This window comes from Delftia deserti, assembly GCF_042653485.1.
Classification (GTDB): Bacteria; Pseudomonadota; Gammaproteobacteria; order Burkholderiales; family Burkholderiaceae_C; genus Comamonas; species Comamonas acidovorans.
In genome coordinates this window covers 5394403-5452073 of the sequence record NZ_JBHSIH010000001.1, presented here as the reverse complement: position 1 = coordinate 5452073, position 57671 = coordinate 5394403, and the positions used below count along the sequence as shown (strand labels likewise).

Genomic DNA, 57671 nt, shown 5'->3' with positions numbered 1-57671 from the left:
AGCCAGCGTCAGCCGGCGAAACGGGCCAGTTCTTCGGGAAGCTCGGCGCGCAGCTCCACCCGCTCGCCACTGGCCGGGTGGGTGAACTGTAGCCGCCATGCATGCAGGAACATGCGTTTGAGCCCCTGTTTCTGCAGGCGTCGGTTCAGGTCGAAGTCGCCATATTTGTCATCGCCCGCAATCGGGTGCCCCTGGCTGGACAGGTGCACGCGGATCTGGTGCGTGCGCCCGGTCTTGATGGTCACCTCCAGCAGGCTCATGGCCGGCAGTCCCAGCAGGGGCTGGGGCGCCAGCGTGCTGCGAACGCGCACCAGCGTGACGGAGCGCATGCCGTCAGGATCATCGGCCGTGGTCACCCGCACGCGGCGTTCGCCGTCGGCCTGCAGGTATTTGTGCAGCGGCAGGTCAATCACCTTGTGGTTGGCCGGCCAGGTGCCCTGGACCAGGGCCAGATAGGTCTTGCCGGTCTCGCGCTCGCGGAACTGGTCCTGCAGGTGCGTCAGCGCCGAGCGCTTCTTGGCCACCAGCAAGATGCCGGATGTCTCGCGGTCGAGCCGATGCACCAGCTCCAGAAAACGGCTTTGCGGCCGCGCCTGGCGAAGTTGCTCGATGACACCAAAACTCACACCCGAGCCGCCATGCACGGCCACACCGGCGGGCTTGTCGATGGCGATCAGGTGCTCGTCTTCCAGCAGGCTGGGGAAATCCCTGGCTGGCGCTGGCCGCTCGGCCTTTTCGGCGATTTTCTCGGAAACGCGCACGGGCGGTATGCGGACGATGTCGCCGGTCGAAACGCGGGTTTCCGCACTGACGCGCCCTTTGTTGATGCGCACTTCTCCACTGCGGATGATGCGATAGACATGGGTCTTGGGAACGCCCTTGAGATGGCGTATGAGAAAGTTGTCCAAGCGCTGTCCGGCCGAATCGTCATCGACTTCGATCAGCCGCACTGCGGCAGTGGCTGCGTTCAGGGAACGGTCGTCTGCCGGTTTGCCCTCTATAATGTGTTTCACCTGTGCCGAACTATTTATAAGTGGTTGATTCTCATGGAGTTTAGTCCAAACAACCATTTCCCCGCACAGGCAGGTCGATGCCATCCGGTGTCATGCACGCGAAACAGCAGGAAAAGATGGCCTGCGAAGTTCGTCGTTGCATCGGTTGTGGCTGACGAATTGAAACACTGATACGGAATCTCAAGCTGGCAGAAGGGGTCGGACCCGGCGTCCACCGCTGCCAGCGGATCAAAAGCGAGCATGTGGATCTTTTGGGCATGGATGGTCACGCTGTGGAGCAGGAAAACGCCTGCGCCCAGGATCATTGCCGCCCCCAAGCCTCCCGCCTGCCCCGCACGTGCAGCAGCTTCGCTTGAAGCTGGACGGCGTGCCTCTCTCATCGCTCTCGTCCCCCTGCCCTTGCCCCCATTGCTGACTTGAGCCAGGTCTCAAGCATCAAGGCATCCGGCGATTCCTTTCGTTTCGACGCGTCAGTCCGGCATCTCGGCTCCCTCGCGAGCCTGTCTTTGATTACAAGTCAAAGGCGTGACGGTCTGGCAGCAGAGGCTGCACTCCGGCGCGCCCCAGAGAAAACGAATAAAGGAAACGCATCATGAAACGGATGCTCATCAACGCCACGCAGTCGGAAGAACGTCGCCTTGCCATCGTCGATGGCCAGAAGCTGCTCGACTACGAAATCGAAATCGAAGGGCGCGAGCAGCGCAAGGGCAACATCTACAAGGCCGTGGTCACGCGCGTGGAGCCCAGCCTCGAGGCCTGCTTCGTCGATTACGGCGAGGACCGCCACGGCTTCCTGCCCTTCAAGGAAATCTCCAAGCAGTATTTCGCCGAAGGCGTCTCCCCCAGCCAGGCCCGCATCAACGAAGTCATCCGCGAAGGCCAGGAACTGATCGTCCAGGTCGAGAAGGAAGAGCGCGGCAACAAGGGCGCGGCCCTGACCACCTTCATCTCGCTGGCCGGCCGCTACGTGGTGCTGATGCCCAACAACCCGCGCGGCGGTGGCGTCTCGCGCCGCATCGAGGGCGAGGACCGCGCCGAACTCAAGGAGGCGATGGACCAGCTTGAGTACCCCAAGGGCATGTCCATCATTGCGCGCACCGCCGGCATCGGCCGCACCGCGCCCGAACTGCAGTGGGACCTGAACTACCTGCTCAAGCTGTGGAACGCCATCGACGGCGCCGCCAAGTCGGCCAAGGGCGCCTTCCTGATCTACCAGGAATCGAGCCTGGTGATCCGCGCCATCCGCGACTACTTCAACGGCGACATCGGCGACATCCTCATCGACACCGACGACATCTACGAGCAGGCGCAGCAGTTCATGCAGCACGTCATGCCCGAGCATGCCGCCCGCGTCAAACGCTACCGTGACGACGCCCCGCTGTTCAGCCGCTTCCAGATCGAGCACCAGATCGAATCGGCCTACGCGCGCACCGTGACCCTGCCCTCGGGCGGCGCCATCGTCATCGACCACACCGAAGCGCTGGTCTCCATCGACGTGAACTCGGCCCGCGCCATCAAGGGCGGCGATATCGAGGAAACCGCCACCCGCACCAACCTGGAAGCCGCCGACGAAGTCGCGCGCCAGATGCGCCTGCGTGACCTGGGCGGGCTGATCGTCATCGACTTCATCGACATGGAGGAGAGCAAGAACCGCCGCGAGGTCGAGAACCGCCTGCGCGACGCGCTGCGCCAGGACCGTGCCCGCGTGCAGTTCGGCACCATCAGCAAGTTCGGCCTCATGGAAATGAGCCGCCAGCGCCTCAAGCCCGCCCTGTCCGAAGGCGCGCACATCAACTGCCCGCGCTGCGGTGGCTCCGGCCACGTGCGTGACACGGAAAGCTCGGCGCTGCAGATCCTGCGCATCATCCAGGAAGAGTCCATGAAGGACAACACGGCCGCCGTGCACTGCCAGGTGCCCGTGGAAGTGGCCAGCTTCCTGCTCAACGAAAAGCGCGGCGAGATCACCAAGATCGAACTCAAGCAGCGCGTCAACGTGATCATGGTCCCCAACAAGTCCATGGACACGCCGCACTACAAGCTCGAGCGCCTCAAGCACGACGACGCGCGCCTGGAAAGCATGGAAGCCAGCTACAAGCTGGCCGAGGAGCTGGACGCGGAAACCACGGTGACGCGCCGCTCGCAGGAGCCCACCAACAAGCAGACGCCCATGATCAAGGGCGTGCTGCCCGACATGCCGGCCCCCATCGCCGAGCCCCGTCCCGAAGGCAGCCGCAACCGCCCGGCCAACGGCCAGCAGCGCGATGCCAAGCCTGCGGCAACCGCTGCAGCGCCCGCACCGGCCGTCGCCCCCGTCGTGGTCCGCGAGCAAGGCTTCTTTGCCTGGCTCAAGAGCCTGTTCGGCTTTGGCGCGGCACCTGCGCCGGTCGCAGCGCCCGCTCCGGCCGCCGAAGCCCCCGCTCGCGAAGCACGCCGTGATGGCCGCAACGACAACCGTGGCCGCCGCAACGAACGCAATGGCGAGCGTGGCGAGCGCGCGGAGCGCAATGGCGAGCGTGCTGGCGCCCCCAATGCCGAACGCCAGGCTGGCAACGGCGACCGCAACCGCCGCAATGCCGAGCGTGGTGAGCGCACTGAACGCGGTGAACGCCCGGAGCGTGGAGAGCGCCCGGATCGCGGCGAACGCGGTGAGCGCGCCGACCGCGGCGAACGCCGTGGCCGTGGCGAACGCAGCCGTGACGGTGAAAGCCGCCAGCCGCTGGAAGCCGTGAACGCCGTGGCCGCTGTCGCCGCCGATGGCAGCACCATCGAACAGCGTCCCGAGCGCGCCCCGCGTGGCGAGCGCCAGGAGCGCGGTGAAGGCCGCCGCGAGCGTGGTGAACGTGGTGAACGCGCCGAACGCAGCGAGCGCCAGCCCCGCCAGTTCGAAGTCGCTCCCGAGACCGAAGAGAACCTGGACAACCAGGCCCAGCAACAGGACCCGTCCCTGGACAACGCTGCCCCCGCCTCCGGCGAAGAGCAGCCGCGCCAGCGCCGTTCGCGCGACCGCTATGGCCGTGACCGCCGCGAGCGTGGCGATCGCGGTGACCGTGCAGAGCGCGCACCGCGCGAAGCGGAAGGCGAAGCCGTCCAGTCCTTTGAAGCCGCCGCTCCCGAGCAGGACCAGCCTGCCCGCCGCAGCTACTTCAACGCAGCCAGCCCTGCCGCCGAAGCCCAGGCTCCTGAAGCCATGGCCGAAGCGCAAGTGCCTGCGCAGCCCGCAGCAGCTGCAGCAGCCCAAGCGGTGCAGCAACCCGTCGCGGCCCCCGCACCCGAGCAGCAGATTGCCGCTCCCGTGGCTGCGGTGACCCCCGCGCCGGTCGCACCCGCCCCCGTGGTGGCACCCGTGGCAGCACCTGCACCCGTGGCCGCACCTGCCGCAGTGGCAGTCGAGCCCGCAGCAGCCAAGGCCGTTGAAGCAACCGCCGAACGCGGCCTGCCCAAGGTCCAGGCCTACCAGTTGCCCATGTCCGAGCTGCAGGCATTGGCCGCTGCTTCGGGTCTGCAATGGGTGGGCTCCGACGCCGACAAGGTGGCAGCAGCCCAGGCGGCCATCGCCGCCGAACCGCAGCCCGAGCGCGTCGTGCGCGAGCGTCCGCCCGTGGTCGTTCTGGATGACGGCCCGCTGATCCTCGTGGAAACACGCAAGGACCTCAGCGAGCTGCAGCTGCCGTTCGAGCAGCAGCCGCCGCAGACACAGGGCGCTGCCCACGTCTGATCGCAGACGGTGACAACACAGGGGCCCTCGCGGCCCCTGTTTGTTTCTGCGGTCGCCCTCACCTCACGTCTTTCGACCCTCTCTTTCCAGGAGCCTCCGTCCGCCATGCTGTTGCTGCTCTCCCCTGCCAAATCGCTGGACTACGACACGCCACTGCCCCCGAAACTGCCGCACACGCTGCCCGCCTTCTCCGAACAGCCGCTGGAGCTGATCGAAGTGCTGCGCCGCCAATCGCCCCAGCAACTGTCGGAACTCATGGGCATCAGCGACAAGCTGGCCGCACTCAACGTGGCGCGCTACGAGGCCTTCAGCCCGCGCTTCACGGCCACCAATGCCCGTCAGGCGCTGCTGGCATTCAACGGCGATGTCTACGAGGGCCTGCAGGCTCGCAGCCTGGATGCCGAGGACCTGGACTGGGCCCAGCAGCACCTGGCCATCCTCAGCGGCCTGTACGGCGTGCTGCGCCCGCTGGACCGCATGCAGCCCTACCGCCTGGAAATGGGCACGCGGCTGGAAACCGAGCACGGCAGCAATCTCTACCAGTTCTGGGGCAGTCGCATTGCCGAGCACCTGAACCAGCGCGCGGCCCGGCAGCCGGCTGGCGAACGCGTCATCGTCAACCTGGCTTCGCAGGAATACTTCAAATCGGTAGACTTGAAGCACCTCAAGCCCCCGGTGGTGGAATGCGCATTCGAGGATTACAAGAACGGCGCCTACAAGATCATCAGCTTCCATGCCAAACGTGCGCGTGGGCTGATGGCACGATTTGCCATACAACGACGCGCTCGCAGCGCGGCTGAACTCGAAGCCTTCGATCTGGAAGGCTACGCGTTGGCGCCAGCTTCCTCGACGCCAGCGCGCCTGGTGTTCCGTCGCAAGACCGCTGACTGAGCCTCGCCGGCCACCAGCCGGCCCCGGCCTCGATGCCTTTGGAGTCCATTCACTGCGGCAAGGGCCGCACTGCACGCCATGAGCCTCAAATCCTCACCAGATTCCCAGACCGCCGCGCAGGACCTGCCCGTGGGTCTCACACCTGAACTCATGCAATGGGTGCGCGACCAGCGCGCATCCGGCATAGGGCCTGCGGTCCTGCTGCGCTCCATGCGCGACGTGGGCTGGAGCGAAGAGCTGGCAAGGCGGGCGCTGGACCTGCCCGAACAGGGCGATGCGGCGCCACCGGCCCTCGTCGTCTCGGCCTCGAGCCTGCCCGAACCGGACCTTGCCCAGGACCCCAGCAGCATCGATGTCGGCGACCGCCAGGTCCAGGTGCTGGTCAGCATGCGCAACCCGCGCATCGTGGTCTTCGGCAACCTGCTCTCGCACGAGGAGTGCGATGCCATCATCGCTGCCGCGCGCCCGCGCATGGCGCGCTCGCTCACGGTGGCCACGCAAAGCGGCGGTGAAGAGATCAATGACGACCGAACCAGCAACGGCATGTTCTTCCAGCGCGGAGAAACCGGCATCGTCAGCCAGCTGGAAGAACGCATCGCCCGCCTGTTGCGCTGGCCGCTGGACCATGGCGAAGGCCTGCAGGTGCTGCACTACGGCCCTGGCGCCGAATACAAGCCCCACCACGACTACTTCGCGCCCGGCGAACCCGGCACGCCCACCATCCTCAAGCGAGGCGGCCAGCGCGTGGGCACCCTGGTCATCTACCTGAACGAGCCCGAGCGCGGCGGCGCAACCATCTTCCCCGAAGTGCCGCTGCAAGTCGTGCCGCGCCGGGGCAATGCCGTCTTCTTCAGCTATGAGCGCCCCGACCCCTCCACACGCACCCTGCACGGCGGCGCGCCCGTGCTGGCCGGCGAGAAATGGATCGCCACCAAATGGCTGCGCGAGCGCGAATTCCACTGAAGAGCCAGCGAACCCGGGTGCACCGACCCTTATTGACCTTATATGGCCACCCATGCCTGCGGGCATGGAAATTCAGTTAGCTTCAGGGCCTTGGTCCACGCGCCCCGCGCGGACCACCCAGGCCAGACCAGCGCCGGCACGGCCGGCCCCCTTCCATGAACACTCCCGAACAATCCCAGCTGGGCAAAAGCTCCGCCTACATCGACCAGTACGACTCCTCGCTGCTGTTTCCCCTGCCGCGTGCGCCCAAGCGCGAAGAACTCGGCCTGCAGGGCAGCCAGATGCCCTTCTTCGGCGCCGACCTGTGGACGGCCTTCGAGCTGTCCTGGCTCAACCTGCGCGGCAAGCCCCAGGTAGCGCTCGTGCATTTCACGATTCCCTGCGAGACCCCCAATCTCATCGAAAGCAAGTCGTTCAAGCTCTACCTCAACAGCTTCAACAACACCCGCCTGGCCGACGCTGCCGAGGTCCAGGCACGCCTGCGCACCGACCTGGCCGAAGCGCTGTGGCGCGGCAGCGAGCAAAAGGGAAGCATCGGCGTGAAGATCATCGGCCTGGACCGCTTCGACCAGGAAATGGTGCAGGAGCTCGACGGCCTGCTGCTGGACCGGCTGGACGTGGAATGCACACAGTACCAGCCCGCCCCCGAGCTGCTGCGCGCCAACCATGAAGAAGGCCCCGTCACCGAAACCCTGGTCAGCCATCTGCTCAAGAGCAACTGCCTGGTCACGGGCCAGCCCGACTGGGGCAGCGTGCAGATCCGCTACAGCGGCGCGCAGATCGACCAGGAAGGCCTGCTGCAGTACCTGGTGAGCTTTCGCAACCACAACGAATTCCATGAGCAATGCGTAGAGCGCATCTTCATGGACATCTGGACCCGCTGCCAGCCCATCAAGCTCTCGGTCTACGCACGCTACACGCGCCGTGGCGGCCTGGACATCAACCCGTTCCGCACCAGCCATCCTGGCGCCTTGCCGGCCAACGTGCGCTCGGCGCGGCAGTAAAAGAGGCGGCCGGCCATCCTCAGGCCGGCCGTCATTTCAAACTTTTCACCGGCATGCCGACGCCGCAGCGGCATGCCCGCACTCCTGCCCATCGAGCCCCGCGCCCAGGCTCCTGTCGGCGGCCCGCACCTGAATTCTGAAAAATAGGAATCGTCCTACATCGATTCAGATTGACTTTTCAGATCACCCTATTTGGGCCTATTTCGCCTCGATTTATCTGACACGGATGGATCGTCGAAAACACGGAATTCAATAAATAGCCTGCTATTGAAATGTCAGCAAACAATCTCCACCGATGCATTCAGAAACATCGTTAGGAGTTGTCTTATAGACATGCGAGAAAAAAATTCATAGGCTTGGCGACACAAGAAATGACTTTGGGGCGCAGTGAATCGCCACCTGAAAGTCAGGCATATGCAGCACCTTTTTACTGCCAATGCCCCACGCAGAACTGTCCTGGCGCACAGCGCCAAAGCGGCAGTCAACCGCCAACCTTGAGGGAGAGACCATCAATGCATCGATTTCATTCTGCGCCTTGACGCAGTGCGCTGATGCCAAGGCCCTGTGCCTGGGCCCAGCTTATTCCCTGCGCATGCGCAATTCGGAAGAACCGCCAGCTACCGCCCTGGTGCCCGCTTCCGCCTGAATTGCGTTTTCCCTTTTCCCCGTTTTCCGTGATGCACGGCTGCAGCCCTGCGTCTGTCTACTCACGTCCCTACAGATTTATTCCACCAGCCCAGGAGCTTTTGCATGACCACCTTCAATACCTCGCCGCAATCTCGCAGGCAACGCGGCCAAGGCATGACCGAATACATCATCATCGTGGCCCTGATTGGTGTCGCAGCAATCGCCGTATATCAATACTTCGGCGAAACCATCCGCGCCCAGACTTCCGGTATTGCCAATGAAGTGGCCGGCAAGTCAGCCAAGACGGCCATCCAGGCGGCAGGCGCTGCGGCCGGCAATGCCGATGGAGAGCGCAAGGAAAAGGGCCTCGACGCCTACGAGAACAAGTAAGCGGGCCTGCCCATGTGCACCATCACCACCCTGCGTGGCGGTCGAATACGGAGGCGGGGCGGGCAACGCGGGCAGGCATTGATCTACGGCATCTTTGTCCTGATCGGTGCACTGGCCTCGCTGTTCTTTCTGTTCAACACCGGCCAGCTCTCCCAGGAAAAAACCAAGCTCGTCAGCACGGCCGATGCCGTGGCCTACAGCGCCGGCGTGATGCACGCGCGGGCGATGAATTTCACGGCCTACGGCAATCGCGCCCTGATCGCCAACGAGGTGCTGGTGGCGCAGATGGTGAGCCTGTCCTCGTGGGCGCAATACGCACAGACCCACGCGGAGAACCTGCCCACGCAGTTTCCCGAATGTGCTGACTACACCGGTTGGGGCGCATTGATCGGTGCTGCATTCCACTACAACGAGATGTACGCGATCATGTGCTACGCCACCGTGCAGTACGCGGGCCAGTACATCCAGCAGATGGCCAAGATGGTGCCGTCGCTGGCATTCGATACGGTCACAGCCGTGGAGGCCAACAAACAGGCAATACAGAAGGCGCACAACCTGCTGCACGCCCGCTCCTACCTGCAGGACATACGCAGCAGTGTGATGAAGGACGTGGCCCAGGCCAACTACGCGGGCGATGGCAGCGTAAAGGTGGAGCCCATAGGCCCCGGTGCCGCCGTAGCGCTGACCGACGACCTTGGTGGCTTCACCCAAAGCTACAGCGGCAAGGACCGAGGCCGCATGGCCAAACTGGCTGTGTATGCGGCGCATAGCGACAGATTCACCAAGGAGCGTGTCTGGACGGCCGAGGCAGAAGTGCCTGGCCCAGACGAAATCTGCATCCTCATGTGGCGCAAAAGCGAGGTGCGTCGACGCGGCGGTACCGAACTTGTCAACTACGACGAGTGGATCGCCGAAGACACCGAGTCCTTCTGGCGCGCCCAGCGAAGGGGCGGGCTCATTCCACGCTGCCGGCTCAGGGAGGAGCCCATCGCCTGGGGCGAACAGCAGGCCCACCCCGACGACCTGGACCAGGATGACTCGTCCGCCTGGCTCGGAGGCTCCCGCAACAACAGAAGGGCCTCTGCCAGAGCATCCTCCGCGCACTGGACCCACTACACCGGCCTGCCCAGCTACTACGACCTGAGCCAGCTGCAACCGGACAAGGACGACCCCACGTTGCGGTTCAGTGTGCGCCTGTCGCGGGCGCGCAGCGAATTGCGCACCTCCCATGGCGCCAGCGAAATAAGCGGCACGCCGGACAGCCGCATCAACGCCTATCAGAGCCAGGTCGCCAAAGGCGAAATGGTGGCCGTTGCCACGTCCGAAGTGTTCTTCGAGCGTCCTCTGGCTCAGCGTCAGAACCGCTATGGCGCAAGCCAGGGTCTCCCCCTGGAGCTGCCCAGCCTGTTCAACCCGTATTGGCAGGTGCGCCTGATCCACTCCCAACCCGATGTACTTGGCCAGCAGATGCGCCAGGGAGGGCTGATCCCATGAACCTCCTGAACCGCGCCCGCTACCCAAGGCGGCAGGCAGGCCAGGCCCTGGTCGAATTCCTGGCCATGGCGGCGCCCCTGCTGGGCCTGTTCCTGCTGATGCCCATGATCGGCAAGTATCAGGACATTGCCCATGCCACCCAGATGGCCAGCCGCTATGCGGCCTTCGATGCAACGGTACACAACGAAGCGGCGGGCAGCTACAAGCTGCCTACACAACTGGCAGCCGAAGTGCGCAGGCGCTACTTCAGCCGACCCGACGCACCCATCAAGACGGACGACGCGGCAGGCGACTTCGACGCACACCGCAATCCGCTGTGGACGGACCCCGCAGGCAATCCGCTGATCCCGCGCTTTTCAGACATTTCGGTCAGCTTTGGAGAAAGCCAGTCCACAGCGCACAGAGATGCCTTCACGGCCAGCCCAGACGGCGTACCCTTCAGCATAGTGCCTCTGGCGAACCACGGACGCATCGGGTTGAACGCCCCAGGCATCTACCGCGCCAACATCTCCGTGCCACTGGCCAACCTGCCCGCAGGCATCCAAAGCTACACCCCCTTCGACCAACTGGACCTGCGCGTCACACGCCACACCAGCGTGCTCATCGAGCCTTGGGCCTCGCGCTCCGTGGAGCAGACCATGGACCGGTTCGGCCGGCTGGCGCCGCTCAACAGCCTGTTCTCCCCGGTGGAGACGCTGCTGGATGTGGCCATACCGGTCTTCGAGTTGATGGAGGTGCCGGTCCCAAAGTTCGGACGCCTGGACAAGTGGCAGGACATTGTTCCGGCAGACAGGCTCAGGGCCGAATGATGACAACGGCTCGCATGCTCCGTTCCATCTGCCTGGGCCTGCTGACGCCAGGGCTCACCCATGCCTTTGCGCAGGCCAACTGGCCCGAGATCCCGCTGCCCGAACATGCCAGGAGCTACCACATCGGCCAGCAGATGGACCTGGACGGCCTGCCCATGCGGCTGACCGGCTTCGCCATACGTAGCACACCCAGGCAGACCGGCGACTGGTTTGTGCGCACCCTGGGCCAGCCCCTGATGGACGACCAGCGCGATGGCCAGCGCATTCTGGGCCGCGCCCAGGGCGAGCACTACGTCACCATCCGACTGGAGCCCACCCCCGACGGCGGCGCGCGCGGCCTTGTCGCTGTCACCCACCTGCGCGCAGCCTTGAGCGGCAAGGCCCGCAGCCAGGAGGAAAGAGCCCGATGGCGGAGCCTGCTGCCAGCTGGAACCGAGATCGCCAGCCTGCTGAACACCCAGGACGGTGGCCAGCTGTCCACCCATCTCATTGCCACGAACAGGCACGGCGAGGCGCTCAATGCGCAACGCCTCACTGCGGCGCTGCAAGAGCAGGGCTATGCACTGGAACGCCGCTTCGACGCCGCCACAGACACCAAGGCCCACGCGTTCGGCTCTGAGAACGGCGCCATCACGGTGCTGATGCGCGGCCCGGGCAAAGAGGCGACGGCCGTCATTTCCCGCAATGCGCTGGGCCTCACCAGCATCGTTCTCGTCACCAGCGTGGCGGTGGAGACCACGCCATGAAGCTTGCCCATCGCCTGCGCGGCCAGTCCTCGGTGGAGTACGCCGTGGTCTGCGCGGCCCTGGCCTTCGCGCTGGGCGTCGGCATGGTGGACAGCAACAGCGTGCTGCACCAGTTGCTGCTCGCCCTGCAGGCTGCCTACCAGAAGTTCAGCTTCGCCCTCTCCCTGCCCATTTGACCCGTCAGCCATGAACTCCGCACTCGCCCGAATCACCGCCCTGCGTCCCAACAAAACCTGGATCGCCCTTGGCATGGCACTTGCGATCGGCCTGGGCGCCGCCGTGATCGCACGCGGCTACCTGAACAGCCAGATGCAAGCCATAGAAGCGCGCGGGAAAAGCAAAACCCGGCCGCTGATCGTGGCCAAACGCGATCTCAGGAAGGGCGATCCCATCTCCAAGGAGACCGTTGCCGTGCGCGACGTTCCCCACGACTACGCGCACTCGCTGGCCATCGGCCCCGAGGATTTTTCCCGCATTGCAGGCCGCGCGCTGGCGCATGGCATGCAGCACGGCGACATCCTGCTGTGGAACCTGCTCGAAGGCGACAAGGTGCCGACCTTCTCGGCCCGCATCGAAGTAGGGCGGCGCGCCATCACCGTGCACGTGGACGAGATCAACTCCATCTCCGGCCTGCTGGAGCCGGGGGATGCCATCGACCTGATGCTCACCCTGGATCAGAAAGGCCGCAAGACCACCTTTCCACTGCTGCAGAACGTCCAGGTCATGGCCACCGGCCAGCGGTCCGTGGATGACCCCAGAAGCGGTGAGCGGCGCCAGTACTCCACGGTCACGCTGGACACCTCCCAGGCGCAGGCCCGGAGCGTGATCATCGCGCGCGAGGCGGGAAAGATCACCGCCTTGCTGCGCAACCCCAAGGACTCGGAGGTTGTCGAAGAAGACAGCGCTGCCATGGCCGCCCTGCTGGGCCTGGCAGGCGATGTTCAGTCCCCGATTCAGACAGCGGGCGCAGCGCAATCGCCGGACCGAGCCGTTCCCGTGCTCTATGGCGGACGCCGCATGGACTTCAAGCCCGAAGACCTGCTGCTGCGCCAGGACAAGGCCCACGATGCCGGCGAAGGCCCGCCCGAGGCAGCCGCAGCCCCCACGCCTGTTCAACCGGCTCCGCAAGCCGCACTGCAACCAGGCCAAGCTCCTCTTTTCCCTGCGTCCTTCCCGATGCAGCCAGGCGCGTTGCCTCGCTGATGGCGCCTCACCTGCTCCTGCCTTTTTCATCGCTCCATGCGCCTGATCCCAATGTCCATCCGTTCAGCCCACCCTGCATCCCTGTCCGCCTGCTCCAGTCCAACGCCCTTTCTCCATGCCCTGCGTTGCGGCTTCGTCCTGGCCCTGGGATGGGGTCTAGCTGGCCCCGCAACAGCCCAGACTCCAGAGGATTCAGCAGGCTCTGAGCAGTCCCTCGGCATGCCGGGTGGATTCGCCCCCGTGCTGCAGGGCGTACCCAGCCGCGAGGCAGCGGCGGGCCAACCGTACCGCCCCATACAGAAACCGGACGACCAAGCTCAGGTGCCGGAAATCGAGATGTTTGTGGGCGAATCGCGCGTCTTCCCCAGCCCCGGCGTGGCGCGTATTGCCGTGGGCAATGGCCGGGTGCTGACGGCCGCCGCGCTTGACGAGCGCGAGGTCATCATCTTCGCCAACGAGGTCGGCACTTCCTCGCTGTTCGTGTGGAACGCCGACGGCCGCTACCAGCGCGTCAAGATCAACGTGGTTCGAGGCGACACCAGCCGCCATGCGCGCGAGATCGCCGCCTTCCTCAGCACCATCCCCAACGCGCGGGCCTCCATCATCGGCGACAAGGTCGTGGTCGAAGGGGACCATCTCAGCGATGTCGATCTCAAGAAGATCGAAGACCTCAGAAAGCACTACCCGCAGATCATCAACTTCACCAACCAGATCGGCTGGGAGCAGATGGTGCTCATGGACGTGAAGGTGGTCGAATTCCCGGTCAATGAGCTGCGCGAATTCGGCTTGCGCTGGACCTCCCAGGGCGGGGCCAGCATGGGAGGCATCTGGGCACCCGTGCGACACGGCAGTCAGCCCGGTCTGGTCATCGGCGTCCAGAACCCGCCGATTACCCCGGACAGCGGTGACACAGTCTCGCTGCCCCGGGGCCTGAACATCCTCACTGCCGTCAACATGGGCCTTACCGCAAGGCTGGACCTGCTGGCCCGCGACGGAAAGGCCAGCATTCTGGCCCAGCCCCAGCTGTCGGCGCGCAATGGCTCCAAGGCCGAATTCCTGGCCGGTGGCGAGTATCCGTACTCCGTGGCCACGATCTACGGCCCCATGGTCATGTTCAAGCCCTACGGCATCAAGCTGCGCATCACGCCGCGCGTGGACCGCAACGGCGTCATCAGGGCCGAGATCGACAGCGAGGTCAGCAACATCGACCCATCGTTCTCCACGCCCTCGGGGCCCGGGTTGAGCACTCGGCGCACCTTCACCGAATTCAACGTCCAGGACGGCGAGACCATGGTGCTGGCCGGCTTGCTGTCACGCAAGGGTGGCGACAACGTCGACAAGGTCCCCTTCCTGGGAGACCTGCCCGTGCTGGGTGCTCTGTTCCGGTCCCAGCGATTCCAGAACGAAGAGACCGAATTGGTGGTCTTCGTCACGCCCACGGTAATCAACAGCCGCTCGCCGGGCCTGCTGCAGCGCGTGGACGACGCCAGCGCACGCCTGAGCCAGCGCTACGGTCCCCAGCCCTACCTGACCGAACCCGGCCCTGCGCCCGAGCATCCTCCCCGGCTGGCGCCCTTGCCCGTGGCCAGCGCAAGCGCAAGCATCGCGGCGCCTGTGCAGGAACTCCCCGCGCCAGTGCGGCCCCTGCCTTCACCGGCCACCGCGACCCAGCCCGACCACTGGCCCGCCCTGCCGCACACCGGCAACCCGCTGGCCTCCGCGGCAGCAGCGGACAAGCCGCTGGTCAACCACTGGCGCGTGGTGCATGACGGGCTGGCCTTGCATGCCGAACCTAGGGCGCAAAGCGACACCCTGCTGCAACTGGGCCAAGGCAGTTTCGTGCGTGCCGCACCCGGTTCATCTGCCGACCACAACCCGTACTCCGGCTGGCGCGCGGTGGCGGTTGCAGCCCTGTCGGGCTGGGTACGCGATGAAAGCCTGCAGCCGGTCGCGCACGTTCCCGGCATGAAGCCCGCACCCGACGGACCCCATGCGCGCCAGGCGCGGCAAGGCCGGGCTCTCACGCCCCATGAATCCGGCGCCGCCACGGGCCACTCCGCACCAGGCATCTACCGCGTGGGCCTTGATGGGCTGGCCCTTCGCGTGTCCCCCGACATCAACGCCCCCGTCCTCCAGAACCTGCCCGTGGGCAGCCTTGTGCAAGTGCTACCCCAGGCCCCGCAGGCCCAGTTCTCGGCCGTGCGCATTGATGACCGGCTGGGCTGGGCCGAGACCCAGTGGCTTTCACCCCTGACCTCCGCAACCGGCAGCCCCCAATGATCGACCTTGAAATCATCCACCCCGACGGCCGGCGCCAGCCGTTGAGCGTGCCCGATATGTGCTCCATCGGCAAAGGCTCCCAGTGCGAAGTCCGCCTGGACAACTGGCGCCTTGCCAAGGAGCATGCACGCCTTTTCACCAGCCCCTCGGGCGTGCTGATCGACGACGCAGGCAGCTTCGTCGGCGTGCTGGTCAACGGTCAGCGCATCACCGCCCAATACGGCCCGCTGCAAAACGGCGACCTCATCGGCATTGGCCCGTTCCAGTTGCGCATCCTGAACAGCGGTGAAGAGCCGCAAGCCGCGCCTTTTCCTGTACCGGCCGCAGCGCATGCCGCCACCACAGCGCCCATGCAGAGCACACAGGACACGGCGCTGGCAGTGCCTGCCGACGAGCCCGAGCCTGCGGCAGCCGAGCCCGGGGACGCCCACTTGCAGGCGTTGGAGTTCGAATGGCGCAAGCGCCTGCACATCAAGCTCATCGACACCATGGACCTGCGCCGCCATGACGTCTCCAGCATGTCCGACGAACACCTGCGCGCCGAGGCGGACCGGCTCATCGCCAGAACGCTGCAGGACATGGACGACGAGATACCGGCCCAGCTGGACCGCAACGCGCTGCGCAGGCAGGTACTGGACGAGGCCGTGGGACTGGGCCCACTGGAGGAATTGCTGGCCGATGACTCTGTCAGCGAAATCATGGTCAACCGCTTCGACGAAATCTATGTCGAGCGCGCAGGCCGCCTGCAAAAACACGCCCTGACCTTCACCAGTGATCGCGCCGTCATGGGCGTGATCGAACGCATCGTGGCACCGCTGGGCCGGCGCATCGACGAGTCCTCGCCCATGGTCGATGCACGGCTCAAGGACGGCTCGCGCGTCAACGCCATCATCGCGCCGCTCGCGCTCAAGGGCTCCACACTGACCATCCGCAAGTTCGCCAGGCGCAAGCTCAACGCCGCCGACCTTGTGCAGTTCGGCGCGCTCAGCCCGGCCATGGCCGACTTTCTGCGCATCTGCGTGGAGGCCCGCAAGAACATCATCGTCTCGGGCGGCACGGGGTCTGGCAAGACCACGCTGCTCAACATCCTGTCCAACTTCATCCCGTCCGGCGAACGCGTGATCACCGTCGAGGATGCCGCCGAACTCAAGCTGGCCCACGAGCACCTGATCAGCCTGGAGTCGCGCCCCGCGAATGTCGAAGGCAAGGGCGGCGTGCCCATCCGCGAACTGGTGCGCAACACCCTGCGCATGCGCCCGGACCGCATCGTGGTCGGCGAATGCCGCGGCGCCGAGGCGCTGGACATGCTCCAGGCCATGAACACGGGCCATGAGGGATCTCTGACCACGCTGCACGCCAACACCCCGCGCGACGGGCTCGCCCGGCTGGAGACCATGGTGCTGATGGCCGGTATGGAACTGCCCTTGGCGGCCATACGCGAGCAGATCGCCAGCGCCGTGGACATCATCGTGCAGCAGACCCGCTTTGCCTGCGGCACACGCCTGGTCACCCACATCTGCGAAGTCAGCGGCATGGAAAGCGGAAAGATCCAGCTGCAGGAGCTGTTCCGCTTTGCCAACAAAGGCTATGGAGCGCAGGCCAACGGCCTGACCAAGGTGCAGGGCCTGTTCACCGGCTGCGACGTCGTTCCCCACTTCTACGACGAACTGCGCGCCAGCGGACATGCGCTGGACCTGGACATCTTCCGTCCGGGCTCCGAGAGCGCGGACCTGCACGCCGGAGAGCGGCCATGAGCGGGCTCTCGCCAGACACCGTCCTGGCCCTGATCACGGCCGTGGTTGCCCTCTCCGTCGGTCTGCTGACATGGCTGGCCTTGGACCTGGGTGGCTCCACGCTCAAGCGCTACCGGGCCGGCTTCACGGAGCGCGCCGGCTTTCAGGCCGCGGAATTCTTTCTCTTCATCGACCCGCGCAAACTCTTCCTGGCCAATCTGGCAGTCATGTCGCTGGGCGGCGTCCTGGTGTGGCTGGTCAGCGGCAGCCATCTGCTGGCTGTGCCTGCCTTCTTCGCGCTGGGGCTGCTGCCCCGGCTGCTGTACCGGCACATGCGCAAGCGCCGGCTGCGCAAGTTTGAAGAGCAGTTGCCCGATGCGCTGATGATGCTCAGCGGCGGCCTGCGCGCCGGCATTGGCCTGAGCAGCGCCATCGCCCAGCTTGTGGCCGAGTCCCGCCCGCCGCTGAGCCAGGAGTTCTCGCTGATGCTGCGCGAGCAGCGCCTGGGCGTATCCCTGGAACAGGCACTCAATCACCTGAGCCTGCGTGTGCCCACCCAGAGCACCGTGCTCATCACCTCGGCCATGCGCATCGCCAGCGAAACCGGAGGCGGCCTGGCCGAGACCATGGAACGCACGGCCTCCACCGTGCGCAGCCGGCTGCAAATGGAAGCCAAGATCGGCTCCCTCACCGCCCAGGGAAAACTGCAGGCCTGGGTCGTTGGCGCCCTGCCCCTCGTCCTCATGCTCATCCTCGACCGGATGGAGCCGCAAGCCATGTCCATGCTCTGGCACTCCCGCGTGGGCTGGGGGGCGCTGGCCGTGATCGCCTGCTTCGAGGCCATGGGCATCTATGTCATCCGAAAGATCGTCGCCATCGACGTCTGAAGGCCGCACCATGGACTCCAACACCGTGATACTCGCCCTGATCGCTGTGGCAGCCGGACTCAGTGCTGCCCTGGTGGCCTGGCTCCTGGGCCACTCGATGAGCAACGTTCCCGCCGAGGACCGCAGCTACAAGGATCCGCCACCACTGGCCCTGCGCATGGTCTGGTGGCCCATCCAGTGGATCAGCCACCACCTGTCGCCCCTGCTCGGAACGGGCAGGACCGCGCAATCCGTGCAACTGCGGTTGCGACAGGCGGGACTGGACTACGCGCTCAGTCCTGCGCAGTTCATTGCCAGCCGCATCGTCGGCGCCGGGGTGGCCGCGCTGGCGGCCTGGTGGCTCGTCTCCAGCTTCGACGGCCTGCCCCGGCGCGCCGATGGCGGCGCACGCCACATCGCCCTGTCCATCTATCTGCAGGCCATGGCCGCAGGTGCACTGCTGGGCTGGGCCTACCCCGCCATCTGGCTCAGGGATCGCATCGCCGTGCGCCGGCGCGAACTGCTGCGCATGCTGCCCTTCTTCCTGGACATCATCACGCTGTGCGTGGAAGCCGGCCTGAACATGCAGGGCGCCATGACCCAGGCCGTGGCCAAAGGCCCCCAGGGACTGGTGCGCGACGAATTCCAGCGCGTGCTGCGCGATATACGCGCCGGCAAGGCGCGTGCCGAAGCACTGCGCGGCATGGCCGAGCGCCTGAACGAACCGAGCGTCGCCAACTTCACCTCCGCCGTGATCCAGGCAGAGAGCATGGGCATGAACCTCGGCCCCGTGCTGCGGGCACAGGCTGATCAGCGCCGCTCCGAACGCTTCATGCGCGCGGAAAAACTCGCGATGGAAGCGCCCGTGAAGATGCTGTTTCCGCTGATCGCCTTCATCTTTCCCTGCACCTTCATCGTCTTGCTGTTCCCCATAGCGATGAAGCTGTTGAACTCGGGACTGTGATGCAGATGCCGCCCTCCCCCTTCCTGGTGCGCCAGGCCTGCGGCTTCTGGCAGCGCCTTGCCGGCCTCATGGGCCAGGCCCAACCCGCCGCCCGCTGCGCATTGCTCATCGCGCGCTGCACCAGCGTGCACACCTGCTTCATGCGGCAGGCCATCGACATCGTCTACCTCGACCGGCAGGGCCGCATCACCGGCCTGCGTCCAGGCGTTGCGCCCTGGCGCTTCAGCCGGGGCGGACGCGGCAGCAGGCACGTGCTGGAGATGTGCGCCGGAACCATCGCCCGCCAGGGGCTGGCACCGGGCATGCAACTGCGGCCCTGGCCCATAGAAGGCGCTCGCGCTGCATTGACCGTCTGCCTCTTCGGCCCAGGCGGACCCATGTCATAGCGCAACGACAAGGAGATACCCGGACAACGCAATTGCCAAGACGCCAACCGACGCGCAACACCCTCAGGCCCCATTCGACCTTCCTTCATGGCTTATTGAACCGCTCGACAGACATGCACCATTCATCCGCCCCCACTCCCTCAGACTGCAGCACCACGCATGCGCGCCTGGCCCATCCCCCCTCCTGGCTGCTGGCCTGTGCCATGGGCTTGGCCCTGACCGCCTGCGGCGGCGGCTCAGGCAGCGACGGGGGCGCGGGAGACCCAGGCCCCGGAGGCACCGCCAGTTCCGGCGTCTTCATCGCCCCCTCAGGCCCGCTGTGCACCAAACTCAGCAGCACGGGCAACTGTCTGCAACCCACCTCATCGGCCATTGAGGAGTCTGACCTGATCAAACTCATCACCGATCCCGATGCACAAACGTCGTTGATCGATTTCAGCGGCATGGGTGTGATCCACAACACCACACTCACCTATAGCCAACAGCCGGGCCAGGCCATCGAAAGCAGTTTCATCTACAGCTCCTACGGCATGGCAAGGCGCGACTTCCAGGTAGGGCGCAACACCTTCATCGTGCAGGGCAGGCAGTACCCGCAGGTCACGCACTACCCGGAGGAAGGCCAGAGCCACTACAAGAACATCAGCGACGATGCAGGCGTCATCTTCCTCGTAGGACCACCGGACCAGCACGAGGAAGGCATCTGGGGCACCACCTTCTCGGAAGGCCAGAACCTCAGCAAGGTCGGCCGCATGCCCAACATGCGCAGCGAAAACACCAACTGGATTTCCGCCATCAGACTGCTCACCGACCAGAGCCAGGCGCCGAGCGAGCCGACCGTGACCTATATCGGCAGTGTCAGCACGCTGGCCGGCACGGCACAACGGCTGGACCCGTACACCACCGACATACTGGACACCGGCGTCAACTACGAGGCGGAATTCAATACGGCCACGGGCAAGCTCACTGGCGTAAAGATCGACTACACAGACCCCAAAAGCCAGAGGCGCACAGTGATGGAAGTGCCAGAGCTGACGTTTGTGAACTCGCGGTTGATCCCTGACTCGCGCAGCCAACGCATCAACGTCGTGCTGGAAGGCCCTGCGAGCGACGTCCGCGCAGATGCTCCACGGCCCGACACACCCCTCACCCGGCAGGACTACACCCTCGATGGCCTCGAAGGCGAAATCACCGGCAAGCAGGCCGAGATCATCCACATCCTCGGCGCCGGCCCCCAGGGCACCATGCAATTGATGCTGATGCGCAAGGACAAGGCCGGACCGGACGTGCCCATCCACATCCCCCTGCCACACCCAAACAGGCCCTGAAGCATGGCCAGCGGGTGGATACAAGCCCGTCCGCCGGCCGCAAACCTGCAGGCATCCCATGCGCCAGAGCACCTCATACCGCAGGCCGCGCCAGCGCGGCAGCGCCATGGTCGAGTTCACCGTGGTCGGCCCCATCATCACCCTGCTGGGGCTGGCCCTGCTGCAGTACGGCCTGGTTTTCTTCAACAAGAACCAGATCAATCACGCCAGCTTCATGGCCGCCCGCGCGGGCACCATGGCCCATGCGCGCATGGACGATATCCGTGACGCCTATCTGCGCGCCATGGTTCCGCTGTATGGCGGTGGCAGCAACAGTGACGAACTGGCGGATGCCAAGACAAAGGCCAAGGCCGACCTTGAAGGCCACCTGCGCATAGACCTCATCAACCCCACGCGCGAGAGCTTCGACGACTGGAGCGCTCCCCACCTGAAGCAGAAATACGGCGTGCGAGCCATTCCAAACGCCGGCCTGGCGCACCGGGACAAAAAAGACATAGGCAGCAAGTCGGCCCAGAGCGTTCAGGACGCCAACCTGCTCAAGATCCGCGTCACCCACGGCTACGAACTCAAGATCCCGCTGGTGCGCGGCATCTACCAGCACTACCTGCGCTGGCTAGACGACGGCAGCGACCCCTTCCACACCGAACTCATACGGCACGGTCGGCTGCCCATCGTCGCGCAGGCCACCTTGCACATGCAAAGCGACGCCATGGAAAGCGATGCCACGGTATCCATTCCCGACACAGGCAACAAGGGCAATCCGCAGGACCCAGGCCAGCCCGATACATCGGAACCCGGTGAACCGCCCGATTGCGAAACCGTGGGCTGCACCACGGTCGGGTCACCGGGGCCGGGGGGTGAGGGCGATGAAGACGACGGCGGTGATGGTGGCGATGGAACCGGAGACGGAGGAGATGGAGGCAATGGAGATGGAAACGACAACGACTGTAAAGGGGCTGACTGCCCCAACTGCACGGGAGACGCATGATGTTGAATAGACCCCACCTCACCCCCCTGCTGCGCAGCGCCCTGCTATGCATTGCCGCATTGCTGGCCCACGCCACGCCGCCCCTGGCGACTGCCGCCCCCAACCTGGGCGGCGGCTCCGGCAAATGCGACCCCACCGTGCAAAGCTGCGCCCCCGGCACGGGCGGCGGCATCGACCTCGGCGGTGGCGGTGGCGGTGGCGGCTCGGGCGGCGGCACCTGCACCCCCACGCCCGGCGGCAGCCCCTGCGGCGGCGCCGGCCCCGCCACCCAGGGCAACTCCAGCAGCACCCACCAGGGCGCCGGCAACCCCATCCACCTCATCAACGGCAACAAATACCAGCGCGAAGTGGACATGCCCGCCTTGCCCGGCGTGCTCGGCCTGGAAGTCGTGCGCCACTACAACAGCAGCTACAGCCGGGCCTACGTGCCCCCGGGCCTGCTCGGCCGCGGCTGGCTGCTCAGCTACGAGGCCCGCCTGTACGACCACCCCACCAACCTGCAGATCGTGCAGGCCGACGGCACCCGCATCATCTTCAGCAAGCTGCGCGAGCACCCCAGCCTGTGCGCCAGCGAGCAGCCGGGCAACGGCATCGTGCGCATCGAAGGCCCGGATACAAAGGGCACCAAGGAAACCAAGCCCGGCCAGGAACGGCACTACACCTGGCAATGGATGGACGGGCGCGAGCTGCGCTTCAACCACCGGGGGCGCCTGACCCGCATCAGCCTGCCCTCGGGCGAGCAGGTCCGCCTGGACTACAACGCCAAGGGCAACCGCCTGCTCAAGGTCACCGACCCGCAGGGCCGCAGCCTGCGCCTGCACTACGCCCAATCTTCGGGCGAGGGCAGCTTCACCGGCGTGCAGGCCATCGACACTCCGCTGGGCCGCATCGACTACCGCCACGGCAGCGCGCCCTTGCCCGGCAGCACCCAGCCCCAGGCCAAGCTGAACGCCAGCCTCGTGCAGGTCATCCTCCCATCGGCCGATGGCCAAGCCCCGGTCCAGCGCCACTACCACTACGACGACCCGCAGCACCCCACCTTGCTCACGGGCATCAGCGTGCAGGGCCAGGGCAGCGACGGCAAGCCCATGGACGAGCGCATCGCCAGCTACGGCTACGGCGACAACGGCCGCGCCACCTTGAGCGTGCGCGGCCCGCCGGACAGCCAGCAGGAAAAAGTCACCCTGGACCTCAGCCAGCCCTGGAAGAACACCCTCACCAACAGCCTGGGCCAGCAAACCACCTACCACTACGACACCATCGGCGGGCAATGGCGATTGCTTGAAGTGCGCGGCCCGGGCTGCGCCAGCTGCGGCCCCGGCGACATGCGCTACCGGTACGACGCGCAAGGGCGCCTGACCGAAGCCACGCGGCTCGATCCCGCAGGCCACCCGCTGGAAGGCACGCGCACCGAGCTGGACCCCTTCGGCCGCCCGCTGGCCGTGTACCGCATCGCCTACACACAAGGCCAAGCCAGGGCCCCGCAGCTGCAGGTGCGCTACGGCTACGGCAAGGACCCCTGGAAGCAATACGCACCCGAACTCATCGCGCGGCCCAGCGTCGTGCCCGGGCGCGAGCACCAGATCCGCATCCGCTACAACAGCAGCCGCCAGCCGCTGCAGATCACCGAGACGGGCTTCAGCCCCCTGGACGCCCAGGGCCAGCCCGCAGGCAATGCGGACGGCGCCACGCCCATCGAACGCAGCACGCGCTACCGCTACACCGAGATCAACGGCCGCAGCGTGCTGGTGGACATCGACGGGCCGCTGCCCACCTCGCTGGCAGGCTATGACGACGGCAGCCCGGCGCAGAACGACCTCACGCGGCTGCGCTGGGACCGCAGCGGCAGCCACGTCACGCGCGTGCTGCAGCCCGATGGCACGACCGTGGCGCTGGAGCATGACCAGGCCGGGCGCATCACGACCCGCACCGAAGACGACGGCGTGCGGCGCCTTCAGCGCCAGATACGCTACAGCGCCTTGTCTGCCAACGCCCTGCAGGCAGAAGAAATCAGCACCAGCGGCTGGCTGCTCGATGCCGACGGCCAGCCCCGCGCCAGCAGCCGGCTGAGCCTGAATCCATACCGCATCCGCCACGACGCCCTGGGCCGCCCCAGCCATGCCATCGACACGGCAGGCCGCAGCACCACCTGGACCTACCAGGGCAGCACCCAGGCTCGGCTCGATGGCCTGGGCAACCGGGGCCAGATCGAGCGCGACAGCGAAGGCCGCATCAAGCGGCTGGGCCTGTACCGCGAAGGCCAGGACCTCCCCGAACGTGCGGCCTACTACGGCTGGAATGCGCAAGGGCGCCTGAGCCACCGCCTGCTGCCCGATGGGCGCCTGGACAGCTACACCTACGGCGACGCGGGCGAGTTGCTCCAGCACACCGATGGCGACGACATCCGCACGCGCTGGTTGAACAACGGCAGTCTCCATGCCAGCCTGTCGCAAGCGCCCGATGGCTGGATACGGCTGGCCCTGCAAGGCTCCTCCGATGTGCCGACAGCACCCCAGGACATCGGACACCAAACCACTGCTTCCCAGGGAACCCAACCCGCCGAACGCCGCCAGGCCCTGCACGACGACTTCGGCCGCACCGTATGGCTTCAGCTTGCCGATCATGGCCGCCAAAGCGCACGCTACAACGAAGCCGATCAATTGCGGGTGCACACCCGCGCCGATGGCAGCAGCACCCACTACCAGTACGCTCCCAGCGGGCGTCTGCTGGCCAAGACCTACGAGCCGGCGCCCGGTGCAGATCGTCGCTCTTCCTCGCAAACCCGGCTGCACTACCAGGGCCGCCTGCTGCAGACCATCGATAGCAACTGGCAGCGCGAGTCCATCGAATACGACGCCCTGGGCCGCCCCGTGGCACGCACCATTGCGCTGGCCACGCCCGACGGCAAGGCCGAACATACCTACCGCACCGCCACGCGCTATGGCCCGGACGGCTGGGTCCACAGCCGCACCCTGGCCGATGGCCGCGTGCTCGTCACCCGGCGCGGCCCCGCCAGCGAAGGCGCCAGCGTGCAAGGGCTGCAGCTGCAAAGCGCCTGGGTGGCCGGGCTGCTGCAGGCCAGCGACCACTGGCTGGGCACCGGCGCCACAGGCTTGCTCGAACGCCTGCTGCCCGCGCAGACGGTGGCTGGCGACATCGGCATCGACGCCTTCAACGGCCTGCAGCACTACACGGCAGGCAATGGCCTGGCCACCTCGCGCCAATACGACATTGCCGGGCGCCTCACGCAGCAGACCACCGGGCAAGGCACATCACAAGGCACATCGCAAGGCAGCGCACCCATCCTCAGCCAGCGCTACCGCTACGGCGTGGGCCCGCGCATCCGCGCCATCGAGCAGGACGGGCGACCCGCAGACGCAAACACAGAGGCCAACGCGCCAGCCGGCCTGCACAAGACCGACTACCGCTACCAGGGCTTCGGCAGGCTGGTGCAGGACAACGCACCGTCAGCACCAGCGCCCGTGCAGCTCGACAGCCAGGGCCGCACCGTCCAGGACGCGCTGCACCGCTACGCCTACACCGAGGCAGGACAGCTCCAGAGCATCAGCGACCACCTGGACCGGCCCATCGCCAGCTACCGCTACAACAGCCTGGGCCAGCGCGTGGGCAAGACCGTGCACCAGGGCGACGGGCAAACGCACAGCCACTACCTGTGGCAGGACAACCGGCTCGTCGCGGAAATGGATGGCGAAGGCCGCATCACCAGCCAGTACCTGTACCTGAGCGAGGGGACTCGCACCCTGCCCATCGCCAAGCTGGAATCCGAGCACAACCGGGACAACGCCAGCGGCAAGGCGCGCATGCTGCACATCCACAACGACCACCGGGGCAGTCCGCAGGCCATGACGGACGCAGGCCAGCGCGTGGTCTGGCGTGCCCGCCAGACGCCCTGGGGAGCACCGGCCATGCATCAGGCCGGCCACACAAGCCTGCCCCGGCAGCAGGCCGTGCTCAACCTGCGCCTGCCGGGCCAGTACTTCGACGAGGAAAGCGGACTGCACGACAACTGGCACCGCAGCTACGACCCGGCCAGCGGCCGCTACCTGCAGCCGGACCCGCTGGGCTACCCGGACGGGCCCGATGCCTACCTGTATGCCGGCGGCGACCCGCTCAACCGCATCGATCCCACCGGGCTGTACCAGGAGGACATGCACTACTACATGGTCTTCTTCCTGGCCCTGGCCGCCGGCCTGGACTACGAGCCGGCACGCATCACGGCGCTGGCTTCGCAGTACGTGGATGACAACCCTATCACCCGGCCGCTGGATGACGAAACCGTGCTCAAGACGATTGGCTCCATCTTCAAGAACAAAAGACAGCTACTGTGGTACCACTTCACGTTGTCGAACGAAAACGGCAGGACCCTCAAGCCTTATGACAACGACAACGTCAACAGCGTGGTCGGCAACCTGAGTCCCCAATTGAACAATCTGCTGGCGGCCAGTCGGCTGGGCAACCCAGAGCAGCCTTGTGCCGAGTTCCAGTTCCTTGGCGAATTCCTGCACGCCTATCTGGATACCTTCAGCCATCGTGGCAGGGACAACCGCCCCGTCGATGCGCTCACGCTGGGATTGGGCATAGGCCATGGGTTCTCAGGTTCCGAACCAGACTACACCTACAACGGCGATCCCGATTACACGGGAAATGACCCAACCGTCAATGCAAGGCATTGGAATGTGCGCGCGGATCGCACATTAGCGGGACAGAAGGCAGTTTATGAATTCCTGACTTCTTATGGAATCAAGCCTGCAATTGGTTTCGAGGAAATTGAGAGTATTCTAGTGGAGTTCAACAAGATCAGAGAAGATGGGAAAGATTTTTCAAAGAAAAATAAATTTCTGCAAGATGCCATCAATGATTTAATTAAAAATGAAAAACTAAATTTAACAAAATTTGGAAAAAATGGCAAAAGAACAAAAGTCAACAATATAAATATAGAGAAAGATGGCGAGGATGCATACAAAAAGGATGATGCCAAAGAGAATAGAGATAAATATCTTGACAGACTTTCTGGCCAGGAAGATAAATATCCAGGTGTTTGTTTGCCAAGGAGTCCAATATGCAAAGATGTGTAGTTTTTGGTTTTTACATATCAGCTTCTCTTATGATGATTGGCTGCCAAGTAGCTCCTCAAAAATCTCTTACAAAAGAAGAGTGGGCAGAGCGTCGTCACCCCCCCAGTGACAAAGGACCACTGCCTGAGGGGTGCAACGCAGTTAAATATAGCGGTGGATATTATCCAATAATGGCTTATCTCAAAGGACCTGGTTACTATTGCGTTGTCCATGATTTTATTCAGCGAAGAGCGCGCGATTGGATTGAAGGCGGAATAGAACGAGGAACTCCAGACGAGGCAGTTTTAAACTTCAGCCGGAATAACAACCTTGATCTAGATTTGCGCGGCCATCTTGTCACGGGGAAGCCGTTTGATAATATTACGGGTATCGGCATAACGTCAGGCAGGGATATTGCCACCAACCTAAGAATGCATAACGGGAAAATAGAAACCCCCGGATCATTAGGATTGGGGGTATGTATGACTCCATATGCTATTTCAAAGAATAGAACTCTGGAGATGAAAGAGGATCTTGCTATTACAAGAAAATCCGGGTGGAACATTGAGACCAAGAATTTCAACGAAATCCCCTGGGACTACACCCCACCCACCTTCTACACCGCAGAAAACCTCCAAATCAAATCCGGCGGCCGCGCCATCATCATGGCGGGCTCCGACAACGTGGTGCGCAACAACACCATCGAGGTCGATGGCCGCACCGCCGTCTACCTGTACGGCCCGCGCTCGCTGGTGGAGGGCAATACCTTCATCGTGCACATGGACCTACGCGACAAGGCGCCGCTGCCCGCCATCCTCAAGCTGCGCGATGCCGATGGCTCCATCATCCGCAACAACCGCTTCATCGTGAAGCGCAGCGGGCTGTTCAGGAAGAAGGAAGAGGAACCCCAGGCAGGCATCAATCTTCTGGAGTCCAAGGACGTGGTGATCGAAGGCAATGTGTTCGAGCAAGTTGCATTGCCAGTGCGCAAGGATACAGCAAGTACCACGACAGAGAGCGGGAATATTTCACAAGGAAGTCCCTGATCCAATGAACGCTATCATATTCATCAATCGTACAAGTCATCTTATCAAATGGTGCATCGCATCTAATCAAGCAAGCATCAAAAACAAACTCATCAGAAAACACCTCGCACTTATATATTCAAGAGATGAGGTGTGACTCAGAAAAGCCCACAAAGATAATCAATGCACCGCCCAGCCCCTATATTACCCCATCACTTTCACAGACCATCCAGCACCGCCCAATATTAATTCAAATTGGCGATGAAGGGAAATTAGGAATTTTGCAATTAAAGCAAAACCTTTCAATCATCTATCGCACCGAACCATTGAGTGAGATTGCATTAGCCCGTAGTATAGCCTCAAGCGCTAAAGGCTATTTTATAGGAGGACTCAAGGAAAAAGATATGCCATCCCTCCAGTATTTCAGCCATGATCTGAAGAAAAGCAAATCACTGGAAATCCAAGGCAACCGTCGAGGGGAAACCACTGCACTCTTCGAAAGTCAGGGGCGCGTGCTTGGCATCATCAACTATTACATAGATAAAACCTTTAAGCAATCTACCGGATCAGCACTGAGAGCCTATAGCGCCACAGGAAATCTATTGGTTGAAATTCCTTTGAACGGAATTGCAACCACAGGTATTGCACTCAAGGATGGGGGTTTGGCCATCAGCTACTGGTTGGGTGAGCAGTTCTATATGGAAAAACGTTCAGAAAATTTTGGATTTCTATGGAGAACCAAGCTCCATCAACGCCAGAACGTTGCTTCCATTTTTGGCCAATTGGTAGAGGTTGGCAAAGAAATAGCCTGGGTTGGCGTAAATGATAGGAAGCTCCTAGTGCACCGCATCAGTCAGCAAGACCAATCAGTCCATACAAGCATAGATACAGAATCAGGTGTAGTGGCATCCGGCAATGATTTCAACTACGTGCATGCTTATGGCAACGAGCTGCATATCGTCAGCGCGGACTCTCGCCTCAAGACCGACTCAGGCGCCAATCGCACCGAATTCTGTTTCATTGAAAGCCGGGATTTCTGAGCTGTCCCGGCATTTCAAGGCAGCCACAGCCCATGGCCTGACTGTGGCCTGCCCCAAGTCGGCCTCATCCTGCCGGCCTTTCCCCTCACCGCAACGTAAACACCTCCAGCGACCGCTCCAGCGATTGGGCGCTGGCGCGCAGCGAGCCCGCCGCGCCGGCCGATTGCTCGACCAGGGCGGCGTTTTGCTGGGTGACGGAGTCGAGCTGGGCCACGGCGTCGTTGACCTGGGCGATGCCTACGGATTGTTCGCGCGTGGCGATGCTGATCTGGTGGACCAGGTCGCTGACGCGGCCCACGGCGTCGACCATGCCGTCGATGGTGCGGCCTGCGGCGTCCATGCGGGCGTTGCCGTCGTTGATGCCGTCCACGGTGCGGTTGATGAGGCCGCTGATTTCCTTGGCGGCCGAGGCGCTGCGCTGGGCCAGGGCACGCACTTCGCCTGCCACTACGGCAAAGCCACGGCCCTGTTCTCCGGCGCGTGCCGCTTCGACGGCGGCATTCAGGGCCAGCAGGTTGGTCTGGAAGGCAATGCTTTCGATGACGCCGATGATCTCGCCCATGCGGCGCGAGGAGCCGCGGATGTGCTCCATGGCAGCGCCCACTTCCTGGATGGCTGCGCCGCTCTTGCCGGCAACCTGGCGGCTCTGGTCGCTTTCATGGGCCATGAGCTGGGCCGTATCGGCGGTCTGCGCCACGGTGCCTGATATCTCTTCCATCGAGGCGGCCGTCTGCTGCAGGCTGGTGGCCTGGGATTCTGTGCGCTGCGCGAGGTCGAAGCTGCCCTGGGCGATCTCGTGGGCGGTGGTGGCAAAGCCGCGCATTTCGGTGCGCACGTCGCCGACCACGGCCCGCAGGTTGATCTGGATCTGTTGCAGCCGCTGCATCAGGGCACCCATGGGGCCGCTGTAGTCGTGCTGCATGTCCGTGCCCAGCTGGCAGCTGGCAATGTCGGCGGCAAAGCCGCTGGCCTGCTCCAGGCCCGCCACGCAGCGCTGCTGGAAGCGCCACAGCACAAAGCTGCCACCCGCCAGCAAGGCGGCCAGGCGCGCACCCCAGCCGGCGGCACCCTGCCAGCCCAGCAGGTCGGGCAGCATGGCGGCCAGGCCCACGCCGCCCAGCATCAGCGCCATGCGGGCCGTCAGACCCAGGTCGCTGCGGCGGTCCCACAGGCCTGCCAGGCCCAGGCGGCGCAGTTCGCCGCCACGCAGGCGCAGGGTTTCCTGGCCGGCATCGGCCTCCGCGCGCATGCGTGCGTAAAGGGCTTCGGCGGCCTCAATCTCGGCCGCCTGGGGCTTGGTGCGCACCGACAGGTAGCCGCGCGGCCGGCCGCCTTCCATGATGGGCGTGACGTTGGCGCGCACCCAGTAGTGGTCGCCATTCTTGCGCCGGTTCTTGACCAGGGCGGTCCACGGGTAGCCATGGGCGATGGTGCGCCACATGTCCTTGAAGGCGGCGGCGGGCATGTCGGGATGGCGGATGAGGTTGTGCGGCTGGTCGATCAACTCCTCGTAGGTATAGCCGCTGACCCGCACGAAGGCCGGGTTGCAATGGGTGATCTCGCCCTTGGTGTTGGTGACGGATACCAGCAGCTCATCGCCCGGAAAGTCGTAGTTGAGCTGGCTGACGGGCAAATTCACGCGCATGGGTACCACTCCTTTGGGATGTCTCTTGTTCTTGTGAAATGGCATGGCAAAACGCTCTGAAGCCACCGGAATCCATCAAACGGAAACACAAATTCACATTTCCAAATCATCTCACAGCACGGCAACCGCAGTCTCATGCTCGGAACTGGTGCATGGTTTTACAGCGTGTGCGCCAGATTTGTGGTGATGATTCAGAACAGTTGAGGCGTAAAGGGGTCGCTGTCCGGCGCGGGCTGGGCCGGACCCCTGAGCAGTTGCTCTCGCGCCAGCGGGTCCTGGGCCGTGGCATCCCAGTCGGCCGTGCGCACCAGGTTGCCCACGCGCACGCCCAGCAGGCGCAGCCGCCTGGCCAGCGGCACGCGCTTGAGGCACTGGCCTGCGGCGTGGCGCAGGGTGCGGGCATCGGCCATGGGCAGCTCCAGCGTGTGGTCACGCGTGGCGGTCTTGAAGTCGTCATAGCGCAGCTTGATGCCGACGGTGCGGCCCATGTAGCCCTTGCGCTGCAGGTCCTGGGCCAGGCGTTCGCACAGGTCGGTGAAGATGGCACTCAGTTCTGCCCGGTCGCGCACGGCGTGCAGGTCGCGCTCGAAGGTGGTTTCGCGGCTCATGGAGACGGGCTCGCTGTGGGTGACCACGGGCCGCTCGTCGCGTCCCCAGGACACGCCATGCAGCCAGTTGCCGTAGGCGCGGCCAAACCACTGCACGAGCTGGGGCAGGCTTTGCGTGGCCAGCTCGCCAATGGTCTGTATGCCCAGCGATTGCAGCTTGGCATCGGCCTTCGGGCCTATGCCGTTGATCTTGCGGCAGGCCAGCGGCCAGATCACGGCCTGCAGGTCGTCGGGCTGGACGATGGAGATGCCGTTGGGCTTGTTGAATTCGCTGGCCATCTTGGCCAGCAGCTTGTTGGGCGCCACGCCGATGGAGCAGGTCAGGCCCGTGGCGTCGGTGATGGTTTTCTGGATCAGCCGCGCCAGCACGCGCCCGCCCTCGCGCTGGCCACCGGGCACGTCGGTGAAGTCGATGTAGACCTCGTCCACGCCGCGGTCCTCCATCAGCGGGGCGATGGAGACGATGATCTCCTTGAACATGCGCGAGAAACGCCGCACCTCGGCGAAGTCCACGGGCAGCAGGATGGCCTGGGGGCACAGTCGCGCGGCCTTCATCATGCCCATGGCCGAGCCCACGCCGAACTGGCGCGCCGGGTAGGTGGCCGTGGTGATCACGCCCCGGCCCACGTAGTCCTTGAGGCGCGAGAACTCGTCCACGGGAATCTCGTGCAACCGGCCGGCGTAGCGTGCGTCCAGCGCCTCGTCGTGCGCACGGCGTCCGCCGCCGATGACCACGGGCAGCCCCTTGAGCTGCGGATAGCGCAGCAGTTCCACCGAGGCATAGAAGGCGTCCATGTCCAGGTGGGCGATGCGGCGCGGGGGCGCAGCATCGGCAGGGCTGGTGGGTGTCGTGGGTGTCGTTTCAGGCACGCCGCCATTATTGCGGCAACTGTGCATTCATACAGCCCACAGGCCATTCATCCCTGGAGGCAGATCAGCACCAGGCCGAGCACCATGAGGCCCATGCCAATCATTTCCTGGCGGCTCAGGCTTTCGCTGAGCACGCGGCGCGAGACGATGTAGCTGAACACCACCTCGACCATGCCCAGCGTGCGCACGGGTGCCGCGCCCTGCATGGCGTAGGCGGTGAACCAGGCCAGCGAGGCGGCCGCGCCCATGCCACCGGCCAGCAGCGAGACGCGCCAGGCGCGGAAGATGGGGCGCAGGCCCTGCGCGTGGGTGCGCGCGATCCAGGCGCCCAGGCCCAGGGTCTGCATGAGCTGGGCGATCAGCACGCCCCAGGCGCCCGAGAGCCAGGGAGATATCTCGCCCAGGCGTGCCAGTTCCACGGCACCACCCCGGTAGCCCACGGTGGCGATGGCAAAGCAGGCACCGCAGGCCAGGCCGTAGAGCGCCGAGCGGCTGGCCCAGGCCGACAGCGACAGCATCTGCCCACGCGGCGGCAGCGACAGGATGAGCACGCCAAAGGTGGCCAGCGCCATGGCCGCCAGCGCCACGGCGGTGGGCAACTCGTGCAGGAAGATGCCGGCGAACAGGGCCACCTGCAGCACCTCGGTCTTGGACAGGGTGACGGCCACGGCGAAGTTGCGCTCCTTCATGGCCAGCAGCAGTGCCGCCGTGGCAGCAACCTGGAAGAAGGCCCCCAGCGCGATCCAGCCCAGGTAGGCCCATGAGAACCGGGGCAGCGTCCAGGCGCCATCGCCTCCCAGGTACAGCGCCAGCAAGTAGATGCCGGCAAACGGCAGGCCGTACAGGAAGCGCACCAGGGTGGCCGGCAGGGTGCCGAGCTCGGCGGTCAGCGAGCGCTGGGCCGTGTTGCGCACGGTCTGGGCGGCTGCGGCGAACAGCACCACGGGCACCCACAGCCAGGTCAGGTCTTGAAGAGAAAAAGGCATGTCAGCGAAGGGGAAGGGACCGCCAGCAAGGCGCGGGCAACCAGACGCTGGCCAGCATAGCCGCCGGCCGGGCGCCAGGCACACGCGCTTGGAGAGGGCTGCCCCGCCCGGCAGCGAAACAGCAGCCCGCCAGCCAGGTTGCACGCGCGCCCTGCCCTCGCGCGCCCCTCCAGGCTGCGCTGTGCAGCAGCACGGCCCTCGCCAAAGGCGAGCAGCCATGCCCTTGGCATGTGTCGCATGCGCCGCACGCGCTGCGTGCCTGGCGTTCCTCGCGCGCCTTGCCTGCTACAGGTCGCGCCGGATCAGTGCGCCCTTGAACAGCACCGGCCCCGTGGGCCCGGTCTGGCTGGGCACACCGCCCTTGGGTTCCAGGCTGATGGCCAGGGCAGGCACGCCCTGGACCTCGGCAGCCGCGGCGGTCAGCTTGACCAGCTTGTCGCGTCCCAGCACGCCCAGCGACTGCGGCCCGCCCTGGGGCGGCAGGGCCCAAAGCTGCAGCGATTTGTCCGCGGCTTCGTGGAAGTCGCCCACGCGCTGCAGCACCAGGGTGTTCTTGCCGGGGTCGAAGGTCACGAGCATGGAGGCATCGGCCTTGTCGTCGGCCAGCACGGCCACGTACTGGATCTGGGGCGCGGCCTGCAGCGCAGCCTGGGTGGCCTGCAGCTGGTTGTTCAGCACGGCCAGCTGGCGCTCGCCGCTTTGGCGCAGGTCCTGGTGCGACCACAGCCCCAGGGCCACGGCCGCCACGGTGGCGCAGGCGCCCAGCACGGCAGCGCCGCGCCACCAGGCCAGGGCGCGGCCCACGGCGGATTCCGTGCGCCGGGCCATGCCAGGCGCATCGTCGGCGCGCCGCCGGTGCGCCTGGGCGGCGCGGGCCTTTTCGGCCTGCAGCAGGTTGTCGATACGGACCCAGACCGCATCGTCGGGGCGTACGGGGGCCTGCATTTCGGACAGGGCCGACCAGCGGCCCTGCCACAGCAAGGCGGCGGCGCGCACCGGGGCCTGGTCACGGGCCAGTTGCTCGAAGCGGCGGCGTGCCGCGCCCCGCAGCGTGCCCAGGGCGTAAGCGGCGGCCAGCCGGTCCAGCAGTTCGGGGTGTCGGGAAATATTCATGGCAAGTCCTTTGGCCGCTCAGAGCATGTCAACTGCTTCACGCATGGCGTGACAGGCAGCGGCGCAGCTGCTCCAGGCCGCGCCGTATCCAGGTCTTGACCGTGCCCAGCGGCAGTTGCAGCTGGCCCGCCAGCTCGCCATGGCTGAGGTCGCGCAGATAGGCCAGGCTGACCACCTCGCGCTGGCGACCTTCCAGCCGCTCCAGGCACTGGTACAGCGCCACGGCCTGTTCGCTGGCCTCGGCCAGTTGCAGCGGGCCCTGGCTTTCATCGTCCCCGCCGCCATGGGCCGCCAGTTGCGCCTCGTCGAACTCTTCGTTCAGGTGCAGGCGTTCGGCGCGGCGCCGGCGCAGAAAGTCCAGGGCCCGGCTGCGCACCACCAGGCCCATCCAGGCCAGCGGCGGGCTCAGCGTGCCCCGGTAGCCCGAGGCGCTGCGCCAGATGTGCAGGTAGCTGTCCTGCAGCACGTCTTCGGCCCAGTCCTTGTGTCGAAGAATGCGCAACGCCAGCCCGTACAGCCGGGACGAGGTGGCCTCGTACAGGCTGCGGAGCGCGGGCTCGTCCTGCGCTGCGATGCGGTCCAGAAGGTCCATCAGCTCTTGGTCGGTTGGTGTGGTGCCCATGCACGCATTGTGGGCGAGCGGGCGGCCCCGTGGCCCGCACTGTTGCGTGGCCGCCCGGGGGGCTTGTTCTGTCTTTCGATCGGATTCAAGGGGCATATCGGTGCTCTGACGGTGCTCTGCCGGGGGTCTGCAGAAGGTCTGGCAGGCGTCTCCCTGCTTGCACCGGCCCTCCGTGAGCAATACGCAGCGCATTGCGAACCGGATGCGGATAAATTTTTTTCCATTCAGGTGAATCCAGCCGCTGCCTTGCTGCGTATTCCCTGTGTCGCGCCCCGGACAGCGGTTCAAGGCGACATCCCTCAACCCATCGACCTGGAGAACCTCATGAGCTACATCCTCCCCCTCGGCCTGGCCACCATGGCCGCACTGTCCCTTGGCGCCTGCTCCTCCATGGACATGGGCAAGAGCCATTCCCAGTCCGACCTGCCGGCCGCCGTGCAGGTGCCAGCAGGCCACAAGGTTGCCATGGAGACGGTGGGCATAGGCCAGATCACCTATGAATGCCGCGCCAAGAAGGACCAGGCGATGGAGCAGGAATGGGCCTTTGTAGGACCCGATGCGCGCCTGACGGACCGCCAGGGCCGCGTCATCGGCCGCTACTTCGGCCCGCCAGCCACCTGGGCGCACCAGGACGGCTCCAAGGTCACGGCCACCCAGGTCGCGGTGGCGCCGTCCGGCGCGGGCAACATCCCCCTGCAACTGGTCAAGGCCGAGCCCGCCACCGGCATGGGCGCCATGCAGGGCGTGACCTATATCCAGCGCGTGGCCACGCGCGGCGGCGTGGCCCCTGCCATGGCCTGCAACAGCTCCACGCTGGGCCAGAAGCAGGTCGTGCAGTACCAGGCCGACTACATCATCTGGAAGGCCGCCTGACGCGGCCCGGCCCCCTACGGCCTGTCGCCCCTGGCCCCGAAGGCCGAGGGTGGCATGCCGAACTGGCGCCTGAAGGCCAGCGAATAGGCGCTGTGGCTTTCATAGCCGGCCTCCAGCGCCACCTGCACGATGGGCCTTCCGGCCAGCAGCGCCTGCATGGAAGACAGCAGCCGTGCGCGCTGTCGCCAGCGGCCAAAACTCATTCCCGTGGCCTGCAGGAAGTGGCGGTGGAAGGTCTTCTCGCCCATGGCCAGCCGTGCGGCCCAATCACCGGCTGTGGCAGTTGCGGCGCCTGTCGCGGCTGTGGCGGCAAGGCCATCCGCCCCGTCTCCCTCGGCCAGCGCATGGCAGACAGCGGCCATGCGCGCATCCTGCGGCCAGGGCAGGTGAAACGGCACCACGGGCGGCTGGCGCAGCTCCTGCAGCAATAGCTCGACCACCATGGATTCGCGCCGCCCCGGCGGCGCCGATGCAGGCCAGCGCGCCACCTCGCTGATGAGCTCGCGCAGCAGGGGAGAGACCTCGATCACGCAGTCCGTACCCGGCAGGTCTGCAGCAGCCTGCGCATCGACGAACAGGCTGCGCACCTGTACCGCGCCGCGCATGCGCAGGCCGTGGGGCACGCCCGAGCGCAGCCAGACGCCGCGCGTGGGCGGCACCACCCAGCGCCCGCTGCCCGCGCGCACCTCCAGCACCCCCTGCACGGCGTAGAGCAGCTGACAGCATTCGTGGGAGTGTTCCTCCACCTCCAGCCCGGCCGGATAGTCGGCGGCCACGCCCGTGACCGGCAGCGGTGCGGCGGCCTGCAGCTCGGGCAGCCCGGCATGGCTGCAGGGAATGGCGGCTGCCGAAGCCGAGGCATGGGTCGTGCGCATTTTGTCCAGATCCATATAGAAAATGAGAAATTCTATAAAGACAGACAGGCACCCTGCCCGCAAACTGGCACCCGTTCCCTGTGATTCACCGCCATCGCACCATGCACTGCCTGCCCTCGCCTCCCCTGCTATCCCTGGCCCATGGCCGGGGTCCGGGCGCCTGCGCAGGCGCCGCATTTCGCACCGACTCTCCCTGATCCCGGCCTGGCGCAGCTTCCCCACACCGGGAAGCCAGGAGAGCGGGGCCGCCGGCCGATCCGGTGGCTGCAAACCCCAGCGTTTCCTGCGAGGCCCGCATGCTGAAGAATCCCGCGTCCAGATACCTTCCCTTCCCCGCCATCGACCTGCCCGAGCGCCAATGGCCCTCACGCCAGCTGAGCCAGGCGCCCGTGTGGCTGTCCACCGACCTGCGTGATGGCAACCAGGCCCTGTTCGAGCCCATGAACCGCGAGCGCAAGCTGCGCCTGTTCCACGAACTGGTGCGCATAGGCTTCAAGGAGATCGAGGTGGGCTTTCCCTCGGCCTCGCAGACCGACTACGGCATCGTGCGCCACCTGATCGACAACGGGCTGATCCCCGGCGACGTGACGCCCATGGTCATCACCCAGCTGCGCGAGGACCTGATCCGCGCCACGGTGGACAGCGTGGCCGGAGCGCGGCGCGCCATCGTGCACTTCTACAACGCCATTGCCCCGGCCTGGCGCGAGATCGTCTTCGGCATGGAGGTGGACGAGATCATCGCCATGGTGGAGCAGCACATCGCCCTGCTGCGCGAACTGACCGATGCCCACCCCGAGACCGAATGGGTGCTGCAGTACTCGCCCGAGACCTTCTGCATGGCCGAGCTCGACGTGTCGCTGGCCGTGTGCAACGCAGCCATCCGCGCCTGGGATGCAGGCCCCGCGCGGCCCATGATCATCAACCTGCCGACCACGGTGGAGGTGAGCACGGCCAATGTCTTCGCCGACCAGATCGAGTGGATGCACCGCCGCCTGGAACGGCGCGAGCACATCGTGCTGTCCGTGCACCCGCACAACGACCGGGGCACGGGCGTGGCCTGCGCCGAGCAGGCGCTGCTGGCCGGGGCCCAGCGCGTGGAAGGCTGCCTGTTCGGCAACGGCGAGCGCAGCGGCAACCTCGATGTGGTGACGCTGGCGCTGAACCTGTACACGCAGGGCATCGCGCCGGGACTGGACTTCTCGGACATCGCCGCCGTGGCGCGCATTGCGGAGGAATGCACGGCCCTGCCCATCCACCCGCGCCACCCCTATGTGGGCGACCTGGTGTTCACGGCGTTCTCGGGCTCGCACCAGGACGCCATCGCCAAGGGCTTTGCGGCGCAGCGGCCCGATGCGCCCTGGCGCGTTCCCTACCTGCCCATCGACCCGCAGGACCTGGGCCGCACCTATGACAGCATCGTTCGCGTCAACAGCCAGTCGGGCAAGGGCGGCATTGCCTTTTTGCTGCAGCGCGACCATGGCGTGACCATGCCGCGCCGCATGCAGGTGGAGTTCAGCGCCGTGGTGCAAAAACAGGCGGACGCCTGCGAGGCCGAGCTGGCCAGCGACGACCTGTGGAAGCTGTTCGAGGCGACCTACCTCGCACCCAGGCAGCTTCCCTGGCACTACCGCAGCCACCACCTGTTCGACAGCGCCCAGGGCCAGGGCATTGCGCTGGAAGTGGTCCGGCCAGACGGCCTTCGGCTGCAGCTGTATGGCGAAGGCAGCGGCCCCATCGATGCCGTGGCAGCCGCCATCGGCCAGCACCTGGGCGTGGCGCTGCGCATTGACCACTACGAAGAGCGCAGCCTGGGCCAGGGCGCCGGGGCCACGGCGCTGGCCATCGTCGAGGCCGCCCTGCCCGGCGTGGCGGGCACGCGCTTCGGTGCGGGGCGCCATGCCAACATCGTGACCGCGTCCATCCTGGCCGTGCTGCATGCGGCGGGCCGGCTGGTGGCGGCGCAGCCGGAAAGCCGGCGCGTACCTGCCCAAGCCTGAGGCGCAGCCTGAAAGTAAAAAAGGACCGCCGAGGCGGTCCTTTTCTCGTGCAGCTTTTGCCGGTTCAGCGCACGGCGCCCGGGTAGGTTCCGGGCAGCAGGATGCTGCGGTCCACGGTATCGATCTGCGTATGGCCGCAGAAGGCCATCGTGGTCTCCAGCTCCTTCTGGATGATCTGCAGTGCACGCGTCACGCCGTCCTGGCCGTAGGCGCCCAGGCCGTAGAGGAAGCTGCGGCCGATCATCGTGCCCTGGGCGCCCAGGGCACGCGCCTTGAGCACGTCCTGGCCGCTGCGGATGCCGCCGTCCATCCAGACCTCGATGTCCTTGCCCGCCGCCTCGGCAATGCCGGGCAGCGCCTCGATGGACGAGGGTGCGCCGTCGAGCTGGCGGCCGCCGTGGTTGCTGACGATGAGCGCATCGGCGCCGCTGTCGGCCGCCAGTCGCGCGTCCTCGGCATCCATGACGCCCTTGAGGATGAGCTTGCCGCCCCAGAGCTTCTTGATGCGCTCCACATCGCCCCAGTTCAGGCTGGGGTCGAATTGGCTGGCGGTCCACGACGACAGCGAACTCATGTCGGCCACGCCATCCACATGGCCGACGATGTTGCCGAAGGTGCGGCGCTTGGTGCCCAGCATGCCCAGGCACCAGTGCGGCTTGGTCGCCAGGTTGGCCAGGTTGCGCAGCGTGGGCTTCGGTGGCGTGGACAGGCCGTTCTTGATGTCCTTGTGGCGCTGGCCCAGGATCTGCAGGTCCAGCGTCAGCACCAGGGCCGAGCAGTTGGCGGCACGGGCACGCTCGATCAGGCGCTCCATGAACCGGCGGTCGCGCATCACATAGAGCTGGAACCAGAACGGATGGCGCCCCGTGTGCTCGGCAATGTCCTCGATGGAGCAGATGCTCATGGTGGACAGCGTGAACGGAATGCCGAAGGCCTGGGCCGCGCGCGCGCCCAGGATCTCGCCATCGGCATGCTGCATGCCGGTCAGGCCCGTGGGCGCAATGGCCACGGGCATGGCCACCTGCTGGCCGATCATGGTGGTGCGCGTGCTGCGCCCCTCCATGTTCACGGCCACGCGCTGGCGCAGCTTGATCTTCTGGAAGTCGTCCTCGTTGGCGCGGTAGGTGCCCTGGGTATAGGAGCCCGAGTCGGCGTAGTCATAGAACATGCGCGGCACGCGGCGCTGGGCCACGACGCGCAGGTCTTCGATGCAGGTGATTTTGGAAAGATCGGTGGACACGTTTTCTAGCCTTCTGGAACCCGCATGCCGCGGGACTGCCGAGCATGGTAGTGCGCAGGGCGCATTCCAGTCACCCGTTCGGGTTTGAAGTGATTTGTGCACCGATTGAAATTTTCTCTCGCCCCGCCCAACCGAGGGCTAACGCTAGTGTGCCAACCAGCCATGAGAGCGACGATGCGCCCCGCACAACATCCTAAAAACTCTTCAGGAGACGCTTCTATGGTTTGGCAGCAGGTCTACGACCCTCTTTCCAACATGTGGCTGTCCACACTGCTCGCGGCCATCCCGGTCGTGGTGATGCTGGTGGGATTGGGCTTTTTGCACATGAAGGCCCACCTGGCGGCCGGCGCCGGGCTGATTGCGGCGCTGGTGATCGCGGTCTTCGTCTACAACATGCCGGCAGGCATGGCCGGGCGCGCGGCGCTGTTCGGCGGCTTCACGGGCCTGCTGCCCATCGGCTGGATCGTCCTGAACATCATCTTCCTGCACCAGCTGACCGAGAAGAACGGCAGCTTCAAGATCCTGCAGGACTCCATTGCCGGCATCACCGAGGACAGGCGCATACAGCTGCTGCTGATCGCCTTCGCCTTCGGCGCCTTCTTCGAGGGCGCGGCCGGCTTCGGCACGCCCGTGGCCGTGACCGCGGCCATCCTGATCGGCCTGGGCTTTTCGCCGCTGGCCGCCTCGGGCCTGTCGCTGATCGCCAATACCGCGCCCGTGGCCTTCGGCGCGCTGGGCACGCCGGTGATCACGCTGGCCAAGGTGCACGGCTACGACCTGATGGAGGTCACGGCCATGGTCGGCCGCCAGCTGCCATTCTTCTCGGTGCTGGTGCCGTTCTGGCTGATCTGGGCCTTTGCCGGGCGCAAGGCCATGATGGAGATCTGGCCCATCATTTTGGTGACCGGCGTGTCCTTCGCCATTCCGCAGTACCTGGTGTCCAACTTCATCGGCCCCGAGCTGGTGGACATCATCGCGGCCATCGTCTCCATGGTCTGCACGGTGGGCTTCCTGCGCATGTGGCAGCCCAGGACCATCTGGCGCTCGACCTCGCTCAAGGGCCATGAGAACAGCGGCGGCGAAGCCCAGGCGCCCCGCGCCGTGACCCAGCACCCGCGCGCCGACGTGATCCGCGCCTGGACGCCCTGGGCCATCCTCACGGTCTTCGTCTTCATCTGGGGCCTGCCCTCGGTCAAGGCCGCGCTCAACGGCCTGTTCGCGCCCGCCTTTCCCATGGAAGGCCTGCACAACCTGATCGAGAAGGTGCCGCCCGTCGTGCGCCAGCCCACCAAGGAAGGCGCCATCTACACGCTGAACCTGCTGTCGGCCACGGGCACGGGCATCCTGCTGTCGGCCATCGTGGGCGGCCTGGTCATGAAGTACAACCCCGTGCAGCTGGTCAGCCAGTTCGTGCGCACCCTCTGGCTGGTGCGCTATTCGCTGATCACCATCGTGCTGATGCTGGCCCTGGGCACGCTGACGCGCTATTCGGGCACGGACACCACGCTGGGCCTGGCCTTCGCCAACACGGGCGTGTTCTACCCCTTCTTCGGCACCCTGATGGGCTGGCTGGGCGTGGCGCTGACGGGTTCGGACACGGCATCGAACGTGCTGTTCGGCGGCATGCAGAAGGTGGCGGCCGAGCAGCTGGGCCTGTCGCCCAACCTCATGGGCGCGGCCAACAGCTCGGGCGGGGTGATGGGCAAGATGATCGATGCGCAGTCCATCGTCGTCGCCTCCACAGCCACGCGCTGGTTCAACCATGAGGGCGACATCCTGCGCTACGTGTTCTTCCACTCCGTCGCCCTGGCCTGCCTGATGGGCATCTTCGTGACGCTGCAGGCCTATGTCTGGCCGTTCCGCCTGATGGTCAATTGAGCCCTGCGCATCTGCGCCAGGCCCCAGCCGCCCGCATGCACCGGGCGGCTTTTTTACGCCAGGGGAACGCATCGCTGCATCAACAGATGCGCAGCCGCATTTATGGTTGTACCATGCAACCATATTCAAACCCTGCACGGCCCCAAGGAGCACCCATGCCGCAGCACGATCTTTCCCTGGTGGATGGCATCCGCGCCGCCTCGCGCCTGATGGTGCGCGAGCTGGGCTTCATGCAGGCCACGCTGGCGGCCACGGACTATCCGCCCTCGGCCGTGCATGCCATCCTGGAGATCGGCGCACAGGGGCACATGGCGGCCTCGCAGCTGGCCCAGGCGCTGGGCCTGGAGAAATCCAGCGTCAGCCGCATGGTGCGCAAGCTGGTGGAGGCGGGCGAGCTGAAGGAAGCCGCCGATGGCGAGGACGGCCGCGTCAAGCAGCTGGCCCTGACCGCCAAGGGCCGGCACACGCTGGCCGCCATCGAGGCCTTCGGGCGCCAGCAGGTGACGGCGGCGCTGGACCGCATGCAGGCGCCGCAGCAGCAGGCCGTCGCCCAAGGGCTGGCCCTGTACGCCCGGGCGCTGCAGGCGCACCGGCAGGAGGAGCCCCAGCCCCAGCCCCAGCCCCAGCCCGTACCCGCGCAGATACAGGTCCTGCCCGGATACCGGCCCGGCTGCCTGGGCCGCATCGTGGACATGCATGCGCGCTTCTATGCGCGCCACGCAGGTTTCGGCGTCTTCTTCGAAAGCCGCGTGGCCAGCGGCCTGGCCGAGTTCGCGGGCCGGCTGGACAAGCCCTGCAACCAGCTGTGGACGGCGCTGGACGGCGACCGCATCGTGGGCTCCGTGGCCATCGATGGAGAGGACCTTGGCAAGCACCCCGAGGACCGCCAGGCGCATCTGCGCTGGTTCATCCTGGAAGACGGCCTGCGCGGCGCCGGCACGGGGCGCCAGCTGCTGCAGCAGGCCCTGGCGTTCTGCGACCAGCAGGCCTTCGAGGCCACCCAGCTGTGGACCTTCCGGGGCCTGGATGCAGCACGCCGGCTCTACGAATCGTCAGGCTTCACCCTGGCCGAGGAATGGCCGGGCCAGCAATGGGGCGAGACCGTGATCGAGCAGCGCTTCGTGCGGCCACGCCCTGCCGTGGCGGCATGGGCAGGCGAGGCCCCCTGAGTCAGGAGCCCTGCTCGCCCGCCACCAGCACGAAGGCAATGCGCGCAGGCCGGCCCGAGCGGTTGGCCCAGGCATGGTTGGTGCCGCGCTGTATGAGCACGTCACCGGCGCGCAGCACGGTTTCCTGGCGGTCCAGGATGGCGACCAGCTCGCCCTCCAGCATCAGCGCGTAGTCCACGGTATCCGTGCGGTGCATGCCCGGATGCTCGCCGGGCTGCACGTTGCGGTGGGCGTCGCCGTACATGCGTGTAAAGGTGGCATGCAGGGCGCGCGCCAGCTCCTGCGGATCGGCAGGTTCGGGCGGAATGTCCAGGATGCGCAGCACCGTGCCATAGGGCGGCGGTGCCACGCCCTGGTGGATGGCAATGGTGTCGGGCGCATTGATCTGCGCGGGTGAGGCATCGGTGCGCCACAGGTTGGTGATGCGGTAGCCGGGGCGTTCCTCGACCAGGCGCACGGCGGGCGAGGCGCCGTCCTCGGCAATGAAGGAGCGGCCCTGTGCGTCGTTGGCCGTGATCACGCGGCGGATGGGGGGCAGGCTGGAATCGGTCATGGATGGAGAGATGGCGGAAAGGAGGTCACTGCGCATGGCGTTCGGCCGCTGCGCCCTGTTTGCGGAATTCGTCGTGGATGCGCCGGTCCCACTGGCGGCGATCCTGGTGGAAGACCACCTGGTCGCCGCGCTGTGCCACCTGCCTGACGGCATCGGACCGCGCGGCGGCGGCGCAGGCGGCGTCCAGCCGGCCCAGCACCGCCTCGGGCACGCCACGCGGCACGAACAGGCCCGCAAACGATTCCTCCTGCACCGCCATGCCCAGCTCCTTGAAGGTAGGCACCTCGGGGAAGGCCGGGTGGCGGCGCTCCGAGGCCACGGCCAGCAGGCGCAGCTTTCCCGCGCGTATCTGGGGCGCAGCCGAGGCCGCGATGCTGCTGACGAAGTCCAGCCGCCCGGCCAGCAATTCCTGTATCGAGCCGGCATCGCCCTTGTAGGGCACATGCACGAGCTTGAGGCCCTGGTCGCGCTCCAGCTGGTCCATGGCCAGGAAGGGCGCCGAGTTCGGTCCCGGCGATCCGTAGCTCAGCGAGCCTTTTTTCGCCGCAGCCACCAGCTCGCCTATCGTCTTGAAAGGGCTGTCTGCGCGCACGCTGACGCCCAGGATGTTCTCCGTCACGCCGCACAGCGGCTGCACGCTGTCGGGCCCCAGCTTCAGGCCCTTGACGTAGTGGGGCTGCACGGTGATGGGGGTCATGGGCGTGAAGGCCAGCGTCAGCCCGTCGGCCGGCGCCTGGGCCAGCACATTCATGCCGATCACGCCCGAGCCCCCGTCGCGCGAGACCACGACCACGCTCTGGCCCAGCTGCTTGCGGAACTCCTCTGCCAACGTACGTGCCATCACATCGGTGGAGCTGCCCGCCGCCCAGGGGTTGATGAGGGTCAGCGGCCGCGACGGGAACGGCTCCTGCGCGGTGGCCAGGGTGCAGCCCAGCGCCATCAGGGCGCCGAGCCACTTGCGGGTGGTCATGCTGTGTCTCCTTGTCGTTGTGTGATGGCTGCGCATGTTAATTCAGTCAGTCGACTGAATCAATCCATGCCACCACCATGCCATGGTTTGGTGCGGCAATGGCCTGGCGCTGTCTATGATCCGCAGCCATGATGTCCAGCACCGATGACACCGCAGCCGAGGAACCCCGCGCCCAGGCCCGCGAACGCCTTCTGCAAGCCGCCGAGCAGCTGTTTGCGCGCCATGGCTACGCGGGCACGTCGCTGCGCGCCGTCATGGCGCTGGCCGAGGTGGACACGGGCGCCATCCACTACCACTTCCGCAACAAGCTAGGCCTGCTCAAGGCCTTGTTCGAGCAGCGCGTGATGGCCGTCAACGGACAGCGCCATGCGCTGCTGCAAAGGCTGGAGCAGCAGTCGCCGCAGCCCGCCGTGGAGGACATTCTTCGGGCCTTCATCGCCCCTGCGCTGCGCGCCGCCCACAGCGAGGGCGAGGCCGACTTCAACCGCGTCACGGCCCTGTGCTCGGTCGATCCCGACCAGGCAGTCAGGGAAGTGGTGTTTGCCGCCTACGACGAGGCTGCCAAGCGCTTTGCGGCCCTGCTGCGCCAGGCTCTGCCGCAGCTGTCGCAGCACGATTTCCAGTGGCGCCTGGAATGCATGTACGGCGCCATGATGTACATCCGTTCCGACAACGGCCGAGTCAGCCGCATGCTGGGCGGCGGCCACCGCGCCGACCCCGTGGAGCATGTGATCGACGAGCTGGTGGCCTTCACTGCGGCGGGCTTCCGCGCGGCGGGCATCCGCGCGGCGCAATGATCACTGCCAGCGCCTGATCAGCGCCCGCCCGCGCGCGAAGCCACCACGCCGGCGCCGCGCACCTCCACCTGCACGCTGTCCAGCACCTGCCCCTTGGCATCGACCAGCTCCAGCCGGTGGCGGCCGGGCCAGGGCATCCAGGCGGCGGCTGCACCCCGGCCGATCTCCTTGGGCGGCGGCTCGGCCGCGCCGGGCGGGGCGGCGCTGACCATGCGCCAGCGCAGGCTGGCGTCCTGCCATTCCTGCGTGGCGGCCGTGCCCGAGGGCCGGGCCGACAGCTGCACGCGCTGGCGGTCCGGCGGAATGTCGGGGTCCAGCGCGAGGATGGTGCCGTTGGCCGGGCGCGCAATGCGCACGGGCGAGGCTGCCGAAGTCCCGCGTGTTGATGCGGATGCGGCAGGCAGGCCGCTGCCCGCCATGGCGAACAGGCTCTGCTGCGTGCCCGCCACGAACCACTCGCTGCGCGCGCTCTCCAGCGGCAGGCCCGAGGCATCGGGGCCGAAGCGCACCGCCTGCTGCAGCACGCCCGCCGGCGCCTTGGGCGCGCGGCTGGGTGTGCGGGCATGCAGGAAACCCATCACCGCGGCCCAGACAGGTGCCGCGCCGCTGGTGCCGCTGACCGAGTGCATGGCCTCGCCGCGCGCATTGCCCACCCACACGCCCACGGTGTAGCGCTGCGACCAGCCCACGGCCCAGTTGTCGCGCATGTCCTTGCTGGTGCCGGTCTTGACGGCCGACCAGAAGCGCGTGGCCAGCACGCTGTCCGTGCCGAAGGTGGGCGCGCGCGCCATGGGATCGGACAGGATGTCGCCCACGATGAAGGCCGCGCGTGCGTCGATGGCCTGCACGGGCGCAGCCGACTTTTGCGCTGCGGACCCCGCGCCCGTGGGCTGCGCCGCCCAGCGCACGGGCGTCAGTTGCCCGCCGTTGGCCAGGGCGCGGTAGGCGTTGGTGAGCTGCAGCAGCGGCACCTCGGCGCTGCCCAGCGCCAGGCTGAAGCCGTGGTAGCCGCCGCTTTCGCGCAGCGGCAGGCCCAGGCGCTGCAGCTGCGAGAAGAAGGCATCGGGCGTGACCATGACCAGGGTGCGCACGGCCGGCACGTTGAGCGACGACGCCAGCGCAGTGCGCGCCGAGACCCAGCCCTTGAAGCGCCGGTCATAGTTCTGCGGGATGTAGAGCCCGTTCTGCGTGGGAATGTGGGCCGATGAATCCTCGATCAGCGAGGCCGCCGTCAGCCGCCGCTCGGCAATCGCCTGGGCATAGAGAAAGGGCTTGAGCGTGGAGCCGGGCTGGCGCATGGCCGTGACGCCGTCCACCTCGGCCGCCTGGCTCAATTCGCCCGACGAGCCCACCCAGGCCAGCACCTCGCCCGTGGCGTTGTCCAGCACGACGATGGCGCCGTCCTCCACGTTGCGGCCCTGCAGCTCGCGCAATTGCTGCTGCAGGCTTTGCACGGCAAAGCGCTGCACGGGCGCGCTCAGCGTGGAGCGTACGCGGGCCTGGCCCCTGGACTGCGGCTCGGCCAGCAGGCGGCGCGCCAGATGCGGGGCCTGGCCTTCGCTGGCCGCCCACTGCCGGCGCAGCAGCACGCTGGCGGTGAGCAATTCCATGGCCGTGCAATCGCGCGCCGCCGCGTCCTCGGGCGCCAGCGACTGCAGCACGCCGCAGGCGCGCCGGCCCACGCGCTCGGGCGAGGCGTTGGGGGCGCGCACCAGGGCGGCGGCAATGGCGGCCTCGCGCGCGTCCAGCCCGTGCGCGGCCTTGCCGAACAGGGTGCGCGACAGCGCATCGATGCCCACGATCTCGCCCCGGAAGGGCACCAGGTTCAGGTAGGCCTCCAGGATCTGGTCCTTGCGCCAGCGCCGGTCCAGCACCTGGGCCGAGACGGTCTGGCCCAGTTTCTGCACCACGCTGCGCCCGCCCGGACCCTGGCGCCAGTCGCCGTCCAGCAGGCCAGCCAGCTGCATGGTGATGGTGCTGGCGCCGCGCGTGCGCTGGTTCCAGAGGTTGCCCCAGGCGGCGGCGGACACGGCCGCCCAGTCCACGCCGCTGTGTTCGTAGAAGCGCTTGTCCTCGCTGACGACCAGAGCCGTGCGCAGCGCGGGCGAGATGTCGGCCAGGGCCACCCAGTCGCCACGGCGCACGCTGGCGTCGGTGCGCTGGCGCTGAAGCACCTCACCCTCGCGCGAGAGCAGTTCGGTCTCGGAGGAGCGGTGGCCTTCGCGGACCTCGGAAAAGCTGGGCAGCGCCTGGGCGGCACCTGCCGCCGCGAACAGCAGCGCGGCCGCCAGGGCCGCGCGGGGAAGGCGCATGAAGGGAGAAGGTCGCCGGGATTCGATCATGGAGCCGGCATTGTCCGCCTTTGCACCCGCAGCTCAGGAAGAATGGCGTATGCCCTTCTTGAGCTTGAAGGACAGCAGCACCATGAGCACGCCGAAGATCACCGCATAGGTGGCCAGCACCCAGAGCATGGCCATCATGCCCGCGCCCGGCTGGGCCAGCACGAAGGCGCCGAACAGCACGGACAGCACGCCGCCCAGGATCAGCAGCCACTCGCCCGTGATCTCCTTGCGCAGCCGCACGGCGGCCACGATCTGCAGCAGGCCCGTGACCAGGGCCCAGGCGCCGATGTACAGCGTCATCACCAGCGCCGTGACGCCGGGCGCGACCACGGTGAGCACGCCCACCACCACGCCGGCCAGGCCCCACAGCAGCAGCACCCACCAATGGCGCATCTGGTCGCGCCCCTGGATGGCCGAATACACGCCCAGCAGGCCGTCGACAAAGGTGAAGGCGCCGAAGGTCAGCACCAGCGCCGCCAGCGATACCGCCGGCTGCACCCAGGTCAGCACGCCGAAGGCGATGGCGACCAGGCCGCGCAGCAGCAGCACCCACCAGGTGCGGTGAAGAATCGTGGACAGCGGATTGGGGCTCATGGATGCTCCTTCAAGACAGTCCCCATGACCTTGGAGCAGGGCCGCGTCACTGTCTGTAGGTCAAGGCCGGCTTGGCGGCGGACCCTGACCTGGATCAATCCAGCTGCAGCAGCACGGGCTGGTGGTCCGAGAGCCTTGTGTCGCTGTCCACGGCCCAGCCACGCACATGGCCGCGCAGGCTGTCGCTGACCCAGGCGAAATCGCAGGCGCCGGGCTCGGGGCCCCACTGGCGGTCGAACAATCGGAAGGTGGGCGGCTGGGGCTGGTCCGGGTGCAGCACGCTCCAGCTGTTGTGCCACTGGCCGGCGCTCAGGGCGCCTTGCTCGCCGGCCGCCCAGGGGGCGGACAGGCCGGCGTATTCGTCCTCGTGCGGCTCGAAGTTGAAGTCGCCGCAGAGCACGGCATGCGGCGTGTGCGGCTTGGTCTGCTGGGGCGAGCCGTCGCTGGCGGGCTGGGGCGGCGCCTCGGCCTGGCCCAGGGCCTCGATCTGCAGGGAACGCAGCGCCAGCGCCTGGGCCATGCGCTGGCGGCGCGAGAAATATTCGAGGTGGGTGCTCATCACCCGCACGGGGCCCAGCGCGGCATCCATCACCGTGGCCGCCGTGCAGCAGCGCGGCATGCTGCGCACGCCGCCGTCGTGCGGATACGGCAGACGGTGGTGGGCCAGCTGCAGCACCGGCAGCCGCGTGGCCACCAGGTTGCCAAAGCGCTGCCGGCCCACGGCCGTGAACTCGTCCACGGCGGCGCCGAAGAAGAGCTTCCAGCCTTCGGGCAGGGCCTGGCGGATCTGCTCCACCTGGTCGCCGGGCGCGCCCTGCAGGCCGGGATAGTGGATGGCGATTTCCTGCAGGCACAGCACGTCGATATCGGCCATGGACAGCGCATGCGCCACGATGCGCGCGGGGTCCACGCGGCCGTCCAGGCCCAGGCACCATTGGGTGTTCCAGGTGAGGATCTGCATCATGCGGGCAGCGGCTCGCGCAGCTGGAACAGGTTGCCTTCGGGGTCCATGGCGTTGCAGACGCGAAAGCCCGGCCCCTGCCAGGACTGCTCCCACAGCTGGCCGCCATGGGCGATGACCAGAGGGCGCACGGCCGCGAAGCTGGTCACGGTGGCAAAGAACTTGAGGGCCACGTTCTCGCGCGGCTGGGGTGGCTCGGTGATGGTGATGTGCCGCGCAATCGCCTCGGGAATGGCGTGCAGCACCAGTTGCAGGTCCGGCGACTGCAGCACCATGAGTTCGCTCGTGTGGTGCAGCATGCGCATGGCCAGCACCTCCATGTAGAACAGCGCCAGCCGGTCAGGCTGCTTGGCGTAGATGAACAGACCTGCGGATGCGGGACCGGACATGGTGGACCTCGGGGTGAAAGGCTGGGACAAGGAACTTTAGCACCGCCCTCACTTGATCCCCGCACGCATGAAGCTCTGCACGAACTGGCGCTGGAACAGCACGAAGGCCACCAGCAGCGGGCCCGAGCTCATCAGCGTGGCGGCCGTGATGGTGGCCCATTCCACGCCCGACTCCACGCTGGAGAACACCTGCAGCCCCACCGTGAGCGGGCGCGCCTGCACGCTGTTGGTGATGATCAGCGGCCACAGGAAGTTGTTCCAGTGAAAGCTCACCGACACCAGCGCGAACGCCAGGTACACGGGCCGCGCCAGCGGCACGTAGACGCGCCACAGGATCTGCAGGGTGCTGGCGCCCTCCACCCGCGCGGCCTCGTCCAGTTCCCGGGGAATGCCCAGGAAGGTCTGGCGCAGCAAAAAGATCGCAAAGGCCGATGCGAAGTACGGCAGGCCGATGCCCAGCAGCGTATCGACGGCACCCAGGCGCGACAGGGTCTGGTAGTTCGCCACCAGCAGGATGTCCGGCATGATCATCAGCTGCACCAGCACCAGGGCAAAGGCCAGGCCCTGGCCGCGAAAGCGGTAGCGCGCAAAGGCATAGGCGGCCAGCGTGCCCAGCACCAGCTGGGCCGCCAAAATCATGACCACCAGCACGGCCGTGTTCAGGAAATAGCGCGCAAAGGGCGCGGCCTGCCAGGCACGGCGAAAGTTCTCCAGCGTCCAGGGCGCGGCCAGGTCGAAGCGTGCCGAGTATTCGGGCGGATGGAAGGCCGTCCAGAACGCATAGGCCAGCGGCAGTATCCACAGCAGGGCCAGCAGCCAGGCGGCCAGCGTATCCAGCCAGGTGGCGCCGTACAGCGCGGGCGGCGCATGGCGCGGGGCAATGGGTGCGGCGCTCATTGGTAGTGCACCTTCTTGTCGAGCACGAAGAACTGCAGAAGCGCCACGGCCGCCAGCACGGCGACCAGCACCACGGTGATGGCGGCCGCATAGCCCGTGTCCCAGAATTTGAAGCCCACCTCGTAGAGGTGGTAGAGCAGCAGCGTGGAGGCGTTGTCCGGCCCGCCGCGCGTGAGGATGAAGAGATGGTCCACCAGGCGGAAGGCATTGATCACCGCATTGACCAGCACGAACAGCGTGGTCGGCATCAGCAGCGGCCACTGCACGCGGCGCAGGAAGTACCAGCGCGAGGCCCCCTCGATGGCCGCCGCCTCCTTGAGGCTGGGGTTGAGGGTCTGCAGCGCGGCCAGGTAGAAGATCATGAAAAAGCCCGCCTCCTTCCACACCGCCACCACGGTCACGCAGGCCAGCGCCGTGGACGGGTCGCCCAGCCAGTTGTGCGCGGGAAGGCCCAGTGCGCCGCGCAGCTGCTCCAGCAGCCCGTACTGCGGCGTGTAGAAGAACAGCCAGATGTTGGCCACGGCAATCATGGGCAGCACCGTGGGCGTGAAATACGCCATGCGCACGAAGGCGCGGCCGGCCAGCCTCTCGTTGACCCACAGCGCCATGGCCAGCGCCAGCGCCATGGACAGCGGAATCGTGGCCGCCGCAAACCACAGGTTGTTGCGCACGGCCTGCCAGAACACCGGGTCGTCGGCCATGACGGCGTAGTTCTCCAACCCCACCCACGGCCCCGGCTGGCCGCCGCGCGGCGTGGCATGCAGGCTGTCGATCAGCGTGGCCACGGCCGGCCAGTGCGTGAAGGCCACCAGCAGCACCAGCGCCGGCAGCAGCATCAGCCAGGCATGGACGGCCTGGCGGCCGCGGACAAGGGAGGCGGGAGCGGAGCTCATGCGGTCAGCGGCACTGCGCCATCACTTGTAGCGGCGCAGGATGCGGTCTGCTTCCTTTTGCGCATCCTGCAGGGCCTGGGCCGAGGTCTTGCTGCCGTTGAGGGCGGCCTGCACGGCGTCGTTGAGCACCTTGGTCACGCGCTGGTTCTCATGCGTGGAGAACTCGGCCACCGATACCGGCAGCTGGTCGCGCGCCACCAGGGCCTGCGGGAAGTCCTGGCCGTACTTCTTGAGCGCGGGCGTGTCATAGGCGGCGGGCGAGACGGCCACGTAGCCGCTGTCCATGCTCCACTGCGCGGCCAGCGGGGGCTGGGTGACCCACTTCATGAACTGGAAGGCCGCCTCCTGCTGCTCCCGGGGTGCCTTCTTGAACAGGTAGAAGTTGCCGCCGCCCGTGGGCGAGCCCTTGCGCACATTGCCTGCGATCTGGCCCACGCCGAAGTCGAATTTGGCATTGGCTCGGATATTGGTCAGGTTGCCCGTGGTGGTGACGATGATGGCGGCCTTCTTTTCCATGAAGTCCTTGGGCGTCGTGCCCCACTCCACCACGCCGGCCGGGTGCACGCCTTCCTTGACCAGGCCCACCCAGAAGTCCAGCGCCTCCACTACCTTGGGGCTGTCCAGCGTGACCTGGGTGCCGGCCTCGTTGGCCAGCAGCACGTCATTGGGCGTGGTCAGCGTCTGCAGCATCCAGTAGGCAAAGCCCGTGGACGGGATCTGGATGCCGTACTGCACGACCTTGCCGCCGGCGTCCTTCTTCGTCAGCCTGTGCGCGGCTTCCTTGAGTTCCTTCCAGTTCTGCGGCGCCTTGTTCGGGTCCAGGCCGGCTTCCTTGAAGGCTTCCTTGTTGTAGTACATGACCACGGTGGAACGCTGGAAGGGCACGCCCCAGGTCTTGCCGCCCGCCTGGCTGTTGGCCATGAAGGCCGGGTAGAAGCCCTTGAGCCAGGCCCGGTCGGCATCGGTCTTCACGAAGTCGTCGATGGGGGCGATGGCGTCCTCGTCGATCAGCGTGAACATGTCGGTGGACAGCAGCACCGAGGCGGCCGGCGGCTTGCCCGACTTGTGGGCCGTCAGCGCCTTGACGATGGTCTCCTGGTAGGTGCCCGCATAGACGGGCGTGATCCGGTACTGCGGATGGGCCTTGTTGAACTCGGCCGCATAGCCGTCGATCACCTTGGTGATGGGGCCGCCCACGGCCACGGGGTAGTAGAACGGCACCTCCAGCGGCGTCTGCGCGCTGGCGGTGTTCAGCAGGCCCGTGGCGGCCACGGCGGCAGCGGCTGCAAGGGTTTTGAGGAAGGCATGGCGTTGCATGGCGGACTCTCCTGGAAGGTGCTTCGGGTGCGAAAGCCGGAACGGCTGAAACGGCTGAAACGGTGGATTGGCGAAGGAATTGGGGGCCGGTGCCTCGGCATCAGGCCGTGCAGCGCCGCCCCTTTTCGTCAAAGAAATGCGTGGCCTCGCGCGCCCAGCGCAGGCCCACGAGCTGGCCCGGCTGCAGGCCGCCGAGCTGGCTGCCAGCGGTGCGCACCATCAGTTGTTCGCTGCCCACGCGGCAGCGCAGCACCAGGTCGGCGCCCAGGTATTCGAGGCTTTCGATGTCGGCAGCGACCACGGGGCCGCTGCCGACATCGCCATGGAGCGACAGGCGCATGTCCTCGGGCCTGACGCCCAGCCAGCGCGCCTGGGCCGGCTGCTGCAGGCCGGCGGGCGCGGCGCTGGCATGGCTGCCCGCGATGTGCAGGCCATCGAGGCGCGCGATGTTCATGGCCGGCGTGCCGATGAAGCGCGCGGCAAAGGTGGTGGCGGGCCGGCTGTAGATCTCCTGGGGCGCGGCGCACTGCTCCACGCGCCCCTGGCTGAGCAGCACCACCTGGTCGGCCATGCCCATGGCCTCGGCCTGGTCGTGCGTGACATAGACCACGGTCAGGCCCAGGCGCCGCTGCAGCTGGCGCAGCTCGGTGCGCATTTCCTGGCGCAGCTGGGCGTCGAGGTTGGACAGCGGCTCATCCATCAGGCAGACCCGGGCGCGGGCCACCAGGGCGCGGCCCAGCGCCACGCGCTGCTGCTGGCCGCCCGACAGCTGGCCGGGCCTGCGTGCCAGCAGCGCGTCCAGGCCCAGCAGCGCGGCGGCCTCGTCGATGCGCCGGCACGCCTCGGCCGCCGGGACCTTGCGCACGGACAGGCCGAAGCCGATGTTCTGCGCCACCGTCAGGTGCGGGAACAGCGCGTAGTTCTGGAACACCATGGCAATGCCGCGCCGAGCGGGCGGCAGTTGGGTGACGTCCTGCCCATCGATGCGCACGCGGCCCGAGGTGGCGCTTTCCAGGCCCGCGATGATGCGCAGCGTGGTGGACTTGCCGCAGCCCGAGGGACCGAGCAGCACGCAAAAGGATCCGGGTTCAATGCGCAGATCCAGGGCCTGCAGTGCCGTGGTGCCACCCCAGGACTTGGCGACACCTTCCATCTCGATCAAGGACATCACGCCAGTCTAGGAAGGCTGTGTGACAGGCCCGTGTCGCGCCACCGGACTGGCGGCTCAGGCGGCTCGGGCAGTTCAGGCAGCAGGGTGCCGTCTGTGCCAGTCCGTGGCCTGCTGGAACGCCCAGCCCGCGCGCACCAGCAGGTCTTCGCGGAAGTCGGGGGCCACGAACTGGAAGGCCACAGGCGCGCCCTCAGGCGTCCGTCCGCCGGGCAGCGTGATCGTGGGGCTGCCCGTGAGGTCGAAGGGGCAGGTGTAGCGCAGCATGCCCGAGAACAGCTCGGCATCGGAGCCGAAATGCGCCATGCGTTGCAGCGTGGGGGCCGCAAAGGCCGTGGCGGGGACCAGCAGCAGGTCCACCTGCGCGAAGAGTGCACGCACCCGGCCCGTGAAGTCCGCGCGGCGCAGCAGCAGCCGCTGGTAGTCGGTGGCGGACAGGCCCAGCCCCAGGTCGATCAGCCCGGCGAGCCCGGGGCCATAGGCCTCGCGCCGTGCAGGGAAAGTGGCGCCGTGCGCCACGGCGGTCTCCACCGCGCACAGCGCCGGCCAGTCCTGCACCGCCTGGGTGGCATCGGGAAAGCGGATCTCCTGCACGCTGGCACCCAGGCGCTGCGCCACCGCCAGGGCCTGCTCCACCGCCTGGCGGGAGGGGGCATCCACGCCGTCCAGTGCCCATTGCCGGTCCATGCCCAGGCGCAGGCCGGAGAATCCGCGCGTCATCATGGCCAGATAGTCGGGCACGCTGCACTGGCTGGCCGTAGGGTCCAGCGGGTCCGCCCCGGCGATGGCCGCGAGCATGGCTGCGGCATCGGCGGCACTGCGCGCCATCGGGCCTATGTGGTCCAGGGACGCGGCCAATTCGAAGGCGCCGTGGCGGCTCACCCTGCCCCAGGTGGGCTTGAGCCCCGTGATGCCGTTGGCGGCCGATGGAAAGCGGATGGAACCCCCGGTGTCCGTGCCCAGCGATCCGAAGCACAGCCCCGCCGCCGTGGCCACGCCCGAGCCGCTGGACGAGGCCCCGGGCCACAGCTGGGCGCCCCAGGGGTTGACGGGGGCAGTGATCTCGGGATGGTGGTCGGCGAAGGCGCCTTCGGTCTGCTGCAGCTTGCCCAGGATGACGGCGCCAGCCTCGCGCAGCCTGCGCACCACGGTGGCATCTTCCGTGGGGCGATGGTCGCGGTGCAGCGTCATTCCATGCGTGGTGGGGACGCCCCGGGTCCACAGCAGGTCCTTGAGCGCCAGCGGCACGCCGTGCAGCGCACCACGGCGGCGGCCCTGCGCGAACTCCGCGTCGGCGCGGCGGGCGTCCTCCAGCGCCTGCTGCGCCATCACCGTCACGTAGCTGTGCAGCCGCGCGTCCACGGCCTCGATGCGCGCCAGCATGTGGCGGGTCACCTCTTCCGAGGAAATGCGGCGGGACTGGATCTCGCGCCCCACCTCCAGCAGTTCGAGATGGTGCAGTTCGCTGTCGTTCATGGCATGTCTCCCGGCGCCCGGCTCCGGGGCGCCACCGTTGTTGCACTGGAAAAGCCGCACGGGACGCACGGCAGCCCCATGCTAGGGAGCCTGCAGCCCCGACGCTTGTTCGTGAGGGACAGCGACCTTGCTCAGGCGGCCAGCAGGCTGCGGGGCGTGCAGCCGAAAGCCTTGCGGAAGGCTCGGCTGAAGTGCGCCGCATCGGAGAACCCATGCGCGAAGGCCGCCTCGGTCACGCTGTCCGCCGGGATGCCGTGGCGGCAGACCACCTCGTGCCAGTAGTCGAAACGATGGCGTGGCTCCTGCGAATGGGTAGAGTATTCGAGCTGCATGGCAGCGCCCAGTATCCGCAGGCGGCCGCCGGCTGGCACCCCGGTGTTTACCCAAAGGCCCGGGGTGCCGCGACGGCGGCGCTGCCAGGCACGGCTCAGCTGTGGCCCGGAGCCCGGTTCAGCAGATGCGTGCGCTGGTCGGCGCTCAGCGACAGGTAGCGCTCGTAGTGGCGCAGGATGTCGGCGATGACTTCCTCGCTGCGCAGGTACTGGATATCGTGGCCCAGGCGACCGTCCTCGAAGAAGGTGATGGGCTCGTAGACATGGCGCCGCTCCTGCTCGCTGGCCGCCTCGCTCACCAGGAAGGTGGGCACCGTGCGGCGTGTGGCGCGCACGCCGTAGACAAAGTCGCGCAGCGAGGGATCGGGCACGGTCAGGCGCACGGCGCCCTCGCCGTCCAGGTCCTCGGTGACCACGGCCTGCACGCCGCGCCTTTGCATCTCGGCGGCCACCTCGTTCATGGCCGGCAGCACCACGCCGGCCAGGAACCTGCGCACATCGGCGCGCGAGGGCTGGTGCACGATCTGCTCCAGGCGCTTGCGCCAGTGCTGGCCGCTCCAGAAGCTGGTGGCCGGGGCCAGGTCGGGCGAGAAGTGCGCGCGGTCGGCCTGCAGCCCGCGCCACAGCCCGTAGCACAGGGCCAGCATGATGACGGCCACCGGCAGGGCCGCCACCAGGGTCATGGCCTGCAGCGCCTTGAGGCCGCCGGCCAGCATCAGCACCATGGCCGTCACGCCCAGCACGGCAGCCCAGAACAGCCGCTGCCAGACCGGCGAACGCGCATGGCCGCGCGAGGCGATGTTGTCCACCACGAAGGCCCCGGAGTCCGCCGAGGTGACGAAGAACACCGCGATCAGCACGATGGTGAGCCAGGCCACGGGCTTGAACCAGGGCAGGTACTCGAAGAAGCGGAACAGCAGCGCATCCACGTTCGAGGCCGTCTGCCCCAACGCGCCCATGGCCACGTGGGTGTCTATCCAGATGGCGCTGTTGCCGAAGGCCGTCATCCACAGCAGGTTGAAGGCCGTGGGCACCAGCAGCACGCCGGTCACGAACTGGCGGATGGTGCGCCCGCGCGAGATGCGCGCGATGAACATGCCCACGAAGGGCGACCAGGAGATCCACCAGGCCCAGTAGAGGATGGTCCAGCCGCCGAACCAGCCTTCCTGGCTGGGCGGCTCGTAGGCGAAGGTGCGGAACGACAGCTGGACCAGGCCAGACAGGTAGTTGCCGATGTTCTCGCTCAGCGCCTCGAACAGGAAGACCGTGGGCCCGGCCACGATGACGAAGGCCAGCAGGATGAAGGCCAGCACGAGATTGAACTCGCTCAGGCGCCGCACGCCCTTGTCCAGGCCCGAGACGGCCGACAGCCCGGCCAGGCAGACCACGATGACGATGACCGAGATGCGGAACAGCGCCGTGGAGGTGTCCCAGCCCGTCACCGTATGCAGGCCGGCGGCCAGCTGCAGCGCGCCATAGCCCAGCGTGGTGGCGATACCCGCGATGGTGCCCACCAGCGCGAAGGCATCCACGCTGTGACCGATGGGGCCGTTGATGCGCTTGCCCAGCAGCGGATACAGGCCCGAGCGCATGGTCAGCGGCAGGTTGTAGCGAAAGCCGAAGTACGCCAGCACCAGGCCCATGGTCCCGTAGACGGCCCAGGCATGGAAGCCCCAGTGGAAGAAGGTGGACTGCAGCGCCTCGCGCGCGGCAGCCGGCGTGGAAGGCACGGCCGTGGGCGGCTTGAGGAAATGCTGCAGCGGCTCGCCGACACCGAAGTACATCAGGCCGATGCCCATGCCGGCGGCGAACAGCATGGCGGTCCAGGAGATGAAGCTGAACTCGGGCTCCGCATCATCGGGACCCAGGCGGATATCACCGAAACGGCTGGACGCGACGAAGATCAGAAAGACCAGGAACAGCGTGACCGAGACGGCATAGAACCAGTCCATGTGCCCCACCACCCAGGCCTGGGCGCTGGAGAACAGCCGGTCGGCGCTGTCGGGCATGAGGCCGCAGTACAGCAGCAGCAGGCCCAGCACCAGCAGGGAAGGAATGACGACGGGGCCGGAGAACGTGATGCGCGGTGCAGGCTCGGCTGGCGATGGTGTGGCCGTTTGCGGCGCATCCGGTGGCGCAGCCGCCGGTGGCGCGGGTGGCGCCGGTCGGGGATCGGTGGTCGTGTCTGGCATATACCCTCTCTCTTGTGATCAATGGTGTGCCCGGGAACCGATTCGCAATGGTGGCGGCCCTGCCCTTGTGGGGTGGGCCGCGTTCCCTGCTCGGGGGATGTCCGCCGGGCAAAGGCCGCAAGTATGCAAGGGCGGCGTGGAAGCAGGCGTCGGACGCCAACGCCAAAGGCTTCCGATTTGCTGACTTCAGGGCCGACGCCCCAGCACGCTGCTCCAGCGCGCCAGCGCAGCCAGTACGGCGGGCCAGAACACGGTATTGGCAATGTCGTGCAGGCTGGCGCCCCAGCGCCAATACCCCAGGCTCGCGATATCGTCGCGCATGTCCAGCAGCTCGCCCGTCATGGCCACCGCCAGGGCCGCCAGGAGGGGCGTCCAGC

46 protein-coding genes and 2 pseudogenes (1 of these 48 running past the window's edge) are annotated in these 57671 nt (G+C 66.6%); 25 read left to right on the top strand and 23 right to left on the bottom strand.

Annotation, left to right across the window (positions count from 1 at the left end):
* Positions 1-8: 8 nt before the first annotated feature.
* Positions 9-1070, bottom strand: coding sequence for an RluA family pseudouridine synthase (locus tag ACFPFG_RS25765; RefSeq protein WP_183019857.1), 1062 nt, complete (start codon positions 1068-1070; stop codon positions 9-11).
* A complete protein-coding gene (locus tag ACFPFG_RS25760; protein WP_224986162.1) occupies positions 1028-1393 on the bottom strand; it encodes a hypothetical protein in 366 nt (121 codons plus the stop codon). The genes ACFPFG_RS25765 and ACFPFG_RS25760 overlap by 43 nt, the downstream gene beginning before the upstream one ends.
* Before the next feature lie 212 nt (positions 1394-1605).
* Here ACFPFG_RS25760 and ACFPFG_RS25755 point away from each other — a divergent pair, with 212 nt between their 5' ends.
* The 20 genes and pseudogenes from ACFPFG_RS25755 (at position 1606) to ACFPFG_RS25660 (ending at position 28537) form a co-directional block, all read left to right on the top strand.
* On the top strand, positions 1606-4728 hold the full coding sequence (locus ACFPFG_RS25755; protein WP_183019858.1) for an Rne/Rng family ribonuclease: 3123 nt from the start codon (positions 1606-1608) through the stop codon (positions 4726-4728).
* A 105-nt stretch (positions 4729-4833) separates the two neighbouring features.
* A complete protein-coding gene (gene yaaA / locus ACFPFG_RS25750; RefSeq protein WP_183019859.1) occupies positions 4834-5619 on the top strand; it encodes a peroxide stress protein YaaA in 786 nt (261 codons plus the stop codon).
* Between the two features lie 78 nt (positions 5620-5697).
* Positions 5698-6582: a 2OG-Fe(II) oxygenase gene (locus ACFPFG_RS25745; RefSeq protein ID WP_183019860.1), complete on the top strand. Its 885-nt coding sequence runs from the start codon at positions 5698-5700 to the stop codon at positions 6580-6582.
* Between the two features lie 155 nt (positions 6583-6737).
* Positions 6738-7586: an NADPH-dependent 7-cyano-7-deazaguanine reductase QueF gene (gene queF / locus ACFPFG_RS25740; RefSeq protein ID WP_183019861.1), complete on the top strand. Its 849-nt coding sequence runs from the start codon at positions 6738-6740 to the stop codon at positions 7584-7586.
* 750 nt (positions 7587-8336) lie between these two features.
* A complete protein-coding gene (locus ACFPFG_RS25735; RefSeq protein WP_183019862.1) occupies positions 8337-8603 on the top strand; it encodes a Flp family type IVb pilin in 267 nt (88 codons plus the stop codon).
* 12 nt (positions 8604-8615) lie between these two features.
* Entirely contained in the window at positions 8616-10097 is a 1482-nt protein-coding gene (locus ACFPFG_RS25730) for a pilus assembly protein TadG-related protein (protein WP_183019863.1), read from the top strand.
* Positions 10094-10906: a TadE/TadG family type IV pilus assembly protein gene (locus tag ACFPFG_RS25725; RefSeq protein ID WP_183019864.1), complete on the top strand. Its 813-nt coding sequence runs from the start codon at positions 10094-10096 to the stop codon at positions 10904-10906. The genes ACFPFG_RS25730 and ACFPFG_RS25725 overlap by 4 nt, the downstream gene beginning before the upstream one ends.
* Before the next feature lie 14 nt (positions 10907-10920).
* Positions 10921-11652 (top strand): hypothetical protein, encoded by a 732-nt coding sequence (locus tag ACFPFG_RS25720; protein WP_259649225.1) that lies wholly within the window; start codon positions 10921-10923, stop codon positions 11650-11652.
* Positions 11649-11828, top strand: a complete 180-nt coding sequence (locus tag ACFPFG_RS25715; protein WP_016447814.1) for a hypothetical protein — start codon at positions 11649-11651, stop codon at positions 11826-11828. Before ACFPFG_RS25720 ends, ACFPFG_RS25715 begins: the two co-directional genes overlap by 4 nt.
* A gap of 73 nt (positions 11829-11901) precedes the next feature.
* The gene (gene cpaB / locus ACFPFG_RS25710; protein ID WP_259649226.1) at positions 11902-12855 is read left to right on the top strand and encodes a Flp pilus assembly protein CpaB; all 954 of its coding nucleotides are present in this window, start codon (positions 11902-11904) and stop codon (positions 12853-12855) included.
* A 219-nt stretch (positions 12856-13074) separates the two neighbouring features.
* A complete protein-coding gene (locus tag ACFPFG_RS25705; protein ID WP_259649227.1) occupies positions 13075-15135 on the top strand; it encodes a pilus assembly protein N-terminal domain-containing protein in 2061 nt (686 codons plus the stop codon).
* A complete protein-coding gene (locus ACFPFG_RS25700; protein ID WP_380108794.1) occupies positions 15132-16889 on the top strand; it encodes an ATPase, T2SS/T4P/T4SS family in 1758 nt (585 codons plus the stop codon). The genes ACFPFG_RS25705 and ACFPFG_RS25700 overlap by 4 nt, the downstream gene beginning before the upstream one ends.
* Complete coding sequence (locus tag ACFPFG_RS25695; protein WP_197955384.1) at positions 16886-17755, top strand: type II secretion system F family protein; 870 nt, start codon at positions 16886-16888, stop codon at positions 17753-17755. The genes ACFPFG_RS25700 and ACFPFG_RS25695 overlap by 4 nt, the downstream gene beginning before the upstream one ends.
* A 10-nt stretch (positions 17756-17765) precedes the next feature.
* Positions 17766-18698 (top strand): type II secretion system F family protein, encoded by a 933-nt coding sequence (locus tag ACFPFG_RS25690; RefSeq protein ID WP_380108792.1) that lies wholly within the window; start codon positions 17766-17768, stop codon positions 18696-18698.
* A 5-nt stretch (positions 18699-18703) separates the two neighbouring features.
* On the top strand, positions 18704-19084 hold the full coding sequence (locus ACFPFG_RS25685) for a DUF192 domain-containing protein (protein ID WP_380108790.1): 381 nt from the start codon (positions 18704-18706) through the stop codon (positions 19082-19084).
* Positions 19085-19287: 203 nt separating this feature from the next.
* A complete protein-coding gene (locus ACFPFG_RS25680) occupies positions 19288-20409 on the top strand; it encodes a hypothetical protein (protein ID WP_259649229.1) in 1122 nt (373 codons plus the stop codon).
* A 58-nt stretch (positions 20410-20467) separates the two neighbouring features.
* A complete protein-coding gene (locus ACFPFG_RS25675; RefSeq protein ID WP_183019872.1) occupies positions 20468-21397 on the top strand; it encodes a TadE/TadG family type IV pilus assembly protein in 930 nt (309 codons plus the stop codon).
* The gene (locus ACFPFG_RS25670) at positions 21394-26493 is read left to right on the top strand and encodes a DUF6765 family protein (protein ID WP_380108788.1); all 5100 of its coding nucleotides are present in this window, start codon (positions 21394-21396) and stop codon (positions 26491-26493) included. The genes ACFPFG_RS25675 and ACFPFG_RS25670 overlap by 4 nt, the downstream gene beginning before the upstream one ends.
* Positions 26478-27386: pseudogene (locus ACFPFG_RS25665) on the top strand (hypothetical protein); the annotation flags it as partial. The gene ACFPFG_RS25670 and the pseudogene ACFPFG_RS25665, both read left to right, overlap by 16 nt.
* A 257-nt stretch (positions 27387-27643) precedes the next feature.
* Positions 27644-28537, top strand: coding sequence for a hypothetical protein (locus tag ACFPFG_RS25660; RefSeq protein ID WP_380108786.1), 894 nt, complete (start codon positions 27644-27646; stop codon positions 28535-28537).
* A gap of 85 nt (positions 28538-28622) precedes the next feature.
* Here the strand turns inward: ACFPFG_RS25660 and ACFPFG_RS25655 are convergent, their stop codons facing one another.
* From ACFPFG_RS25655 to ACFPFG_RS25635, 5 genes are all read right to left on the bottom strand, one after another.
* Positions 28623-30182 (bottom strand): methyl-accepting chemotaxis protein, encoded by a 1560-nt coding sequence (locus tag ACFPFG_RS25655; RefSeq protein WP_183019874.1) that lies wholly within the window; start codon positions 30180-30182, stop codon positions 28623-28625.
* 191 nt (positions 30183-30373) lie between these two features.
* Positions 30374-31687: a DNA polymerase IV gene (dinB, locus tag ACFPFG_RS25650; RefSeq protein ID WP_374617933.1), complete on the bottom strand. Its 1314-nt coding sequence runs from the start codon at positions 31685-31687 to the stop codon at positions 30374-30376.
* Positions 31688-31707: 20 nt separating this feature from the next.
* Positions 31708-32646, bottom strand: a complete 939-nt coding sequence (locus tag ACFPFG_RS25645; protein WP_183019876.1) for a DMT family transporter — start codon at positions 32644-32646, stop codon at positions 31708-31710.
* 285 nt (positions 32647-32931) lie between these two features.
* A complete protein-coding gene (locus ACFPFG_RS25640; RefSeq protein WP_183019877.1) occupies positions 32932-33759 on the bottom strand; it encodes an anti-sigma factor in 828 nt (275 codons plus the stop codon).
* Positions 33760-33796: 37 nt separating this feature from the next.
* Positions 33797-34381, bottom strand: coding sequence for an RNA polymerase sigma factor (locus tag ACFPFG_RS25635; protein ID WP_012207088.1), 585 nt, complete (start codon positions 34379-34381; stop codon positions 33797-33799).
* A gap of 324 nt (positions 34382-34705) precedes the next feature.
* On the opposite strand from ACFPFG_RS25635, the gene ACFPFG_RS25630 reads away from it, so the two are divergent.
* The gene (locus tag ACFPFG_RS25630) at positions 34706-35254 is read left to right on the top strand and encodes a DUF3455 domain-containing protein (protein ID WP_183019878.1); all 549 of its coding nucleotides are present in this window, start codon (positions 34706-34708) and stop codon (positions 35252-35254) included.
* Between the two features lie 14 nt (positions 35255-35268).
* Here the strand turns inward: ACFPFG_RS25630 and ACFPFG_RS25625 are convergent, their stop codons facing one another.
* Positions 35269-36129, bottom strand: a complete 861-nt coding sequence (locus tag ACFPFG_RS25625; protein WP_197955368.1) for an AraC family transcriptional regulator — start codon at positions 36127-36129, stop codon at positions 35269-35271.
* Between the two features lie 296 nt (positions 36130-36425).
* Here ACFPFG_RS25625 and ACFPFG_RS25620 point away from each other — a divergent pair, with 296 nt between their 5' ends.
* Positions 36426-38126, top strand: coding sequence for a 2-isopropylmalate synthase (locus ACFPFG_RS25620; protein ID WP_380108782.1), 1701 nt, complete (start codon positions 36426-36428; stop codon positions 38124-38126).
* 64 nt (positions 38127-38190) lie between these two features.
* Here ACFPFG_RS25620 and ACFPFG_RS25615 read toward each other — a convergent pair whose 3' ends face one another.
* A complete protein-coding gene (locus tag ACFPFG_RS25615; protein ID WP_183019881.1) occupies positions 38191-39366 on the bottom strand; it encodes an alpha-hydroxy acid oxidase in 1176 nt (391 codons plus the stop codon).
* Between the two features lie 219 nt (positions 39367-39585).
* On the opposite strand from ACFPFG_RS25615, the gene ACFPFG_RS25610 reads away from it, so the two are divergent.
* Positions 39586-41244: an L-lactate permease gene (locus ACFPFG_RS25610; RefSeq protein ID WP_183019882.1), complete on the top strand. Its 1659-nt coding sequence runs from the start codon at positions 39586-39588 to the stop codon at positions 41242-41244.
* 155 nt (positions 41245-41399) lie between these two features.
* Positions 41400-42413 (top strand): bifunctional helix-turn-helix transcriptional regulator/GNAT family N-acetyltransferase, encoded by a 1014-nt coding sequence (locus ACFPFG_RS25605; RefSeq protein WP_380108777.1) that lies wholly within the window; start codon positions 41400-41402, stop codon positions 42411-42413.
* A 1-nt stretch (position 42414) separates the two neighbouring features.
* On the opposite strand, the gene ACFPFG_RS25600 is transcribed toward ACFPFG_RS25605, so the two are convergent.
* Both ACFPFG_RS25600 and ACFPFG_RS25595 read right to left on the bottom strand, forming a co-directional pair.
* Positions 42415-42966: a cupin domain-containing protein gene (locus ACFPFG_RS25600; protein WP_012207095.1), complete on the bottom strand. Its 552-nt coding sequence runs from the start codon at positions 42964-42966 to the stop codon at positions 42415-42417.
* Between the two features lie 25 nt (positions 42967-42991).
* Positions 42992-43936, bottom strand: a complete 945-nt coding sequence (locus tag ACFPFG_RS25595) for a tripartite tricarboxylate transporter substrate binding protein (protein ID WP_012207096.1) — start codon at positions 43934-43936, stop codon at positions 42992-42994.
* 128 nt (positions 43937-44064) lie between these two features.
* On the opposite strand from ACFPFG_RS25595, the gene ACFPFG_RS25590 reads away from it, so the two are divergent.
* Positions 44065-44733 carry a TetR/AcrR family transcriptional regulator gene (locus tag ACFPFG_RS25590; RefSeq protein WP_183019884.1) on the top strand — a complete coding sequence of 223 codons (669 nt, stop codon included), beginning with the start codon at positions 44065-44067 and terminating at the stop codon, positions 44731-44733.
* A gap of 17 nt (positions 44734-44750) precedes the next feature.
* Here the strand turns inward: ACFPFG_RS25590 and pbpC are convergent, their stop codons facing one another.
* The 12 genes and pseudogenes from pbpC to ACFPFG_RS25530 all read right to left on the bottom strand — a co-directional run.
* Entirely contained in the window at positions 44751-47075 is a 2325-nt protein-coding gene (gene pbpC / locus ACFPFG_RS25585) for a penicillin-binding protein 1C (RefSeq protein ID WP_197955361.1), read from the bottom strand.
* Positions 47076-47108: 33 nt separating this feature from the next.
* The gene (locus ACFPFG_RS25580) at positions 47109-47669 is read right to left on the bottom strand and encodes an HdeD family acid-resistance protein (protein WP_197955360.1); all 561 of its coding nucleotides are present in this window, start codon (positions 47667-47669) and stop codon (positions 47109-47111) included.
* Positions 47670-47763: 94 nt separating this feature from the next.
* The gene (locus ACFPFG_RS25575; RefSeq protein ID WP_197955359.1) at positions 47764-48633 is read right to left on the bottom strand and encodes an endonuclease/exonuclease/phosphatase family protein; all 870 of its coding nucleotides are present in this window, start codon (positions 48631-48633) and stop codon (positions 47764-47766) included.
* Positions 48630-49019, bottom strand: coding sequence for a VOC family protein (locus ACFPFG_RS25570; protein WP_012207101.1), 390 nt, complete (start codon positions 49017-49019; stop codon positions 48630-48632). The genes ACFPFG_RS25575 and ACFPFG_RS25570 overlap by 4 nt, the downstream gene beginning before the upstream one ends.
* A gap of 48 nt (positions 49020-49067) precedes the next feature.
* Positions 49068-49916 (bottom strand): carbohydrate ABC transporter permease, encoded by an 849-nt coding sequence (locus tag ACFPFG_RS25565; protein WP_012207102.1) that lies wholly within the window; start codon positions 49914-49916, stop codon positions 49068-49070.
* On the bottom strand, positions 49913-50809 hold the full coding sequence (locus ACFPFG_RS25560; protein ID WP_183019889.1) for a carbohydrate ABC transporter permease: 897 nt from the start codon (positions 50807-50809) through the stop codon (positions 49913-49915). Before ACFPFG_RS25560 ends, ACFPFG_RS25565 begins: the two co-directional genes overlap by 4 nt.
* Positions 50810-50830: 21 nt before the next feature.
* Positions 50831-52126 carry an ABC transporter substrate-binding protein gene (locus tag ACFPFG_RS25555; protein ID WP_380108772.1) on the bottom strand — a complete coding sequence of 432 codons (1296 nt, stop codon included), beginning with the start codon at positions 52124-52126 and terminating at the stop codon, positions 50831-50833.
* Between the two features lie 100 nt (positions 52127-52226).
* A complete protein-coding gene (locus tag ACFPFG_RS25550; RefSeq protein WP_374617942.1) occupies positions 52227-53294 on the bottom strand; it encodes an ABC transporter ATP-binding protein in 1068 nt (355 codons plus the stop codon).
* A 75-nt stretch (positions 53295-53369) separates the two neighbouring features.
* Positions 53370-54770, bottom strand: coding sequence for an amidase (locus ACFPFG_RS25545; protein WP_380108770.1), 1401 nt, complete (start codon positions 54768-54770; stop codon positions 53370-53372).
* 131 nt (positions 54771-54901) lie between these two features.
* Positions 54902-55006 (bottom strand): annotated as a pseudogene (locus ACFPFG_RS25540) (helix-turn-helix domain-containing protein); the annotation flags it as partial.
* A 191-nt stretch (positions 55007-55197) separates the two neighbouring features.
* Positions 55198-57294, bottom strand: a complete 2097-nt coding sequence (locus tag ACFPFG_RS25535) for a BCCT family transporter (protein WP_183019893.1) — start codon at positions 57292-57294, stop codon at positions 55198-55200.
* A gap of 186 nt (positions 57295-57480) precedes the next feature.
* Positions 57481-57671 carry the 3' portion of a hypothetical protein gene (locus ACFPFG_RS25530; protein ID WP_084027320.1) on the bottom strand. It continues 106 nt past the right edge of the window, so 191 of the gene's 297 nt are visible here — the last part of the coding sequence; its start codon lies beyond the right edge, outside the window; its stop codon occupies positions 57481-57483.

Coding starts and splice junctions, on each gene's coding strand:
- ACFPFG_RS25725 (WP_183019864.1), top strand. CDS start 10,094: ATGAACCTCCTGAACCGCGCCCGCTACCCAAGGCGGCAGGCAGGCCAG.
- ACFPFG_RS25605 (WP_380108777.1), top strand. CDS start 41,400: ATGCCGCAGCACGATCTTTCCCTGGTGGATGGCATCCGCGCCGCCTCG.
- ACFPFG_RS25705 (WP_259649227.1), top strand. CDS start 13,075: ATGCCGGGTGGATTCGCCCCCGTGCTGCAGGGCGTACCCAGCCGCGAG.
- ACFPFG_RS25555 (WP_380108772.1), bottom strand. CDS start 52,126: ATGCAACGCCATGCCTTCCTCAAAACCCTTGCAGCCGCTGCCGCCGTG.
- yaaA (WP_183019859.1), top strand. CDS start 4,834: ATGCTGTTGCTGCTCTCCCCTGCCAAATCGCTGGACTACGACACGCCA.
- ACFPFG_RS25600 (WP_012207095.1), bottom strand. CDS start 42,966: ATGACCGATTCCAGCCTGCCCCCCATCCGCCGCGTGATCACGGCCAAC.
- ACFPFG_RS25720 (WP_259649225.1), top strand. CDS start 10,921: ATGCTCCGTTCCATCTGCCTGGGCCTGCTGACGCCAGGGCTCACCCAT.
- ACFPFG_RS25565 (WP_012207102.1), bottom strand. CDS start 49,916: ATGAGCGCCGCACCCATTGCCCCGCGCCATGCGCCGCCCGCGCTGTAC.
- ACFPFG_RS25595 (WP_012207096.1), bottom strand. CDS start 43,936: ATGACCACCCGCAAGTGGCTCGGCGCCCTGATGGCGCTGGGCTGCACC.
- dinB (WP_374617933.1), bottom strand. CDS start 31,687: ATGCACAGTTGCCGCAATAATGGCGGCGTGCCTGAAACGACACCCACG.
- ACFPFG_RS25670 (WP_380108788.1), top strand. CDS start 21,394: ATGATGTTGAATAGACCCCACCTCACCCCCCTGCTGCGCAGCGCCCTG.
- ACFPFG_RS25755 (WP_183019858.1), top strand. CDS start 1,606: ATGAAACGGATGCTCATCAACGCCACGCAGTCGGAAGAACGTCGCCTT.
- ACFPFG_RS25610 (WP_183019882.1), top strand. CDS start 39,586: ATGGTTTGGCAGCAGGTCTACGACCCTCTTTCCAACATGTGGCTGTCC.
- ACFPFG_RS25635 (WP_012207088.1), bottom strand. CDS start 34,381: ATGGGCACCACACCAACCGACCAAGAGCTGATGGACCTTCTGGACCGC.
- ACFPFG_RS25580 (WP_197955360.1), bottom strand. CDS start 47,669: ATGAGCCCCAATCCGCTGTCCACGATTCTTCACCGCACCTGGTGGGTG.
- ACFPFG_RS25690 (WP_380108792.1), top strand. CDS start 17,766: ATGGACTCCAACACCGTGATACTCGCCCTGATCGCTGTGGCAGCCGGA.
- ACFPFG_RS25685 (WP_380108790.1), top strand. CDS start 18,704: ATGCCGCCCTCCCCCTTCCTGGTGCGCCAGGCCTGCGGCTTCTGGCAG.
- ACFPFG_RS25745 (WP_183019860.1), top strand. CDS start 5,698: ATGAGCCTCAAATCCTCACCAGATTCCCAGACCGCCGCGCAGGACCTG.
- pbpC (WP_197955361.1), bottom strand. CDS start 47,075: ATGATCGAATCCCGGCGACCTTCTCCCTTCATGCGCCTTCCCCGCGCG.
- ACFPFG_RS25645 (WP_183019876.1), bottom strand. CDS start 32,646: ATGCCTTTTTCTCTTCAAGACCTGACCTGGCTGTGGGTGCCCGTGGTG.
- ACFPFG_RS25730 (WP_183019863.1), top strand. CDS start 8,616: ATGTGCACCATCACCACCCTGCGTGGCGGTCGAATACGGAGGCGGGGC.
- ACFPFG_RS25550 (WP_374617942.1), bottom strand. CDS start 53,294: ATGTCCTTGATCGAGATGGAAGGTGTCGCCAAGTCCTGGGGTGGCACC.
- ACFPFG_RS25590 (WP_183019884.1), top strand. CDS start 44,065: ATGATGTCCAGCACCGATGACACCGCAGCCGAGGAACCCCGCGCCCAG.
- ACFPFG_RS25545 (WP_380108770.1), bottom strand. CDS start 54,770: ATGAACGACAGCGAACTGCACCATCTCGAACTGCTGGAGGTGGGGCGC.
- ACFPFG_RS25560 (WP_183019889.1), bottom strand. CDS start 50,809: ATGAGCTCCGCTCCCGCCTCCCTTGTCCGCGGCCGCCAGGCCGTCCAT.
- ACFPFG_RS25675 (WP_183019872.1), top strand. CDS start 20,468: ATGCGCCAGAGCACCTCATACCGCAGGCCGCGCCAGCGCGGCAGCGCC.
- ACFPFG_RS25660 (WP_380108786.1), top strand. CDS start 27,644: ATGAGGTGTGACTCAGAAAAGCCCACAAAGATAATCAATGCACCGCCC.
- ACFPFG_RS25680 (WP_259649229.1), top strand. CDS start 19,288: ATGGGCTTGGCCCTGACCGCCTGCGGCGGCGGCTCAGGCAGCGACGGG.
- ACFPFG_RS25765 (WP_183019857.1), bottom strand. CDS start 1,070: ATGGTTGTTTGGACTAAACTCCATGAGAATCAACCACTTATAAATAGT.
- ACFPFG_RS25570 (WP_012207101.1), bottom strand. CDS start 49,019: ATGTCCGGTCCCGCATCCGCAGGTCTGTTCATCTACGCCAAGCAGCCT.
- ACFPFG_RS25760 (WP_224986162.1), bottom strand. CDS start 1,393: ATGAGAGAGGCACGCCGTCCAGCTTCAAGCGAAGCTGCTGCACGTGCG.
- ACFPFG_RS25620 (WP_380108782.1), top strand. CDS start 36,426: ATGCTGAAGAATCCCGCGTCCAGATACCTTCCCTTCCCCGCCATCGAC.
- ACFPFG_RS25655 (WP_183019874.1), bottom strand. CDS start 30,182: ATGCGCGTGAATTTGCCCGTCAGCCAGCTCAACTACGACTTTCCGGGC.
- ACFPFG_RS25640 (WP_183019877.1), bottom strand. CDS start 33,759: ATGAATATTTCCCGACACCCCGAACTGCTGGACCGGCTGGCCGCCGCT.
- queF (WP_183019861.1), top strand. CDS start 6,738: ATGAACACTCCCGAACAATCCCAGCTGGGCAAAAGCTCCGCCTACATC.
- ACFPFG_RS25735 (WP_183019862.1), top strand. CDS start 8,337: ATGACCACCTTCAATACCTCGCCGCAATCTCGCAGGCAACGCGGCCAA.
- ACFPFG_RS25575 (WP_197955359.1), bottom strand. CDS start 48,633: ATGATGCAGATCCTCACCTGGAACACCCAATGGTGCCTGGGCCTGGAC.
- ACFPFG_RS25695 (WP_197955384.1), top strand. CDS start 16,886: ATGAGCGGGCTCTCGCCAGACACCGTCCTGGCCCTGATCACGGCCGTG.
- ACFPFG_RS25700 (WP_380108794.1), top strand. CDS start 15,132: ATGATCGACCTTGAAATCATCCACCCCGACGGCCGGCGCCAGCCGTTG.
- ACFPFG_RS25630 (WP_183019878.1), top strand. CDS start 34,706: ATGAGCTACATCCTCCCCCTCGGCCTGGCCACCATGGCCGCACTGTCC.
- ACFPFG_RS25535 (WP_183019893.1), bottom strand. CDS start 57,294: ATGCCAGACACGACCACCGATCCCCGACCGGCGCCACCCGCGCCACCG.
- ACFPFG_RS25625 (WP_197955368.1), bottom strand. CDS start 36,129: ATGCGCACGACCCATGCCTCGGCTTCGGCAGCCGCCATTCCCTGCAGC.
- ACFPFG_RS25715 (WP_016447814.1), top strand. CDS start 11,649: ATGAAGCTTGCCCATCGCCTGCGCGGCCAGTCCTCGGTGGAGTACGCC.
- cpaB (WP_259649226.1), top strand. CDS start 11,902: ATGGCACTTGCGATCGGCCTGGGCGCCGCCGTGATCGCACGCGGCTAC.